Below are 55,547 nucleotides of genomic sequence, written 5' to 3'. Positions count from 1 at the left end.
TCTTGTCTTTTAGCAGATGGTGACGCAACCAACTCTGCTGGACCATAAAAATTCTCATAAATCCTTCTCCCTAAAGCCTCAGGATCATCAACCACATATTTTGAAATGTATTCAAGAATGAATGCTGGAGATGTGTCAAAATAATAGTTAATTTTCCCGGTTACGCGAACGGTGATCGGACAATTCACCTGCTTATCGAGTTTCATATTTACAAGGTATTTATAAAGTTCAGGATAACGCTCTGATAAAGCTCCCTCAACATCAGACTCGGCACTGTAATCCATACCTATGATATGCTGAGCAGAATTTTTTATACCTTGGATGTCGATCGAACTCTTATCACGAAGACAAACTGTATCATCGGCCCCATTTGCAATGGCTAAAACACCACTTACATGAATAAAGTCTTGTGATGACAGATCGTATAATGTGGAAAAGTTATTTCTATCGACTGCTATTTCCCTATTATATTCTGTAATTCCAGTATGGATTTGGTAAGCAGGTGACTGGTATAGGTTGTGAAGCACAACAATATGCAAAATCAAAAAAAACAATGCCAAAGCGCAGTTAAATTGACGAGAACCAAAAAGGAGGGATTGGGTACCATCTACATATTCTTTATTATTTATTCGCTCTGGGGAGAAAAATAATTCACGGTGAGTGCGCTGGCAATGGAGTCTATAACACTCCCCTGGCTGCAACTTCTTTGCGGGATCACTGACCATGTATCCATTGATGACTTTCCTTTCGCCAAACACACTATTAGCTGGCAGGAGCAAGCACTGTCCATCAAGCACAAACAAACGGTGCAATGTTAAGACTATCCATGAATAACCGCCCAATATACCGAGCATTAGGATAATTAATATCAACAAAGTGGGGATGCTATTTTCGAAAGAGAAAATAAAAGTAAATATTGAAAATATAGGAATGATGATATGTAAGGCTTCAAGATAGACAACATCACATTCTCTGGGCACCCACTGTTTGGACAGTTCCTCTGACTTACGAACTTCAGAAACAAGGAAAGCGCCATCTACACTGACGGCGTAGAGCGCATCTTTATAGATAAGACCCCGGATAACAACACTACGGGATGAATCCTCGCTGTAAGTGGCTGGCGGCCAATAAATAGACTCCACCCTCACGTCACCTACACAGGTATCATGCCAACGTTGCCGCCATCCTGGCGCCAATTGACGCACGTTATAAAGACCTTCATGTTGATAGATAGTTCTATCGGTAAATCGTCGTTTGTATATCTTTCTCAGCCAAACCAGATCCGCATCAGATAACTCATCAGCAGTTTTACCCCTCACCTTCAATCGAGCAATTGCGTCATCCCTTTCCTTCTGGCGCAAAGAATTATCTGACCACCAACAAAGCAATGTCATGGCCTTGATAAGGCTTATTAAGATGGGTATAAAATAGCTTAACAATTACATCTCCTTGATGTGATGCTTGGAGTAAGAGAAAATAAAACCCTGATATTGATAACAATATATATTGCAACTCCAAGAGTCTAAATAGTAAAAACTGAAACATCATGGAATATCAAATATCTTGCCAAGTTATCCTCATCCCATAACTAATCTGCTTCAGGATCTACTGCACCATCTATGCTGGTCATGGCCCGGTCTATAACCTTGAGTCGCTCTCTACTAGAACAAGCGAGCTGGTAGTGATAATTGCAACTTCGGGCATCTTTCCATCTCGCCTTGCGAAGCAGGTAGAGCCTACTTAGGCAGAACAAACCGACTCATGGGTTGAATGGGTCAACACCTGAACGGCCTGCGGGGTTATCTCTTCCCCCAGCAACTCGCGCACGTCACCCACAGTGAAGATGTTCCGGCCCTGGGCATATTGCTCCGCCAGCAACTGGTTGCAACGGGTCAACCGCTCGCTCGGCTTGGCCCACTGCTCGGGTGGCAATGGCTCACTCCAGGCTGCCAGCTCGGGATGGGAGACGAAATAACGCTCAGCAAAGCGCTGCTGCAAGCGGCTCTGGATATTGATGCGCAGTATGCCAAAGCGGGTGCCGTTCAGTTCCCACCAGAGGCGGCGTAAGGGGGAGAAGGCGCTACGGGGTATCTTCTGCTCCCGGCAAAACTCCTCAATCATGCCGTCAAAGGTGACCGGGGCCGGCTCGTCGATGGTCTCTGGCCCCTCTTCCATATAGCGGCGGATCATCTCCCACTCGCCGGCCCCCACCTCCTTGCTCAGGGTGCCGACGTTCATGCCGGACCAGAAGTGGCCGGGTCGCTCGTCCGAGTTGATACCGAAAAAAAGGCTCGCCATGGTCATCACCCCACTGACCGAGACCGCGGAGCCCTCTTCCACCATGGCGCACATCTCTTCCCAAGGGAAAATCCGGACTTCGGTGCGCTTGGTGCGCTTGTCCCAGCGCGACAGCATCACCTCGCGACGCTGGCGGTGAAAGCGAAATGGCAATACTCGGCGAAGTTGCTGTTGGTGCTCTCTCAGTATCTTGACTGTCAAAAACAAAGCTAAACCAGGCATCGTTCCAAGTAATAAAATGGTGCCAAGCAGATTCTCCCAGCTAAACTCCATCGCCCATTGGTTCGCCCCGATCCAGACCTCCTCATACAATCCAGTCCAGACGCCAGCCCAGCCTTGCCCGTTGCTCATCCCATTTCCAGGAGGCCCCCAAAACATTCCAGCAAAGATGAGTAGGCCAAGCACCCAGACCGAATAGAGTATTTGAGTTTGAAAGAGGGAACCACCCGCCCCTCCCAGCTCGATATAGTGGGGATGCTTTTGGGTCAACCAATCGACGCGGCGCACCGGTGGCGCATTGGTCATCACCGGCAGGGGGCTGAATACGGTACGGACGCCGAAGCGCTCCTGGCGGTGCTGGCCGGCGAAAAACGGCAATACTGAGTGTTTCATCCGTTCTCTATATCGATGCTGTCAGGTGGGTGGCAGTCACATCCCACCAACGATGGTATCCATTAGGGTGTCAACGCCTGAGCAGCCTGCGGGGTTATCTCTTCCCCCAGCAACTCACGCACGTCACCTACGGTGAAGATGTTCCGGCCCTGGGCATATTGCTCCGCCAGCAGCTGGTTGCAACGGCTCAGCCGCTCGCTCGGTTTGGCCCATTGCTCGGGTGGCAATGGCTCACTCCAGACCGCCAGCTCGGGATGGGCAGCGAAGTAGCGTTCTGCAAAGCGCTGCTGCAAGCGGCTCTGGATATTGATGCGCAGTATGCCAAAGCGGGTGCCGTTCAGTTCCCACCAGAGGCGGCGCAGGGGGGAGAAGGCGCTGCGGGGTATCTTGCGCTCCCTACAAAACTCCTCAATCATGCCGTCAAAGGTGACCGGGGCCGGCTCATCGATGGCCTCAGGCCCCTCTTCCATATAACGGCGGAGCATCTCCCACTCGCCGGCCCCCACCTCCTTGCTCAGGGTGCCGACGTTCATGCCGGACCAGAAGTGGCCGGGTCGCTCGTCCGAGTTGATACCGAAAAACAGGCTCGCCATGGTCATGACACCACTCACCGAGACCGCTGACCCCTCTCCCACCATGGCGCACATCTCTTCCCAGGGGAAAATCCGGACTTCGGTACGCTTGGTGCGCTTGTCCCAGCGCGACAGCATCACCTCGCGACGCTGACGGTGAAAACGAAACGGCAACACCCGGCGCAGCTGCTGCTGATGCTCCCACAACATTTTCAACGTCAAAAACAAGGCAAAACCGGGCCCCATCCCCAATCCCAGAACGGTCCCCAGCAAATTCATCCAGCTAAACTCCATCACCCATTGGTTCGCCCCGACCCAGACCTCCTGATAGTTGCCTGCCCAGACGCCAGCCCACCCCTGCCCGTCGCTCAACCCATTATGACCGGGCGGCCCCCAAAAGAATGCAGCAAAAACGACCAATCCCATGACCCAAAACGAATAGAGTATTTGGGTTTGAAAGAGAGAGCCGCCCGCCCCTCCCAGCTCGATATAGTGGGGACATTTCTTGGTCAACCAGTCGGTACGGCGCACCGGCGGCACATTGGTCATCACCGGCAGGGGGCTGAATACGGTGCGGGCGCCGAGGCGCTCCTGGCGGTGCTGGCCGGCAAAAAATGGCAATGTTGAGTGTTTCATACTTCCTCGTTATCGGTTCAGCAGGGGTTGCAGCTGGGCCACTATCTTGCCACGGGTCAGGGGAAAATCGTCATCCTCGTCGAGTGCATCCACTTGGCTCCAACCCGGCTCATCCCCGGCCAGCTTGGCCTCTTCCAGCCCCTGAAGCGTCTGCAGATTGAGGGAGAAGCGCAGCCCCCCCTGTTCCTCAAACAACTGGTTACCCTCCGCCGTAGTGACAGATACCACCAGATGCAGCCACGCCATGCGCCGTCTGCTGACGTCATCCTGGGGCCAGTCGAAGTCGAGGCGGGTATACAACCCCTCCTGAGCCACAGGTGCGGTCTGGCGAAAGTGGTCGGTGAAATCGACCAGCTTGCCCTCGCTCTTTACCAGGACGGCGAGTTTAACCTGCTCGGGGGCTGTCATGGGCAGCAGGATGCGCAGCTGGGTCAACACCCGTTGCTGCAGCGGCACATCGACGATGGTGCCCACCATCAAACGCTGCTGCGTCTTGGTCTCGGTGTTGTATTTAATCCTCAGGCGCGGGGTCTGCATCACCTCCTGCCACTTGCGTAACTGAAGGTCGTACTCCCACTCCTGGTTGGCGTGCAGAAATGGCAGTATGCCGCGCTTACCCCAGCGGGACTCGCTGGCCCAGCGCATCAGCGGGGTCGAGGTGAGGAAGTTGTAGGCCAGCTCGCCGCCGAAGATCAGGGCACTGGCCAGCCACATATAGGGGTTGAAGCGCACCGCGAAGCGCAGCGTGACGGCGGCGGCCCGCTGCCAGCTGATCTCCCCGGCGATGGCAGCCATGGTCATGCGAGTTCCAGCCACCGCTATCTTGCCGCTGGCATATGCCTGCAAACCATCGCCGCTCAGAGTGATCGCCGAGGCGACCATGGGCTCCCACTCTCCCCGGCGCCAATGGCGAGCTATTCGTGCCCCTTGCTTATAGCCGTCAGCCAATGCAGAAAAAGACCCCAGACCAGCAACCCATGTGGTTCCTAACGTTACTACCTTGCCAGCATTCTTTAGGCTGCTCTCAGCGCCCTGCTTGAGCCAACGGCAATAGGCAACGGTGCGCACCACCTCGACGCTGAGCGCCAATGCTGCCCCTACCAACCCAACGCTGGCAGACACTACATCAAAGGTCTGCGCCATAGTGAGCTTGCTCTTATGCGCCAGATCCCCCGATGTTTTGGCGAAGTTGAACCAGTTGGCCACCAGCACCACCAGACCCAGGCTGCCGCTGAGGGTTGCCCCGCCCAAGGCGGGTCTGGCTGCATTGCCAAACAGCACCTGATTACGCAAGGCGGCGCGACTCAAACGCAAGTGCTCTTCTATCTCCGTCAGGGTCGCGCCGCTGGCCTTGATCACAATATGGGATACAGGGTGAGGCTCGCCGGGGCGGGCCACCGGCTGGCTGTGTGCAAACACCTGCTCGCGCAGCGCCGCACTTTCACGCTGCACCGCGGCCCATTCGGCATTGGCGCGAGCTCTAATCTTGCTGTCGGTGGCGGTACTCTTGCTCGCCTTGTTGTATTCACTGGTGGCAGACTCAGCGCGTTTGCGCAGCGTCCCCAACGTACCCAAGGTTTTCTGCTGCCACTGCGTGTAACCAGCATCACTCTGAGTGCCGATATCCAGGGTGACGGCCGCATTCTTCGCCTGACCCAACAGCATGGCAATGGTGCCGGGTCTGGCATGGCGCAGCAGGCTATCTGCCTGACCTTGGGCCGCATGTATCCGCTCGGCCATTTTTTGCAGCTCGGGGATCGCCAGACGACCGAGTTCCGACGCCAGCCTGCTCATGGAGCCTTGCAACTGTGCAGGGACGCTGTCTATGAGCTTGAGATGCACCCCTGCCATCTGCGCCTGAAACTCCTTGAGGCCAGCCAGGCCATCGATCAGTGCACTGGTACTGTCCTTGACCCCCAGCGCGTTGTTGATGTCCCCTGCAAGCCCGTCATAGTCTTCAACGGTGGCAATATTGTCGGCGTTGGAGACCCAGAGATGGGTGTTCTGCTCACCCAGGGTGGCGAAAAATGCACTGACTTTCTGCCTGTGTTCCGGATCGTCTCCCAGACCAAGCAACCAGTGATACTCCAGATCCAGCCGACGTTTGAACTGCTCCTGCACCTCTTTGTCATAGACGGGAATGGCCGTGTAGGCCGCTGGCAACATAGCAACCCTGTCGGTTTCGAGCTGGAAACAGGTTTCCCGCCAATGGGTGACCTTGGCCTGAGCCGGCCCGTACCAGGCGCGCATGGCCTCCTCATCAATACGCTCCAGGATCCCTCGTGCTATCCGCATGCCCATCCAGCTTTCGCCGTAGAGCAGGTCTTTCTTCTGCTCACCGGCGCGGTCAAACATCGCCTTTAACTCTTGGCTGGAGATGCCTGCTTCCTTTGCCATCACGTCGTTCTTGGCCAGCTCGGAACGATAGGTTTCGAACGTCTTTTTATCGCCAAACGGCGAGGCACTGGGGCGATTCATCTTCTCCAATGCGGCTTCATAGTCTTGCTTGGCCTTCCAGTAGTCGCGATAGCGATTCTCCAACGCGTTGGGATGGGACTTGCTGTACTCGGCCAACTTTTGATTGTCCGCCGACTGCATCAACAAGAGGTCATCGCTCATCTCAATCAGTTGGAGCAACTGAGCGGCAGCAAAGTAATCCGCCCGGTTATAACCTTCGGCCATCCACTGCTCTTCTTGCTCCACCATCGCCAGATAAGCGCTGGCCAACTCTGTCATCAGACCGATCGGATCCTCCAGCAGCAGGATGGCAGCCTCCCCCTGGTAAGCAGGCAGTATTTTGCTGGTCAATACGCTAGCACTTTGCGTTTTTGGCATTTGGGTCAACCAACACCACTGATCGGTTTTGGCATGAGTGCTTTGCTGCGGGTGTGCCTCTGCCAGATGCTTCTCAAGCAGCTCAGGTGGCAGCAGATGTCGAGACCCATTTTGACAATCAAAACCGCCCAACTGGCAGGTTTGCATCATCTTTTGACGCAGCTTGGGGGAGCGCAGCAGCTGGCCTTGCAGCTTGGACGAGATCTTGGTACGACTGTAAAGCACCTGCACAGAACCGGAACGACTGACCACTATGGTAGAGTCCGATTCCTGATAAACAAACGCCTCCTTGCCTGAGGCGGATGCCAGCCCTTTCTGCTCCAGCTTGGCAACGCCCCCGTTCCCCGCCAATTGATAGGCATGGATGATATCGGGGCGCTTGCTGTGGATCAGATAGAGATAGCTCGTCTCGTCAATCAATCGGATCCCGACGGGGCGGTACTTGATGCTGGCAGCATGGTTGCTGGCTATGGCTGGATGGACCGTTTTCTGTTCAACCAACGCATAACGAACCGGTAATAGTTGAATCTTGTTTTTCTTCAATGGGCAAGTTTTTGTGCTCCCCTGAGCATTGGCACTGCTTGCTGCTGCAGCGTCTTGATTAGCACTCATATCTCAGTTCCCATTCTGTGTTGTGTTTCTGCGAGCTCGGCGGCTTGCTCAATTCTCTGTGAGGGGGTGAGTGAAGAAGTACACATGAGCAGTGCCGTGATGGCGGGATAAGCGTCACTCTCCTTCCAGGCAGTGCCGAGGTAACCCAGTACATTGAAGAAAAACAACAGGTCCCTTGGGCTTTCGAACCCTTTGCCATAACCCCATTCAGCCCACTCTGCTACCCACTGACGAGCATCAAGCTGTTCACCCAGACGTTCTGGGAACCATTTCCCCATATGGCGCCAGATATCATTTAGGGTGTTCAACCAGGTTACCTCTCCAAGACGTGTCCACTGGACATCACTCAGACGTAGCAACTTGCCAACTGGCAGTTCCGACGTGGAAACCTTTTTGTTCCACCATTCGGCAGGGGAGTTTGGGCGCAGCAACCTGTGCACAGGGATCCATACCTGCCCAATAGCCTGCCAAAGCCAAGGCTCATCATCTTGCAGCAGGCGGTACATGCCATCGGGCTGGGCCATCTTGAGCAACATGCAACTACCGTAAGGGCTTTCAACCTCGATCAATTGGCGTAGCCGCTCCGCGAGTGGTAATAACGGAAGCCGAGAGGAAAGGAGATATCCCCACCCCTCTTCTCCGTGGGCATACCAATCGAGCAGGGCTGGTGACGCCTCAACCAAGCAGGGAGAGGCTTCTCGCAGGGCATCCCAAGGTGCATAGAGATATATAGGTTGATAGGCAGGGCTATCGGTTACCTCAAACAACTGCCGTTCAAGCTCGGGGATCTGCCCGCCATCGAGCAGAAGATAAAGGTGCTCTCCTTTGGCCAAATCAAACTCGGGCAAAACCATTACTGGCTCTCCCCCTTGGCCAGCTGTTCACAAATCTCACAGACCGGCTCTGCCGATTTCAGCGTCGCGATCTGACGTGCGGGGTCCATGGGAGGTGGTGGTGCCACCACCTCAACCGCCTCCGGTTGGATCGGCATCTGGCCACCCCAGCCGGAACCTGACCCCGGGCTGCCGCCCGAGTTCATCTTGATGGAGCCACCAGAGAGGGTGACACCGCTCGGGTCGATTTTGACAAAACTCCCCCCCACCTTGAGGGTCAGCTCGGCACCCGCCTCCATCACTATCTTCATGCCCGCCTTGTGATGCACCTCGCTCCCCGCCTCCACCAGCAGAGACTGTCCCAGCTTCTGGTGCAGGCTGGCATCCACCGTCAGCGAGTAGTCAGCCTTCACTTGGTCGCGCTTCTCGCCCTCCACCGTCAGGTGGTCGTTGGCCTTGATGCGGGTCACCCGCTCGTTGTCGATATCGCGGTGCTCGTCGTGTTTGATGTGCCAGGCCGCATCGTTCTCTATCAGCACGTTCAGATCTTTCTGACCGTGGATATACATCTCTTCCTGCCCCGCCTGGTCTTCAAAGCGCAGCTCGTTGAAGCCCTCCCCCTGATGGGTCTCGGTGCGCAGCACGGTACGGGTCTTGTTGGCAGGCAGCTCATACGGCGGGCGGTTGGTGGCGTGATAGGTGCGACCAGTCACGATGGGCTGATCCGGGTCCCCTTCCAGGAAACTCACGATAACCTCGTGGCCGATACGGGGTATCGCCATCATGCCGTACTGGCCGCCGGCCCAGCCTTGCGAGACCCGCACCCAGCAGGAGCTCTGGTCGTTGGAGCTGCCATATCTATCCCACGGGAATTGCAGCTTCACCCGGCCGTGCTCGTCGCAGTAAATCTCCTCACCGTCGGGGCCCACCACGATGGCGATTTGCGGGCCGTCCACCATGGGCTTGTGGGGGGCTTCCGGGCTGCCGATGCGCGCCCGCCAGGTGGTGCTGGCTTTCACCACCCCGAACTCGTTGTGGTAGACGGTGGGGCCGCTGCCCCCCTCCTCTTCCAACGCCTGTGGCTGCAAGCCGGTGTGCTGGATGCGCACGATTTGCCAGTCGGTGTTGAGGCTACCGTTGGGGTGTTCGGTGAGGAAAAACGTCTGCCCCGGCTGCAAGGCAGCGCAGTTGGACTTAGCTTGGCCCGCCACCGCATCATTGCGCAGCGCATCGAGCCTGTGCTGGGCAAAGGCCTTGCCGCTCGGGTCTTCTTTGTAACGACCTGGAAAATCGAAGTGCTGGTAGGTATCCCGTTGATGCTCGAGCTCTACGCCCACCTTCTTGTGGGAGAGGCCATAGGCCGGGGTCTTGAAGCTGTAATCTTTGAGCTCCACATCCGAGGGGCGTACCGCCTCCCGGTAGTGGAACTGGCGCACGTAAGGACCTTGTTCAAGCGAGCGGTTGCCGAGGTTGAAGAAGAGCTCGGGGCCGGCAGTCAGGGCGGCTGCGTCATCGGCAAACACGATGCGGTGCTTGCCCTGCTCGAATTCGTGGAAGTAGAACATCCCCTCTTCGGCGGCGAGCCGGTTCACGAAATCGAGGTCGGTTTCTCGATACTGAACGCAGTACTCCCGCTTGGCGTGCTCGTTCTTGAGCGCAAAGGCGTAGTCGGTGATGCCGTGCTCTTGCAACAGGATGGAGAGGATTTCATCGGGCTTCTGCGCCTGGAAGATGCGGGAGTTCTGGCGCAAAGAGAGTCGCCACAGCGCCGGTTGCACCAGCAGTTGATAGCGGGTGCGGCGAAAGCCGCTGTCCCCTTGCGCGAAGTCACTCACCACCCCACAGACCCGGCGCTGCAGCTCGCCGTTGTACCACACCAGCAGCTCGCACGGCTGGTCCAGCACGGCGCCAAAGTCGATGTCGGGCTGGGCACTCGCCAGCTCCAGGCGCAGGTTGAACGGCCGGTTGAGCGCCTCATCCAGTGCAAACTCGGCCACCACGAAGGTGTTTTCGGGCAGGGCCCCCACCTTGACGGTGAATTGTAATCCTGTGCTGTCTGCCATGAAGCGCTCCTTAACCTGCCTGTCCGCTGCCCGAGCCAATCACCACACCGCCGCAGCCGACGGCGATACCGGTCACGGCGATGGATTGACCGCCACACCGCAAAGTTCGCTGGCGACCAGAGCTGCTGTGCGGATGGAGGGAATTGTCGGATTTATCGTAAGGGGCCAGCGGCTCGTCCTGCCGGGACACCAATTTGCCACCGAGAGAACGCTCAGAGCTGACTGAAATCACGGGAGATGAGAAAAGCCCATCGTGATCGATGAGCACGTCACCGGACGATGCAATGGTGGAACACATGACGACTGGCCTCTGTTGTGCTTTGCAATAAGGTCGGCTCGCAGCCATATGGCAAAACACAAAAGCTCCGACCGCATCCAGCTGAACGGGTCGGAGAAAGCTTGCACTGGCCTGACGACGGCTGACACTGCCATCACCAGGCCATGGGGTGCACTACAAGGAATAACGGCAATCAGAGATCGAGAATTAGGCCTCGATCGGTGCGCGCCAGTCATCCGCACCGGAAGTACCGGCAACGGTGTGCTCCCAGTCAATCTTGCGATAGGCCAGAGAGACCTGAATCAGCTGGGTGAAGTCAGACTTCGCAGGATCCTGGCAGTGCGGCATCTGGCAGTCGATGTCGACGATGGTGGCATCGGTCAGCACGGTAGAGAAGAAGTGCTCCTGCTTGCCCTCGACGGAGGTGCGGTACCACTTCAGGGTCACTTTCGGCAGCATTTCACCGGAGGCCAGGGAGTTGTACATCAGCGGCACGGCTTTGTTCAGGGCCACGGTGAACTTGAACGGCTTATGGACGCGCTGGCCAGCAGGCTGACCGGATTGCGGATCGGTCGGTACGGTGACGACGTGCTGGAACTCTTGCACCAGCATCTCGTCTTCGTGGCCCTGCACGAAGATGTTGCCGACGGAATCGGAAGTGAAGGCACCGGCGGTGATATTGCCCTGGGTTTTACCTTCGATGCTGATATAACATGGAGTTGGCATGAGTTTGCTCCTGATTGGTTGAACGGTAATGACACTCGACCGAACCAGTTAGCAGCGACCATGCCACTCTTTTTTATCCATATTTTTCAAAGCATTAACTAACAATCAAGCAAGCCGGCCTGATGCGTGGCGCAAAAAGTTGCAACCAACAGGTTATTACACCATAAATTCTTGCACATGCAGTGGAACATCTTGTCATCTACGCAACGAGTTGCTTGCCACAAACAGAATCACTGCTCCTCATCCACATTGGCCACCAGCGCCATCTCCACGTTCAACCTGACCATCCCCTGTTTCAATGCCCATGAGATGGCTTGACTCTTGCTGCTGGCCCCCAGCTTGTTGACCACATTGTTCAGATGAAACGTCACGGTACGGGGCGTGATCCCGAGGATCTGGGCAATATCGCTCACCTGCTTGCCCTCCGCCGCCCAGCGACACACCTCCAGCTCCCGCAAACTCAGCGCATCGTGCGGTGACAGCCCCGCCAGACAGACCCGGGCCACCGCCTCGAAAATATGCATGGAGAGCCAGCTGATAAAGGGCACCGCAGAGAGCCATTGCTGGCTGGTACGAGCTGTACTGGTGATAAAGGAGAGCAGGCCGACATGACCGTTGGCACCGTGCCAGGGCAGGGTGATACCGTCGCGAATGCCGTACTCGCTGGCCAGCTGCATAACCTCCCGCCCCTGTTCATCACAACGCTCATCATCGTTCACCACATCGGCCCAGAGAATGGGCGTGCTTCTGGTCATGGCGCACTTGACGATGGGGTCGATGGCAAAGAAGCCGCTGCCGGTGTAGGTATCCACCCAAGCCTGTGGGCAACCGTTGAAGATGATGACGTCCGGACGCTGGATGGTGCTGGGGAAGATCAGGGCAAGGCGAAAATAGTCGAATCCCATGCGGCCGCTCAGTTCGCGCAGCAGGGTCACGATAGTGCGCTCGTCAGCCGCCGTCTCGAACTGACCGATAAGCTCCAGCGCGTGCAGGGTATTCATTTCCGGGGTATGAGGATCATGCACAAGATAAGGTGGCCAAACATGGAAACATACTGAATGTTAACAAGCGTCAATAGATGACACACCCCGGCACACAGGAAAATCAGAACTGCCCCACACTTTATGCTATCGAACCGTAATTTTTGTAATGAAATGCTACAGAAGAACAAGATCGTTCCACCAGCGACCAGTCATGACTCCTACGGATGTTAATCATTGCAACATTCGTCATGGCTGACCTCTCACCGGCGGACCAGCAGTCCTCCACGCTGCCTGCATTACGCAACAAAAGGAGTCCAAGTTGTGGCGGATGAGCCAGCGAGACGGGATCCCCACCGAACTGTGCGAATATCAGGGCCAACGGAGACGATCAAGACGCTGGTTGCCCGGTGATAGTCTCGCAATGAACGCGAGCAAACAGGCAGGAAAATCGCAAGCGTCAGCCTTGGCCAACGGCCTGAAAAACGTGGATAAAGATGGCTTGCCCAGTCAGAGGCAGAATGACAGCGGGGATTTGAATAGCAAAAAGGCCATCCTTTCGGATGGCCTTTTTGGCTGAATAAATGGCGGAGGAGGTGGGATTTGAACCCACGGATGGTCGCCCATCGCCGGTTTTCAAGACCGGTGCATTCAGCCGCTCTGCCACCCCTCCGCGACAGTGCGGCGAATATTACCCATGGCGATCGCCCTTGTAAATCCCCTCGCCGCTCGTTTGCCGATTTATTGGGCTAAATGACGCACAAAGCCGCCAATTTGAGCATAACCAGCGCTTTTTCAACCAGATAACTTGACTTGAAAACAGACTCACCCACTATAGTCAGCATCCCGAAATCCCCAGCAAGATGGACTTATGAAAATCAAACATGCCCTGCTTTGCGCCCTGACGGGTGCCACCCTGCTTGCGGCGCCGGTTCAGGCGAGCGAACTGACCAAGAGCGACGTGGAACAGATAGTGCGCGACTATCTGGTCAAGAACCCGGAGATCCTGGTCGAGATGTCAAACGCCCTGCGCGCCAAGCAGGAGAGCCAGCAGGCCGAGAGCGACAAGACCTTGATCAAGGCTCACGCCAAGCAGCTCTATAGCAATCAGGACCCGGAAACCGGCAATCCCAAGGGCAGTCTGACCGTGGTCGAATTCTTCGACTACAACTGCGGCTACTGCAAACGCGCCCACCCGCTGATCAAGCAGCTGCTGGCGGAAGACAAGGACATTCGCTACATCTACAAGCAGTTCCCGATCCTGAGCGAGACCTCCTACTTCGCCGCCCGCGCCGCCCTGGCGGTACAGCTGGGTCAGCCCGACAAGTATCAGGCCTTCCACGAGAAGCTCTACGCCCATCAGGGCCCGCTGGCCGACGAGGCACAGGTGAAGCAGCTGGCAGAAGCAGCCGGCGTCAACTGGAGCAAGGTTGAAGCCAAAATCAAGGATGGCAGCATCGATCAGAATCTCGGCACCAACCGGGCGCTGGCCGAAGCCATGAGCATCTCGGGCACCCCGGCCTTCATCATCGGCGATCAGATCCTGCGCGGCGCACCGCGTGATCTGGCCAGCCTGAAAGGCTTCATCAAGGATGTGCGCGCCGGCAAGAGCATTCAGTAATCCCGCTCCGGTACATAAAAAACGCCCCGGCATGCCGGGGCGTTTTGCTATTCAGGCTGCAAACCATCAGGCCTGATGGGCCGTCGCGAGAAGCTGTTAGCAAGGCGAAGAGCAGTGCATGACCCTTGATCACGGCTTCGCAGCAGGGCCATAACCGTTCGGGTTCTGGCTTTGCCAGCGCCAGGTATCCACCATCATCCGCTCCAGACCGCGCTCGGCCTGCCAGCCCAGCTCGGCACGAGCCTTGCGCGGCTCGGCCCAGCACTCGGCGATATCGCCGGGACGACGAGGCTTGATCTGGTAGGGAATGGTACGGCCGCTGGCCGCTTCAAATGCCTTGATCATCTCCAGCACCGAATAGCCCTGACCGGTCCCCAGGTTGTAGGTAAAGACCCCGGTATCCGACGCGATGCGCGCCAGCGCTTTCAGGTGACCGATGGCGAGATCCACCACGTGGATGTAATCGCGCACCCCGGTACCGTCCGGTGTCGGGTAGTCGTTGCCAAACACCCCCAACTCCTTGAGCTTGCCCACCCCCACCTGACTGATATAGGGCAGCAGGTTGTTGGGAATACCGTTGGGATCTTCCCCGATAAGGCCGCTCTCGTGGGCACCGACCGGGTTGAAGTAGCGCAGCAGCACGATGGCCCAGCGGGGATCGGATTTGGCGAGATCCCGCAGGATCTCCTCCACCATCAGCTTGGAGCGGCCATAAGGGTTGGTGGCGCTGGTGGGGAAATCTTCCCGCAGCGGCACAGACGCCGGGTCGCCGTAAACGGTGGCCGAGGAGCTGAATACCAGCCGGAACACGCCGGCTTTTGCCATCTCTTCGCACAGCACCAGGGTGCCGGTGATGTTGTTCTGGTAGTAGGTGAGCGGGATCTGGCTCGACTCGCCAACCGCCTTGAGCCCGGCGAAGTGGATGACCGACTCGATCTGGTGGGCGGCAAACAGCTGCTGCAGGCAGGCGCGGTCCAGCACATCCCCTTCGATGAAGATGACCGGCTTGCCGGTGATCCGCTCCACTCGCTTGAGCGACTCGGGGGAGGAGTTGGAGAGGTTGTCCAGCACCACGACCTGTTGCCCGGCGTTCAATAACTCAACCAGGGTGTGGGAGCCGATATAGCCGGCGCCCCCTGTGACCAGAATTGTCATTTTTTATCCCGCGTTCGACTGAAACTGGGGTTGAGTCTACCCGCCTTGCTTCTTAGCGAAAAGAGCAGGGTGCTCATTCCCTTCACTCAATAGTCGACGCAAACATCCCCCCTGGCGGTGCAGGAGCAGGCCAGTGCCCCCCCACTCTCCAGATCCTGCGGGCTGAGAGTCATCACGCTCTGGCGCTCGATCTCGCCTTCCGTGGTACATCGGCAGGCGCCGCACACCCCGGCGCGGCAGGCTGCCATCATGGTCTCCCCCGCCCCCTCCAGCGCCGCCAGCAGGGTCTGCCCAGGCAGGATCTTCACCTTCTTGCCGCTCTTTTTCAGGGTCAGCCAGAAGTGGTCGCCGCCAGTCTCAACTGGCGCCGTGCTCGATGTAGCTTCAGGCAGACCGAACGACTCCTGGTGCAACTGCTCTGCCGGCAGGCCGAGCCCGGCCAGCATTTCGCTCACTGCCTCCATGTAAGGGGCTGGCCCGCACAGATAGACGTGGCGACTCAATAGATCCGGTGCCAATTCCTTCAACATCTCCGGCGTGAGCCGGCCGACCCAGGGATAAACCGCCGGCGCCTCTTCCCCAACTTTCTCCAGCACTAAAGCGTGGCGCACACCGGCATGGGTTTCAGCCAGCGCAGCCAAGTCGTCTGCGAAGATCACATCCTCTGGCGAGCGGGCACTGTGGATGAAGCGGATGTCGGCGTCCGGCCGTTTGGCCAGCTCGTCCCACAGCATGGCCCACATGGGGGTGATGCCGGAGCCGGCGCTCAAGAGCAGCGGCCGCTCGCAGGGCAAGGCCGTCAGATTGAAGTCGCCGAACGGGCCATCCACCCGGATCTCGTCCCCCACCTGCAGGGTCTGGTGCAGATGGTGGGAGACCAGTCCGACATCCTTGATGGTGACCTGCCAGAAAGGGTCCTGCGGGCTGGAGGAGAGGGTATAGGCACGGCAGTGGGGCTTGCCGTCAATCTCGGTGTGCAGGGTCACGCACTGGCCGGCCAGCACGGCAGGCAGGCTGCCCGTCTGCGGCACAAACTGCCAGCTCGCCACGTCGTGGGTATCCGCCCGGCGGCCGATGCACCTGAGGGTGAGGGAGGTGGAGGTCATCGCAAGGCTCCTCTTGTTGAAAAATGTTGGAAAGGGGTCGCTAAAAAAAGGCGAGCCATCAGGCTCGCCAAAGGCTTACAACATGCTGAGCGTGTAAGGCTGTCTCTTTGCTCAGGCCGCCAGGATCTCGGCGAGATCGGCTTCGGCCGTGGTGGTACCTTTCAGACCGAACTGCTCCTCCAGCACCTTGAGCAGGGCCGGGGTGAGGAAGGCCGGGGCGGTCGGGCCGGTGCGGATGTCCTTCACGCCCAGCGCCAGCAGGGTGAGCAGAATGACGATGGCTTTTTGCTCGAACCAGGAGAGCACCAGGGTCAGCGGCAGATCGTTGACGCCGCACTCGAACGCTTCGGAGAGCGCCAGCGCCAGCTGGATGGCGGAGTAGGCATCATTGCACTGACCCACGTCCAGCAGACGGGGAATGCCGCCGATGTCGCCGAAATCAAGCTTGTTGAACTTGTACTTGCCGCAGCCCAGGGTCAGCAGCAGGCTGTCCTGCGGGATCGCCTTGGCAAACTCGGTGTAGTAGGCGCGCTCGGCACGGTCGCCATCACAGCCACCGACCAGGAAGAAGTGGCTGATTTCGCCGGCCTTGACCTTGTCGATCACCGCAGGGGCAGCCTGCATCAGGGCGTTGCGGGCAAAACCGATGGTGATGAAGTGCTCCAGCTCAACGTGCTTGAAGCCTTCCAGCGCTTGCGCCTTGGCAACGACGGCGGAGAAATCTTCCCCTTCCAGGTGGGTCACGCCCGGCCAGCCGACGATGGAGCGAGTGAAGATGCGATCCGAGTAGTTGCCCACGCTCGGGTCGATGATGCAGTTGGAGGTCATCACCACGGCGCCCGGGAAGTTGGCAAACTCCTTCTGCTGGTTCTGCCAGGCGGAACCGTAGTTACCCACCAGATGCGGATACTGCTTGAAGAAGGGATAGGCCAGCGCCGGCAGCATCTCGCCATGGGTGTAGACCTTGATGTCGGTCCCCTTGGTCTGCTCCAGGATGAGCTTGAGATCCACCATGTCGTGACCGGAGACCAGGATGCACTTGCCCGGTACCGGAGTAACGCGTACCTGAGTCGGCTCGGGGTGGCCGAAAGCGGTGGTTTCACCGAGATCCAGCATCTCCATGATCTTGAAGTTGAGCAGGCCAATGTCCATGGCGCACTTGAACAGCGGATCCAGATCGCTCGGATCCGTACCGAGCCAGCTCATGATGCGGTGGAATTCGGCGGCTACCTCGCTGTCTTGCTGATCCAGTACCCGGGCGTGCTCCATGTAGGCGGCGGCCCCCTTCAGGCCATAGAGGCAGAGCAGGCGCAGCCCCATGATGTCTTCATTGACCTCGTTCTTGCCGCGGTTGACCGCGGTCTGCGGTGCCTGGGCCAGCTGTTCCAGCAGCTCGCTACCCGGCTCGAAACGGGCGGCAGCAGGAAGTGCGTCGGCCTGCACCGCCAGCGGTGCCAGCTTGGCAGCCAGCTGCTGGCGATAGCTCAACGCCTGATTGACATAGGCCACGATGCGGGCGGAATCGAAGTTGACGTTGGTGAGGGTGGCGAAGAAGGCCTTGGGCACGAAGGCGTCGATCTCGCTGTCGACGATGCCGTGCTCGCGGGCGGCCAGCGCCCAGGCGCTGAGCCCTTGCAGGGTATAGATCAGCACATCCTGCAGATCCGAGGTTTCTGCCGTCTTGCCACACATACCTTGTGCATAGGCGCAGCCGTTGCCTGCCGGGGTACGAATTGTCTGTTCACATTGCACACAAAACATCATGCCTCTCCTAATTGGACATTTCAGTTGTTTGTTTTGTGGCGATTCTATTCCCCTCGTGGAAAACTTAATAGGCATTCAATTTGCCAATTCAATGTTCATTGATGCAGATCAAAAACAAAAAAGCCGCCCAAACAGGGCGGCAAGCGGGTGGATAAAAGGAGAGACAACTCAGGTTTGCAACAGAACACGGTAAGGGAACGGGTCGGGCTGGCGCCTAGTCAGGTAGCACCAGCCCTTGACTTCATCAAGCCGGAATACTTCGTATGCATCCGGCTTGGTTAACTATCAGGCTAAATAAGCTCGCAGCATCCAGACCAATTTCTCCTGCTGCTGCACATAGTCGGAGAGAATGGACGCAGTCCCTTCATCACCGGCATCGGCGGCCTGCCCCAGGATGCGGCGCTGGGCCACCAGCAGTTCGCGGAAACTCTCCAGCAGGGATTCGACGCAGGCACGACCGTCGTGCAACCCCTTCTGCTCGGGAATGGCGGAAACGTTCAGGTAGTCGCTGAAGCTGTGCAGCGGCACGCCATCCAGGGTCAGGATGCGCTCGGCCAGAGCATCGACCTTCAGCAACAGGTCGTTGTAAATCTCTTCAAACTTCAGGTGCAGCTCGAAGAACTGGTTGCCGCGGATGTTCCAGTGGAAGCCGCGAACGTTCATGTAAAGGATCTGGTAGCTGGCCAGCAACTTGTTCAGTTCGGCGGCCAACGCTTGTGATTGAACGGTATCAAGACCAATCGGACTCTTCATGTTTCACCTCCAGATTTGACGACCTGGTTATCTTAGAACCCATCAGACTCGAAAGGTAATCGTTAAGACCTAACTGATTGATAGCGAGCGACTATCGTCCGCGTTGCCGACCTGGCGGGGCGAACTCATTCAGGCTGCCGCTCGATATAGAGGATCACCTCCCCCAGCTGGATGCCGAACTTGCTGATGGCGGCCCGGTTGATCAAACGATCCTGGTCGAGCAGGTACATCCAGTCATCGAAACTCACCCGCACCACGCTGCCGTCGGGCAGCGCCAGATCGAGCTGATAGCGCCAGTTGAGGGCAAAGCCTGCCGTCTTGCCTACCGCCTCCCCCACCACGTCGGCGGCCGTGCCGCGCCAATGGCCATCCGCCCCCTTGCTCAAAAACCAGGTGCGGGTCTGCTGGCGCCCGTCGTCAAAGTAGAACTGCTCGAACAGCTCCCCCTTGTCCCCCTGCCAGCGGCCGCGCATCTCTACCCGAAAACGGCTGGTCACCTCGCCGCTGCGATCGGTCACCAGACCGTGCGCCGTCAGCTTGCCATCGAAGAAGCGAGCGAGATCCCACTCGGGGCCCCGATCGCGATAATCCTCCAGACTGCTGCCACAGCCGGCCAGCAGCAGGAGCGGCAACAACAGCAGGTAGCGCCAGGCGTGGATGTATTTCATGAATCCCTTTTGCATCAGAACTCTCCTCGCAGGCTACGGGTAAGCGCCGGATCACGGCTCCCTTGTGCCAGCCAGATGGCGAGGAAGGCTGCCGAAAATTGCGGATCGGCGAGGGTGCCGAGCGGCTTGTCCCGCCACCAGAAATGGCCCGCGCCCCCCTTGTCGACATAGAAGGTGAGCCGGTCACCCACCCGAACATCGGGCCAGAGCGCGGCGAGCCGGCCAAGCCACTCCTGGCGCTGCTGCTGGCTGCCAAGCCCCAGTCGCTGCCACTCGGCGGCGGTGGCGCGCAAGAGATCTTCCCGTTCGATGGCTCTGGCGTAGGTGAGGCTGAGCGCCTGAGGATAGTGACCCGGCCGATAGCGGCCGTTCTCGCTGTAGAGGGTGGCGTCATAGAGCTTGAACCAGAGCCAGCTCATCTCGCCGCGCCCGACCGGGTGCAGCTGCTGCCAGGGGGTGATCAGGGCTTGCCCGGTCTGGGCGAAAGGGGTCAGCGGTAGGCTCAAGCCTGCCAGCAGCAGGCTAATTCCACCCCATGTGCCAATGGGCGGGATCTTCGAGTTCATGCCAGTCCATCTCCTGTTCCAGCAGCGTGTTGATGTCCTGCATCACCACCTGCTGCAGCTGCCCCTGCGCGTCGCGCTGACAGGCCACCACCAGATAGAAACGCTCGGTCAGCTCGTGCTGGCTCTCTTTGGTCCACTTGGAAAACAACAAGGTGTCGGTCGAAAAGGTGTTCATCTCGCTTCACCCTACAGCTTGACCGTTACCCACAGGAGTACGGGTAACCACCACATCCAGATCACCGCCAGCAGTGCCGCACTGATCCCGATGCCCCAGGGTAAGTGTACTGCCCCCATGGCGGCGCCCGCCACATAGGAGGAGGCCCCCCCAACCATGCCGAACAGCCCCTGCTGCCAGCGCGGCAAGGACCGCAGCCAGCGCAGACCGTGAGAGAGAGTCAGGGCAAAGCCGCACCAGAGCAGCACCAGCCAGAGCGGAAAACCGGCGTTGAAATCAAACAGCCCGAGCTGCCAGAGCAGGGCATCGAGCAGGCTGCCGGCCAGGGCAACCGGGATGAGCCGCCAGTCGTGCCAGCGGCGCGGAGAGCAGAGAAAATGAAGCAGTAGCATTGCCAGCAGCGGGCCCGGCTGCTGCCACTTCACCGCCAGCAACCAGTAGAGGTTGAACCCCAGCAGATGGGCCCACTGCCACATGATCAGCGACCGCCGACGGGCTGATCCCCACTCCAGCCGAGTGGGCCCGGTTTGGCCGCTTCCAGCTGCACCAGGCTGATGGTGCGCTCCCAGAAGCCCCCTTCACAGTAGGCGAAATAGAAGTGCCACAAGCGGATGAAGTCCTGGCTGTAGCCAAGAGCGGTCAGCTCGGGCGCCAGCACCAGGAAGCGCTCGCACCAATCAGCCAGCGTGCGGGCATAGTGGTGGCCGTGATCGTGCAGCCGCACCAGCTGCATGTCGGTCTCGCGCGCCAGCAGCCCCGCCATCTGGGAGACGCTTGGCAGGCAGCCGCCGGGGAAGATGTAACGCTGGATGAAATCAACCCCGCGCAGGTACTGGGCATGGCGTTGATCGGCAATGGTGATGGCCTGGATCAGCAGGCGGCCACCGGGTTTGAGCAGCCGCGACAACTGGCGGAAATAGTCCGGCAGGAAGGCGTGGCCCACCGCCTCGATCATCTCGATGGAGACCAGCTTGTCGTAAGTACCCTCCAGCTTGCGGTAGTCCTCCAGCAGCAGGGTGATGCGATCCCCCAGCCCCTCCCTCGCGATCCACTCCTTGGCATAGTCGTGCTGGGCCCGGGAGATGGTGGTAGTGGTCACCCGGCAGCCGTAGTGGCGGGCGGCATAGATGGCGAGGCCGCCCCAACCGGTGCCGATCTCCAGCAGATGATCGTCTGGCCCCAGTGCCAGCCGCTCGCAGATGGTGCGCAGTTTGGCTTGCTGTCCCTCTTCGAGAGTGGCCTCGGCATGGGGATAGATGGCGCTCGAGTACTGCATATGGCTATCGAGAAAGCCCTCATAGAGGCTGTTACCAAGATCGTAGTGGGCGGCGATGTTGGAGCGCGACCCGGTCAGGGTATTGCGGTTAAGCCAGTGACGCACCTTGTTGAACGGGAAGCTGAGCCAGCCGAGGCGCCGCTCCAGACTGTCGAGCAGCGCCAGGTTGCGGGCCAGCAGCCGCACCAGCGCCACCGGATCCGGGCTGGTCCAGAGCCCCTCCACCCAGGTTTCCCCGGCGGCGATGCTGCCCCCCAGCAGCAGGCGGCGATAGAAGGCCGGATCCTGCACCACCAGCTCGGCGTGCAGATCGGTGCCCGCCACGCCAAAGCTGTGGCGATCAGCGCCATCCCGCAGCAGCAGCTGGCCATGTTCGAGGCGCCCCAGCAGATTGAGCAGCAGTTGCCTGGCCCCCTTGTCGATGAAAGAGGCAGAGAGGGTTGATTGCACAAGTTCCATTAGCGGCTCTCCGGATGGGTGAAAATGGGGGTTCGTTTGATAAAAAGACACAGGGCCTGCCAGTAGATCCCGAGCAGCACCTTCATGGTCATCCAGGGCCAGCGGGCCAGCAGGGCCGCCAGCCCCTTGCGCGACAGCGGCGCCCGGCGCAGTGCCAGGGTGGCGTCAAACAGCTTGGCTTCACCGGATACGGGGTGGCTCTCGATGTGGATCAGTGTCTCCTGCTCGGGCGGGCGAATGCGCCAGTGGTAGCGCATCGCCAGCCCCATGAAGGGGGAGACGTGAAAATCCTTGTCGTGGGGGGCCAGCGCCGCCAGATCCAGCAGGTAGTAGTGACGCTCGTTCCAGGGGGTGTTCGACACCTCCGCCAGCAGATAGCGCGCCTCTCCCTGCCGATAGCAGAAGTAGAAGTTGACCGGGCTGAAGTAGAAACCGAGGCAACGCACGTTGCCAAGCAGCAGCACCCGCCCCCCGGGTTCGGCATCGCCACCCAGTTCGCTCACCTTCTGCCACACCGCCGGCTTGAGCGGCCCCTCGCTGCCACGCAGGTAGTCGTCACGACGAAACGAGAGCAACCCTGCTCGCTCCACCCCGAACCAGCGCCCGCGATCGAGTTCTGGCAGCTCGTCGAGATCCAGCCCCAGCATGAAGAGGCTGTAGGAGAAGGCATGGGCGCGCGGTGCGAAGCGGCGATGGCGCACCGACCCCTGCCAGATGGCGCTGAGAGTGCCGGTCATGGCCTCGGCACTCTCCTCCTGGCCTATCAGAACGGCATCGTTCATAGCTCGGCACCGAACCGCCTGGCCACGTCCAGGGCGCTGCGCACCCCGTCTTCGTGAAAGCCGTTGTACCAGTAGGCGCCGCAGAAGTGGGTGTGTTGCTGGCCGCAGATCTCGGCCCGCCGCTGCTGGGCGGCGATGGAGCTCTGATTGAACACCGGATGGTGGTAGACGAAGCGGCGCAGCACCTTGCTCTCGTCCACCTTGCCTTGCGGATTGAGGCTGACACAGAAGGGCTCTGGCGAGCTCACCCCCTGCAGGATATTCATGTTGTAGCTCACCAGCGGCCGCGCCCCGTCATCCTCCCCCAGCTGATAGTTCCAGCTGGCCCATGCCTTGCGCCGCACCGGCAGGCAGGAGGCATCGGTGTGCAACCAGACATCGTTGGCCTGATAGGGCATGGCGCCGAGAATGGCCTGCTCCCGCTCGCCCGGGTCCGTCAGCAGGGCCAGCGCCTGATCGCTGTGACAGGCGAGGATCACCTCGTCAAACCACTCCTCGCCGTAGCTGCTCTGGATCAGCACCCCGTCCGCCAGGCGCCGGATCCCCTGCACCGGGCAGGCCAGGCGAATGTTTGCCTGCCAGCCGGCCGTCAGCGGGCCAATATATTCCCGCGAGCCACCCGGGATCACATACCACTGAGGCCGGTTGGCCACCTCAAGCAAGCCGTGGTTGGCGAAAAAGCGCAGAAAGAAGCTCAAGGGGAAGGCGCGCATATCGGCCAGGGTCGATGACCAGATGGCGGCCCCCATCGGCAAGATGTAGTGGCGGGCGAAGTAGTCGCTGAACTCACCCACCTGCAGAAAATCCCCCAGGGTCAGCTCGAGGTCGGCCCCCTGCTGTTGCCCATCGGCCAGCCAGGCCCGCGCCTCCCGATTGAAGCGCAGGATCTCGGCGACAAAGCCGTAGAAGCGTGGGCTCAGCAGGTTGCTGCGCTGGGCGAACAGGGTGTCCAGATTGTGACCGTTGTACTCCAGCCCCTGCAGGCTTTTCACCGAGAAGCTCATCTCGGCCGGCTGGCGCGCCACCCCGATCCGTTCAAGCAGCCTCAAGAAGTTGGGGTAGGTGCGATCGTTGCAGACGATGAAGCCGGTATCGATGGCATAGCGGCGCCCCACCTGCTCCACATCGACCGTGGCGGTGTGGCCACCCAGGGTCGGCGCCGCCTCAAACAGGGTGATGTCGTGCAGCTTGTGGAGCAGAAAACCGGCGGTCAGGCCTGAAATGCCGGAGCCGACGATGGCGATCTTTTTCTTCATGAAGGGCGTCCTTTCGATACGAGTGCGCGGCCAAGGCGCAGCCAGAGCCCCGTCGGCAGCGCACCGAGCAGGCGCAGCAGCCAGATGAAGCGGCGGGGAAAGTGGATCTGGTGGCGACCGGCGGCGAGCCCGTCCATGATGGCGCGGGAAGCCTCTTCCACCGTCACCAGACAGGGCATGGGAAAATCATTTTTGGCGGTGAGCGGGGTCTGGACAAAGCCGGGGCGGATCAGGGTCACCCCAATCCCTTTGCCGGCTAAATCGAGGCGCAGGGTATCCGCCAGATAGTCGAGGGCCGCCTTGGAGGCGCCATAGGCTTCGGCCCTGGGCAGCGGCAGCCAGCTCACCGACGAGCTGACGATGGCAAGGCGCCCGCCCGCACCCAGCAGCGGCAAGAAAGCGGCCAGGGCGTGGCCGGTGGCGATGAGGTTGGTCTCGATGACCCGGGCAAACAGGGCGCCGTCAAACCCCTCGTCCACCGCCATGTACTCGCAGTTGCCGGCATTGAGGATCACCAGGTCAACCCGCGGCAAGCCGGCGGCAGCCTCGCTCACGGCGTTTGCAGAGCGCCCGTCAAACTGCAGCGGCGTGATGCCGTGGCGCCCCAGTGCCAGCAGCCGCTCACCATCGCGACCACAACCCCACACCTGCCAGCCTGCGTGCCGATAATCGAGCGCCAGCTGAAAGCCGATGCCGGAGGTGGCGCCGGTGATCAGCACCCGGCCGCTCATGCGCCCAGCCTCCCCTTGATGGTGCGCACCACGGCCCCAAGCAGCGGCAACTGCTCGTAGAGCATGGCGCCAAGGTCAAAGTAGTCGCGATGCAGGCACACCTTGCCCGTCTCGTCGAACTCGAGGCGGGTGGCCCCCTCCACCGTCACCGGGGCGCCGCCGCGCAGCCTGGGATGGGAGAAGGTCATGGTCCAGCCGAGCCAGGCCTGTCGCCCCTGTTGCAGCTGGCTGGTGATGACGAAACGGCAGTAGGCCAGGCGCTGATAGAGGGTGGCAAAATAGTCGGTGAGCGCCGCCAGCCCCTCGATGCGGTGAGCAGGGTCGGTAAAGACCACCTCGTTTGCGTAGACCTCGGGCAAACGGTGCAACTCATCTCGGTTTAGCTGCTGATAGAGGGCCACAAAGCGGGCCAGCGACTCATCCATGCTATTTCTCCAGGGCGCGAAACATCTCGATGGCTCTCACCCGGGCAACGGCGTGGTCCACCATGGGGGCCGGATAATCGCGCCGCCCCTTGAGCCGCAACCAGTCGTGGGGCTGGTGCAGATAGGCGGCAGGCAGATCAGCCAGCTCAGAGACCCAGGTACGAATGAACTCCCCTTGCGGATCAAACCGTTGTCCCTGGGTGGTGGGGTTGAAGACCCGGAAATAGGGCGCCGCATCGGCGCCGGTGCCCGCCGCCCACTGCCAGCCGCCGTTGTTGGCCGCCAGGTCGCCGTCGATGAGCTGACTCATGAAGTAATCCTCCCCGAGCCGCCAGTGAATGTGCAGATCCTTGGTGAGAAAGCTCGCCACTATCATCCGCAGCCGGTTGTGCATCCAGCCGGTGGCGTTGAGGCAGCGCATCGCCGCATCGACGATGGGGTAGCCGGTACGTCCCTCACACCAGGCGGCGAAGGCGTCCGGATCCCAGCTCCATGGCAGGGCCGATGTTTCCGGCTTGAAGGGCCGATTCATGGAGAGGGTCGGGATCAGCACCAGCAGGTGGCGATAGAACTCGCGCCAGATGAGCTCATTGAGCCAGACAAAACCGGGCTGGGCCTTGGACTGGGGCCGGTAGCCAAGCCTCTGCTGGAGCGCCACCACACACTGGCGCGGGCTGATGATGCCGGCCGCCAGATAGGGGGAAAGCACGGAGGTACCCGCGATGGCAGGGAAATCCCGGGTCTCGCCATAATCGAGCACCGCCTGCTCCAGAAAGTCATTCAGACGGCGGCTGGCCTCGGCCTCCCCCACCGGCCAGCGGGGGTCTGCCGTCAGCTCGCCAAGATCGGCATCGACGAAGTCCCGCTCGGCCAACGGCTGCCACGGCAGCGGCTCGCCACGAGCAGTGGGCGCGCGATGAATGACGAAACCATCCTCGTCGAGAGCCTTGAGCCAAGCACGGCTGAAGGGGGTGAAAACCTTGAACATCTCGCCAGAGCCGGTCAACACCCGACCGGGCGGCAATACGCAGCAGCCGTTGAACCAGTGACAATCAATCCCCTGTTCTGCCAGCGCGGTAGTGACGGCCTGATCCCGGCGCAGCTCGTCGATCTCGATGGCCTGATTGGCGTAGAGCTGGGTTACCCCCAGCTCGCGGCAAAGATCTGCCAGCACCGCCGGCACCTCGGCAAAAGTCTCCACTCGCAGCAGATGCAGCGGGATGCTGAGCGCAGCCAGCTCGCGGCCCAGCGCATCGACCTGGGCCAGTAGAAAACGCTGACGGACGGGGGCCAGCTTGTGCTGCCGCCACTGGGTGGGGGAGAGGATATAGAGCGCGGCGACCGGTTCATCATTGGCGCAACCGTGACGCAAGGCCGGGTTGTCGGCCAGGCGCAGATCATTGCGAAACCAGACCAGCTTCATGATTTTTTCCTCCCGCGTCCGCTGGCACCTGCCGCCGCAGGCATGTCTGCCATCACCTCGGCAAGGTTCGCCTGCCAGCCGTGAGCTTGCAGCCACTCACCATCGTAGAGGCGTCCCAGCTCGCCAAAGAAACGGGTAGCGGCGGGCCAGCCGGCAGCCAGAACCGGCTTGCCAAGGCCGGCCCCCAGCAGCACCAGCCAGGGGGTCACGGCACGCCCCTCCAGCAGGCTGGCATGGCGCGGCTCCACCGCCCCCAGCAGTTGCACCTCATGGCCCTGACCGATCAGCTCGTAGGCGGCCCAGACCAGGTCGAGCGGGCCCACCTGTCCCCAGCTCGCCAGGGTGACCGGCACGCCCTTCTCCTGCTCGATGAGGTGGCGGGCGAAGCGGGTATGGAGCCAGCCCAGCCACACCTGTTGCAGCAGCTCGCCATCGGGCCGCTCGCGCCACAGCCCGAGCAGCCGTTCCACCAAGGGTTGCAGTACCCTGCTGCGCACCAGTTCGAACGGGTAGCTCGCCAGCAGGTCGTTGAGTTCGGCCTCCGCCTTGCGCTGGTTGAAGGCAAGCAGCGCCTGACTGAACTGCTCCAGGGTCTGCTGCCAGTGATCGCTCACCGGCTGGGCCTGGGGTTCGCTCAGGAGCCCCTTCACCTGCCCGATGCTCACTCCCCGCTCCAGCCAGCTCAGGATCTCGCCAATCTGGCGAATATCCTGCTCGCTGTAGAGGCGGTGGCCTTTCTCGGTGCGGGCCGGTTGCACCAGCCCGTAGCGGCGCTGCCAGGCGCGCAGGGTCACGGTGTTGACGCCGGTGAGGCGGGAGACCTCGCGAATGGGGTAGATCCCCTCCTCCGGCGAAGGAGAAGCGGCGTGCGGTAAATCAGACATAACGGCATCCAGCAAAGGTTGAGGGAGAGGCCCCGGCCATCCGCCGGGGCCTGCACAGGATATTCAGAGCCCGTAGCGCAGTTTCAGCGTGTCGGGATGGGGATTGAGGTACACCTGCTCGGCGAGATAGGGATTGGGGTACTCGCGCAGGTAGTGGCGGATCAGGGTGAGCGGCACCAGCAGCGGAAAGACACCGGTGCGGTACTTGTCGATGGTGTCGCACAGCTCCTGCTTCTGGGCCGGGGTCAGCACCCGCTTGAAGTAGCCCTGCAGGTGCATCAGCACATTGGTGTGGCTACGCCGGTTGGCCCGCAAAGTCAGCGCCGCCATCAACCCCTTGATGTAGCTGTCGGCCACCTGCGGCAGGTCGGCCTTGGCCAGGTTGCCGAGCAGCTTGCCGAGCGCCCGGTAGTGGGTGGTGGCGTGAGAGAGCACCAGATACTTGTAGCGGGAGTGGAAACGGATCAGCGCAGAGGCGGTGATGCCGCGCGCACAGAGCTGCTGCCAGTCGTGGTAGGCGAAGACCCGCAGCACGAAGTTTTCCCGCAGGATGGGATCGCACAGGCGGCCATCCTCTTCGACCGGCAGCAGGGGATTGGCCTCCATCAGCGCCTTGGCAAACAGGCCGACCCCCTCCTTGGCACTCCCCTCGTTGTTGGCGCCATAGATCCGCACCCGCTCCATGCCGCAGCTGGGGGATTTGGCGCAGAGGATGTAGCCGGAGATGAAGTCGAGCTGGCGCGCCTTCTGCTCGCTGAAGGCGATGAGCTGGTCAGTGACGTCGAAGCTGCCGTTGCTCGCCTCGGCACGGATCTCGCCGTGGCGCTTCACCAGCCGGATCGCGGCGCGGGGCGCCCCGAGGCCAATAGCCATCTCGGGACAGACAGGGTGATAGTCAAAGTGGGCACCGAGATCCCGCTCGCAGAAGCTGGAACGCTTGTGACCCCCGTCGAACCGAACCTCCTTCCCCAGCAGGCAGGCGCTGATACCAACCTTGATCTTGTACATATCATCACTCCTTGTATAAGTCTGAATCAGTTATAGCAGTTATACAAAAAAACGGAAGTTGTATAATTATTGCGGACTGATACGGCGCAAGGGTGAAGGGTGGATCAACCGGAAATGAAAAAACCCATGACCGAAGTCATGGGTAAAAATGAAGACACTACAGGAAGGATGATTAGAAGCTGTACTTCACACCCAGGCTGGTGATGGAACCCTGTTGCAGATCCCACTTGCGATAGGTGTAGTCGGCGGTGAGGGCCAGGTTCTGGCTCACCTTGTAGGCGGCGCCCACTTTGAAATCGTGCATGTCGTCGGTCATGTTGGCGTAGCGGTAGGCGGTGGAGAGCTCGACGGCGCCGATGTCGTAGCGCAGGCCGGCCTCACCGTACATGCTGCCGCTGTTCTTGCGGGTGATGACGTCCCAGCCGCTGTCTTTCACGTTGGCAGCCACCTGACGCTCCATGGTGTAGCCCATCAGGCCCGCTTCCCCATACAGGTTCAGACCTGTGCTGAGCGGGGTGTAGACACCCAGACCCAGGCTGGAGATGCCCATGCTGTCGTTGCCATCGTTGCGGGAGGTGTACTCGCTGCCCAGACGACCGTAGAAGTTGGAGCCGAAGCTCTTGGAGAGATCCAGGTTCAGACCGCCGAAGTCGCGGTTGTTGCTATCTTTGCCGCCGATGTAGTCGGACTTGGTGTGCGCCCAGGTCAAACCGCCTTTGGCGTAGCTGAAGGCATCCTCAGCCAGAGCGGAAGTAGAAGCGAAACCGGCCAGAACCAGAACAGAAAGTGCAACTTTTTTCATTTTGATGACTCCATCGTTGAGCTAGTTGAGACCTAGCTGGAATGGGGTCATTGTGCAGAGGGCGGGGCGAAATGCCGAGCGGCAAGCTGTTGCCAAACCATGTCAGATGTAAGCAACTGTTGCTGGCGGTTACCGGGTTAACAATCAAGACAGGCTCCACGAAGGAGCCTGTTGCATAAGGGATCAGCGAAACTCCACTTCCTCAATCTCGACCCGCACCAGGGGCTTGCCGGTCAGCCCGGCCGGGCGCGGCACCTCCAGCACCATGGAGGGGCGCTGCTGCCCCTTGCGCAGATAGGACTCCGGCAGACGGTTCTCGCCAACCCAGAAGCGGGCCTCCTGCTTGGCCAGCTGGGCCCCCTGCTCGCTGAACAGGGTGATGCTGCCGCGCACCCGCACCACGTTGCGGGTGCCGGTGTTGCTCACCATGAATTGCAGTTGCAGGGGATCCGAGCCTTCCAGCTTGGCGAGCTTGACGCCGATCCCGTCTTTGACGGCCTGGGCCAGCAGATCCGGGTTGTTCATCGCCTGCTCGGTCAGCACCGGCACGGCTACCGTGCCCTGCACCGCGCTGCCGTCGGCGGCGGGCTTGAGCAGCAGGTATTCCCAGGTGAAGTCATCGTTGAGCTGCACCTGGCGACCATCCGGCAGGGTCACCTGGGTGAGCGGGGCAGCCTGGGCCAGCAGGGGCGACAAGCAGAGGGCAACCAGCAGACGGGACAAGGGTTTCATAGGGTGATGACTCGCGTCGATGGAAAAGGGCGTCAGTATAAAGAGTCCGCCGCACCTTGCCTATGACCGCACTCACGTTCCTGCCCTCGGTTGCCTAGACCACCAGCTCCTGACGCTCCTCCGCCGGCATCATGTCCAGGGTCACCAGATCGAACGCCGTGCTCTTGAGGGCGGTGAGGATATCCGGTTGCAGATCGAACGCCCGGGCCCGCAACCGGGACGGCAGTCGTACCCGGGCCAGGGTGGTGGCCCGATCGCCCAGGGTATGGAAAAACACCTGCGCCTCCTCCAGCCCCATGTCGGCCAGCATCTGCTCCGCCATGTCCACCATACGCAGATGACGGCGATCCACCAGCTCGGGATCGGAGAAGCGGTGGCTCAGGCAGCCATGGGCGCTCTTGCCCCAGCGTCCCAGCTGACGCTTGTTGAAGCCGTAGCGAAAGTCCCTGTGGGTCATGCCCTGTTTGGCGAACAGCCAGAGGGTGTTGTCCGGCAGGCTGCCGAAGCGACGCAGATACTCCCGCAGCTCCTCGACCGGCGCGGGCAGCAGCATGGGCAGGTGGCTCCAGTCGGTTTCCAGCGCGGTGAGGTGACAGATGTAACGCACCGGATCTATCACCTCGTTGAGGTGGCGCAGGTGATCGCAGAAGATCATCTCATCGGTCTTGATGACCCGCTGCTCGATGCCGTAGCGCTGGCAGTAACGTTTGGCGCGGGCCACTTCCTTGCGGCTGCGGGTCGGGCTGTCCAGGGTGATGGCGCGGATCCGGATACCGCTGGCGCGGCACAGATCCATGCTGTAGCAGGACTCCAGTCGACCGGAGAAGGAGACCGCCAGTTCGCCGTAGCCAGCCAGGGTCTCGATAAGCGACTGCTCCCTGGTCTGAAAGGTCTGATCGTATCCTCGATTCAGCACAACGATATTGGCATCCATAACAACGGCACCGGATGATGAATTGGGCGCCATTGTGCAGTAATAATCCTGAATAAACCCTTAAAGAATGCGGATAAACTAGAATTTAATGATTATTTCATACCAATTATCATCATATTCATCCAGTTGCGTGTCATAAATCCGCAGTTTCGCCTGATGAACCTGGTGCATGCGCAGAAAACCCTCGGCCTGCTCGAGGGAGGCGAACGTCAGCCTGCCCCCCTCGCTGTCGGTGAGGCACTGCATCTCCCCATCCACCTCGACACAGAGCTGATAACCGCTGCCATCCAGACAGGCGATCAGCAGCCCCGCATCCGGATAGTGACTGAGCCAATTGCGAAACCTGCCGTGTTCCATAACTTACCCCGCGTTCCCGCCCGCTCAGGCCGGCAGGTAACCCTGTGCCACCAGCTGCTGGCGACAACTGTATGCATCGATAAACACCAGGCCGCCGATCCCCTGCGTCTGTGCAGCGGCCACGTTGGCCGGGCTGTCATCGATGAACAGGCACTGCTCGGCCCGCAGATCGAACGACACCAGCAGATAGCGGTAGATATCCGGCTCCGGCTTCATCATCCGTACCCTTGCCGACACCACCTTGCCGCTGAAGAAGCGCCAGAAATCCTGATGTTGCTCCAGCCAGTCGATGCTGGCATGGCCCATGTTGGAGAGTGCATAGAGGGTGTGCCCCTCCCCGTGCAGTGCCTCTATCAGGCTCAGCATAGCGGGATCCGGCACAAGGGATGGCGGCACCGCCTGCAAAATGGCCAGATTCTCCGCCGTCGACAGGCCGGTTCGCGCTTGCGCCTGACGGGCCATGGTGTGCAGCGACAGGGTCCCCCGGTCCACTTCCAGCCAGTCGCCATGGTTGAACAGTTGCTCCGCCAGCTGCTCCGCCCCGTGCGCCCCCCGTACCGAGCGCACGATACCGACCGGATCCCAGCTCACCACCACTCGTCCCAGATCGAAAATAATCGCCATTCTCACCTCCAGATCTCTGCATCATTGTGACGGCAAGCGGGTCCATCCGACACGCATCTGCCCCCGCAGGCTCACGCCCCTACCCTGCCCCGTTCGCCACCCACGGGCAAGTTTTACTTGCATCGCACGGTCAAATCCCTTAATGCTTATGGCGTTACCTCAAGGACACACTCATGCACGCACCATTCTTTTTTGCTTTCTCGTTTATCCGGCCCTCATGAGGGAAGGCCAGTCGTCACGTGAAGTACTCGCGTAAACAGAAAGCAAAGACGAATCGAGCCTCCCCTAGCGGAGGTTTTTTTTTGCAGCCACCACAATCGATTACTTGGATAGGGAACCATCATGGCAACGCTCGACGAGATCAGACAAGACATCACCCAGTTGGATCAGGAGCTGCTCGCCCTGCTGGCCAAACGCAAGACCCTCAGCATCGAGGTCGCCCGCGCCAAGCAGGCCAACCCGCGCCCGATCCGCGATCCCCAGCGCGAGCAGGATCTGCTGGTCGCCCTGATCCAGAAAGGGCGCGGACTGGGGCTGGATGCCCAGTACATCACCCGCATCTATCACACCATCATCGAAGACTCGGTGCTCTCCCAGCAGGCCTATCTGCAGAGCCTGCTCAACCCGGAGCAGCAGGAGCCGATGACCAGCGTCGCCTATCTGGGGCCGCGCGGTTCCTATTCCAGCCTCGCCGCCCGCAAGTACCTGGCCCGCTACAAGGATCAGGTGATCGAGGTAAACTGCCAGAATTTCCGCGAGGTGCTGGATGCGGTGGAGTCGGGCCGCGCCGCCTTCGGCGTGCTGCCCATCGAGAACACCAGCTCGGGCTCCATCAACGAGGTGTATGACGTGATGCAGCACACCAGCCTCTCCATCGTCGGTGAGCTCACCTACCCCATCGAGCACTGCATCCTCACCGCCGTGCCCACAGAGCTGTCCCGCATCAAGACCTTCTACGCCCACCCGCAGGTGTTCCAGCAGTGCTCCCATTACCTCAGCAAGCTGGAAGGAGCGCGCCACGAGATCTGCGACTCCTCCTCCAGCGCCATGATGAAGGTCAAAGAGCTGGCAAGCCCCGAAGCGGCGGCCATCGGCAGCGCGGCCGGCGGCGAGCTGTATGGGCTGGACGTGCTGGCCGAACAGCTGGCCAACCAGAAGGAGAACTACAGCCGCTTCATCGTGGTGGCGCGCAAGCCCATCGACGTGGCGCCGCAGATCCCGGCCAAGACCACCCTCATCATGTCCACCTCCCAGAAGCCGGGCTCCCTGGTGGAAGCGCTGCTGGTGCTGCGCAACAACGAGATCAACATGACCAAGCTGGAATCCCGGCCGGTGCAGGGCAACCCGTGGGAGGAGATGTTCTACCTGGATGTCTCCGCCAACCTCAACACCCCGTCCATGCAGGCCGCGCTGATGGAGCTGACCAAGATCACCCGCTACATCAAGGTGCTGGGCTGCTACCCGAGCGAAGATGTCAAGCCGACCACAGTGCCGCCGGTGCTGATGGGCGGCTGATCCGCCAAGGTTGGGCCGGCCCGGGTATCTGCCGGCCGACACCGCCCATGAAAAAGGCGACCCTCTGGGGTCGCCTTTTTGTGGTCCATTCGCCGCGGGCACGCCGTCAGAACTGGCCTGCCATCAGCTGGTTGATGTTGTAGAGGGCGCGAGTATCGAGCTCCATCTCGGTGGCATAGGTGTTGCCGCGGGGATAGGAGGCCACCACCCTGGCGCCGCGCACCATGCCCGCCACCGACACGTCCAGCGAGTTGGAGGTCTGGGTCAGGTCCTTGTAGCTGCTCTGGCCGCGCACCTGCTGGCCGTTGAGCTGCTCGGCCAGCTCGCGGTAGGCGTCCATCTTGGAGGCGCGGATGGCCTGCAGCATCTTCTCGGACTGGGAGGGGCCGGGCTGGATGTCGATCACCGCGTAGCCGACCGCCTTGAGCACCGGGAAATCATCCGGCTTGTTGTTGCCGCCGTAGTTGACCACCCGATTGCCGCCGCTGCACGCCGTCAGCAGCAAGGCCAGCAGGCATCCGAACAGGATTCTCATTGCGTCTACTCCTTGTCAGGGCGTCAGGTTGACCAGATGGCCGCCGGGACGCGCCTGGCTGTCACGCATCAGGTAACCACGGTTGATCGAGGCCCGGCCAAACGAATTGTTGGCACCGAACAGGTATTTCTGCGGGATCATGCTCTGGGCCGTGGTCTCCACCATCTTGGTACGCAGGTCAATGATGCGGGCGTTGACCAGGATCCCCTTGCTGTTGCGGCTGAAGGTGCCGACCAGGATGCGGGAGATGGGCAACCGGGGAGAGAGATCCTTGTAGTTGCGGCTCAGCACGAAATCCCCCTGCGGGGTTACCTTGATGCTGCCGGTCAGCTTGAAGTCCACCACCACCTCACCACGCCGGTTCAGCTCGTAGATAAAACTCTCCTCGATCTGCTGGCCCATCCAGTTGGTGTCCTGCAGGGTATCGAGATCGACGAAGGAGGCGACCGCGATGGGTTCGGTCAGGGTAGTGAGCGACTTGCGCTCCATCAGCTGATCGGTCATGCGAGCCACCAGCCAGTTGAGTTCCATCCCCTGCGTCGCCTGGCGCGGATCACCCAGATCCCGGTTGATGGGGTCGGTGCCGCAACCAGCCAATGCCAGAGCGAGCGCCAACGCCGTGATGAGTTTGTTCATGGATACCTTTCCTGTATCTGCACCTGATTTGTTATCGGTTCGACCGGCCAAAGCTTGAGCCTGGAATGAGGCATGGATCTTGCTAAATATTCGCGGTGTGCTGTGCAACCGGCACGGTTCTGTGATCTGTATCGGCCGGCGACCTCACTTCGACAGGGGTGAATCGCGCCGACCCGCATATTCAAGGTGTTTGTCATGAAATTACCGCTGCTGTTAACCCTGCTGCTGGCCAGTCTGTCGGCCCGGGCCGAGATCATCGAGGCGCAGGGCAGTGCCGCCATCCTGGGCGGGGACGAGGTCTACGCCCGCGAGCAGGCAACCCGCGATGCACTGCGGCAAGCGCTGTTGGCGAGCGGCGCCGCCGTCTCCAGCATCCAGCGCCTGGAAAACGGCAGCCTGCGCTCCGAGCAGATCCAGATCCGCTCCGGCGGCGACATTCGCCAGTACCGGCTCAAGCGGGAAGAGGTGCGCAACGGCCGCATGTACATCACAGTGATGGCCGACATCCAGGCCGAGCGCCAGATCTGCCAGACCCAGCACTACGCCAAGGATTTGACGCTGGTGCGGCTGCGGCTGCGCTACCCCGAGCAGGCGAGCTACGGCGCCCTCGACGACATGCCCGCCAACCTGTCACGCCGCATGTTCGAGGCCCTGGCCAGCGCACCGCAAGGGGTGGCCGTGCGCCAGTGGCTGGACGAAAACCTGCGCATCGACCCGCTCCACCTGCAGCAGGGGGATCGCAGCGCCCTCGAGGAGATCAAGGCGCTCAGCCTGCGCACCGACAGCCAGTATCTGGTGCTCGGCAGCATCGACGATCTCTCCCTCGAGCCGCAGGGCAACCAGCTGACCAGCTGGTATGAAGATCCCATCCGCAACTTTCGCATGCAGCTCTATCTGTTCGACGGCATCAACGGCAGCCTGCTCGGCCGCAAGGAGTATCAAGGCCGGGCCAACTGGACCTTCGCCAAGCGGGATCAGGTGGGCAGCAGCAGCGGCCAGTTCTGGCAGTCGAGCTACGGCCAGGAGGTCAACTACCAGTTGCAGGAGGCGGTGCAGGATCTGGTGGCCCAGCTCAGCTGCGCCCCGGTTACCGCCCGGGTGGTCAGCCAGAATGAGCGTGGCCCCTACATCAATCTGGGCCGCCGCAATGGCGTCCGGCTCGGGGATCAGTTCCGCATCCAGCACGATGCCGATTTCATCGACCCCTACGGCAAGGCACGCATGCTGCGCAACCCAGCCGACGGCCTGTTCGAAGTAGTGCAGGTATTCGAGGATGGCGCCATCATCAGCAGCCAGAACAAATATTCGCCGTTTAACATCCAGATCGGCGATTTGGCCGTATTGGAATAAAAATCAAGGGTTTAAAAGGGAGCCGCTTCTTGTATAATGCCGGCCACAAGGTTCCCGTAGCTCAGCAGGATAGAGCGGTCCCCTCCTAAGGGACAGGCCACTGGTTCGACTCCAGTCGGGAACGCCATACAAAACAAGGGGTTGGCATCGTCATGATGCCAACCCCTTGCTCGTTTTTGGTCAAGGCCGCCGTTCGGCCGATGGCGGGTGTGTCACCCGTCCCGCATCCCGCCACAACCTACCTGCCAAACTAATCTGCCAGCCCAGTAGAATGGCCCTGCTCAACCTGCTGTTCGGCTCCGGCGACACCTTGCTGGATCCCTTGCTGCCCCTGCAGGTACTGGCGCTTATCATCTGGGGCGTGCGTCGCCAGCAGTTGCCCGCCATCAGCAACGCGGTGACCGACAGCAAATAATCGCACTGCCACACCACCGAGGTATGGCCACCAGGGAGGGCCGGTCTGCTAGACTGGCCCTCTTTTTGTTCATTCATCTGCAAAGGAGTGTCGGATGTCTGCTGCTTCGTGGTGGGACAAGTCCACCGGGCTGGCGCTGCTGACCATAGTGTTGTGGGCCTCGCTGGCGGCGCTCACCTCCCGGGTCACCAGCGTGTCGCCGCTGGTGCTGGTGGGGCTGGTGCTGTTTTTCTGCGGGGCGGGCGCCCTGCCGTTCTGGCGTCAGTGGCGGGCTCGTCCGGTCAACTGGCTGGTGACCATCAGCGCCCTGCTGCTCTACCACCTGCTGCTGTTCATGAGCTTTCGCCACGCCCCCGTGCTGGAGGCGAACCTCATCAACTACCTCTGGCCGCTGTTCATCATTCTGTTCACCCCCTTGCTGCTGCCGGGTCACCCGCTGCACGGCCGTCACCTGCTGGCCGGCGCCTTGGGTCTGGCAGGCTCGGTGCTGGTGATGGTGAACGGCGAGCTGCAGCTGCAACAGGCCTATCTGCCCGGCTATCTGCTGGCGCTGGGGGCCGCCATCGTCTGGGGCGCCTACTCGGTGCTCTCGCGCCGGCTGCCGCCAGCCCCGGCGGTGATGACGGCGGCGGCCTGCCTGCCCGCCGGGCTGCTGGCGCTGTTGCTGGCCTGGCTGCTGGAGGGACCGCTGCCGGTGGCTCAAATTCCGGCCGGTGACTGGGGCCTCATCATCGGGTTGGCACTCGGCCCCATGGGGGCGGCGTTCGTCACCTGGTATCTGGCGCTGCGGGACGGGGATCCGCGCCGGATCGGAGCGCTGGCCTATCTGACGCCGCTGCTGAGCACCCTGCTGCTGGTGCTGCTCAATGGTGAGCAGCTGACCCCCCGCCACCTACTGGCCGGCGCCCTCATCATGGGTGGCGCCCTGCTCGGCATGCTGGGCAAGCCCCCGGCCCGCCACCAGCAGGAGGCCTCCGCCCTGCGGTCGTAAGCCAGCCCTCTCGACAGTCAGTCCGGGCCGCCGGGCTGACTGTCATAAAAGCGCCATCTCTGCTGCTTAAGCTCACGCCGACGCCCATCGCCGTGATTCAACAAGCAGGAATGCTGCCGTGAAAATTGCCCATTACGCCTCCCTCTCTTCTCTCGCTCTGCTGCTGGTCGCCGCCGTGCAGGTCGCTGCCCTCTGGCACGGCTGGCAACAGCTCAACCAGGCCGAGCTGGCCCAGCATCAGCATGAACGGCTGCAGCAGCGGCTCACCGGTACCCTGCAGGGCACCCTGCGCGACTACCTCGCCAGCGGCGATCCGCTGCGGCTGACCGAGGCCGAAGGGGTACGCAAACAGGCGCTCGCCCAGCTCTCCCAGCAGGATGGGGCGCTCACTGCCCCGCTGCGTACCCTGCTCGAGCAGATGGGTGCACGCATCGACAGCGACTATCTGGCGGCGGGCAAGCTCTCCGGCAACAGTCAGTGGCTGCTGCAAAATGCCGAGAACGAGCTGACCGATCAGGCCAGGGCGCTGCTGCGATACGGTCAGCAAGGGGCGACGGGGAGCGACCCGGCCAGCGCCGAGCGCTATCGCCAGCTGGCTGGCGACCTGCTGGCGGCCCTGCCGGGGCTCGCCCACCTGCGCCAGAACTACATGGAGCAGGCCAGCCCCAAGCTGCTGGAAGGATTGCAATTCGAGCTGGCGGCCCTGCAAAAACAGGCCGAGCAGCTGGCCGCCCTGCCGAGTTTGGATCTTTTCGAGGCGCCCCCCGCCGACGAGTTCACCCTGGGGGAGCCGGAGCGCAAGGAGCTGGGGGATCTCCCCAAGGCCGAGCTGATCTCCCTGCTCAAGCGCTACCCGCAGGAGCTGGAGAACAGCCGCAAGGCGCTGCAACAGCAGCAGCAGGCGCGCCAGGCGGTGCAGCAGGACATTGACCAGATGCTGCAGGCCACCGGCCAGATGGACAGCGAACTGGCCGCCGCCCGCCAGGCGGTCAACCAGCGGCTGGCCGCCATCCTCGGCAGCCTGGCGCTTTGTCTGGTGCTGGTCGCCCTGCTGTTTGCGCTGGTGCAGCGCCGCTGGCTGGTCAGGCCGCTGTTGCGCCTGCGCGCGGCCTTCTTGCAGCTCGACGAGACCGGGCAGGCCGAGACCCTGCCAGAGGGGCGCGAGCGCAACGAGCTGGCCGACATCGTCGCCAGCTACAACCGCCTCATCCTGCGCCTGCAACAGGATCAGCAGCAGAAAGAGGGTCAACTGTCGGCGGTGTCGCAAAGCCTGCAGGGGATGGTCAACCAGGTGCAGGAGATCCATCACAGCACCCGTACCACGGAGCAGGCGGTGGACGAGAGCGATCTGATGATGAGCGAGCTGAACCAGCTGGCCGGCGAGGTGCACCAGGTGGCCGCCGAGATAGCGCAGCACGCCCAGCACAACGAGCACTCCATGAGCCAGAGCGAGCAGCTGGTGGGGGGCATGTTGCAGGCCACCGCCCAGACCGGGCTCGCCATCGACGAGAGTGGTGGCGCCCTGGCTCAGCTCAAGCGCTCGGTGGAAGATGTGACCGCCATCGTCGACGTGATTGGCCACATCTCCCAGCAGACCAATCTGCTGGCGCTCAACGCGGCCATCGAGGCGGCGCGGGCCGGGGAACAGGGGCGCGGTTTTGCGGTGGTGGCCGACGAGGTGCGCCACCTCTCCGCCGATACCCAGCGCTCCCTTGGCCAGATCACCGAGATCCTGACCAGACTGACCCAGGCGGGGGATCAGCTCGGCACAGTACTGGCGCGGATCACCGCAGAGGCCGCCGCCCAGCGTCAACAGGCGGAGCAGCTGCGCCAAACCACCCAGGCGGTGCGGGAGATGGCGCGCAGCACGGCGGTCATCGCCCTGCAGGGGGCCGACAACGCCAAGAGCCAGGAGCACAAGCTCGCCAGTTTTGCCGGTCTCATCGGCCGCATCAGCCAGCACGCCCGCCAGGGCAGCCGCCTCTCGGTGCAGGTGTCGGAGCACATCCACCACCAGGCCAGCCAGATCCCGCGCATCCTCGGCCACCAGGCCTGAGCCGCGCCGGTTCAGCCGGCGCCCCCAACCTGGCCCCTGCCATCGCGCAGGGGTTTATCTTTTTTTGTGGCACAAAATTATCTGTTATCCGCAGGTTAACGAGGAAAGATCCCTCTGCACAGTGCGATCCGTCCGGATCGGCCGGCAATTTCATCTGAAAACGTTGTCATCGCCGTTATGAGCGGGCTGGGAGTGTCCACAACGAGCGTCATGATTATTTGCACTCGGTCATATTTTTGAAACTTGGTGGGAACTTTCCATTGATATTTCGCACCGCGAACGTACTCTTGAGCTGTCCGATAGCCAAGTATCGGAACACAAAAAAACAAAATATGTGATGAACAGAACTGCACCCACCGCAGATGTGCCAAGACGTCGCGGCCGCAGCCGACATACTCGAACTTTTTGCCCTTCGGGGTCTTGATTGCAATGCCAATACCGAGCGGCGGGCACCTGCCTGACTGCCGGACAAAAAAAGCTAAGTCCATAAAATCAGGAGCAATACAAAATGGAAAAAGTGATCTTCAAACGTGCCGCATTGAGCGCAGCCGTCGTTGCTGCCATGCTCGCCCCCGGTATGGTGTTGGCTGCCGACGAAGCAGGTCCCGCCTATGCAGCCGCCGCCAGCAAATTCTATGAAGAAGGCAAACTCAACGGTGGTCTCTTCTACTTCCAGCGTGATCGTCAGCGTATCGACGGCGACCCCACTGCCAAGAACAAAGAAGGCAAGTACCAGTCCAACCTGAGCCACGCCACCACCCAGGCCTCCCTGAACTTCAACTCCGGCTACGCCTGGGACGTGGTGGGTATCGATGTGGGCGGTTTCGGTGCCTATGACCTGGCCGTGACCGAGAACCACCCGGTCAACCAGGAGAACGAATTCTCCTTCGCCGGCAACAAATGGGGCGAAAACTACAAGGACGGTTCCCCGGAAGGCGGCTTCAGCCTGGCCAACGCCTCACTGAAATTCAAGGCGCTGGACGGTGCCCTCACCGCCAAGGGCGGTCTGACCCAGCTCTACGTACCGGGCGTGATCGGCGTGAACTGGTCCTATCAGCCGGGTACCTACCGTGGTGGCCAGATTGAAGGCAACTTCGGCGGCCTCTACCTGACCTACGCCATCGCCGACGAGTACAAATCCCCCTGGTACAAAGAGACCCAGAAGTTCTCCCGTGCCAAGGCATGGATGGATCCGTTTGCCGATGAAAACGTCATCGACTACATCCAGGGCGTAGCGGCCCGTTACACCTTCGAGAACGGCACCTCCATTACCGGTTCTTACGGTAACTCCGAAAACTACATGGACAGCTACCACTTCAAGCTGGCCCACAAGTTTGACGTGCTGGGCGGTCTCTCCACCAGCTACCAGTTCTACGGCTCCGACACCGAGACCTATCAGAAGGGCGGTGCCGACATCGAGACTTACGACGGCCTGGCATGGCAGCAAGCGCTGACCGCCGCCTGGGGTATGGGCCCGTACGGCTTCCGTCTGGAAGGTCTGTGGACCAAGGCCGAGGGTAACGAAGGCAACTACCTGCCCCGTCTGACCCGTGGCTACGGCAACTCCCAGGGCGCGAACGAGATCTGGTGGGACTCCCGCTCCGACTGGAACGCCAACAACGAAAAAGCGCTGTTCTTCGGCGTGACCCGCTCCCTGGATGACCTGGTGGGCGCACCTGGCTGGTCCGTCGGTGTCTCCGGTGCCTACGGCTGGGATATCCAGAAAGGCGACGGCACCAAGGCCACCAACGGTGAAGATACCGAATGGGCAGCTAACTTCGACGTCATGTACACAGTGCAGGATGGCAAGCTGAAGGGCACCCTGTTCAAGCTGCACTACACCGATTACAACAACGACATCAGCCAGGGCGGCGGTTGGACCGAATACCCCAACATCTTCGCCTCCGAGAAAGACGTCAAGTTCCACATCATCATGCCGTTCACCATCCTGTAAGCAGGTGGTTGAAGTTAGCAAACCGGGCCGATTGGCCCGGTTTTCTTTTTTCTGATCAGCGGGTTAACATGCAAAGCCGCAGGCGCTTCTGCCTGCCCCGTCACCACAAGGATGCGACCATGTCCCGCTTCGTTCTGATCACCGGCTGTTCCAGCGGCATCGGCCTGGCCGCCGCCAAGGCGCTCGGCCAGCACGGCTACACCGTCATCGCCTCCGCCCGCAGGAGTGAGGACGTGGCGCAGCTGCGCCAGCTGGGTTTGCTGGCGGTCGAGCTGGATCTGGCCAACGAGGCCAGCATAGAGAGGGGCGCGGCCGAGGCACAGGCACTGGCTGGCGGTCGCCTGTATGGCCTGTTCAACAACGGCGCCTACGGCCAGCCCGGCGCGCTGGAGGATCTGCCCACCCAGGCGCTGCGCGAGCAGTTCGACACCAACCTGTTCGGCTGGCACCACCTCATTCGCCAGCTGCTGCCGGCCATGCTGGCGGCCGGCGAGGGGCGCATCGTGCAGAACAGCTCGGTGTTGGGGCTGGTGGCCATGAAGTATCGCGGCGCCTACAACGCCAGCAAGTTCGCGCTGGAAGGGTATACCGATACCCTGCGCCTGGAGCTCGCGGGCAGCGGCGTGCAGATCAGCCTGATCGAGCCCGGCCCCATCGACACCCGCTTTCGGGCCAATGCCCGCGCCGCCTTCCTGCGCCACATAGACCCTGCCACCAGCCGTCACCAGGCCGCCTACCAGCAGACCCTGAGCCGGCTGGAGCGTGAAGGGGGGGCTCGCGGCTTCACCTTGCCAAGCGAGGCCTGCATCCCGCCGCTGATCCACGCGCTCAGCAGCCGGCGCCCGAAGCACCGCTACCCGGTCACCTTCCCGACCCGGCTGTTCAGAGTACTGCGCCGCCTGTTGCCCAGTCGCCTGCTCGACCGGATCCTCGCCAAGTCGGCCTGACGGCGACCGCTTCGCCACCCGGCACGCCCGCAAGCAGCCTGCAGCCAGGTGCGACGACGAGCATCGTCGCCTTTCGTCTCATCTCCACCAACCGGCACCAGAGTGGCCTGAATCAGCCAAGCCGCCATCCCTGACAGTCCCCGCTCAGTAGTGCTGGCCGTTGCTGTAATAGCCGCTCTTGACGATGGGCTGCACCTGCACCACCACATAGGTCTGCTCCCCCAGCACCGCTTTCAGGTGGCGGGTGATCAGCGCCGCGGCCGCGTCCTGCAGCTCCTGCGGGCGTTCGAACCAGACCAGCTCGACGAACGGAAAGCCGGCCTCGCGCTCCCCCTCGCGCACCCAGTGGCTGTCGATGCACTCCAGGGTAACGAACTCAGGTTTGCCCCCGGTGAGGGCGCAGAGATCCGCCAGCAGGGGGGTGCTTATCTGCTTGAGGGTGTCGACGGAGACGGCCCGAAAACGAAGGTGGGGCATGGGAAAACCTCTTGGCTGTGACAAATGAGGACTTATCATAGGGGTTATTGTGACGAAGAGAAGCTATCCGCTGACATAAGGTGCCCCATGAGACTCCATCGCCTGCTGCTCCCCTTCCTGCTCTGCCTGCTGCTGCCGCTGAGCGCCTTTGCCGACCCCGCCTTCTATCGGGTCAGCAAGGGCGATCAGCAGCACTGGCTGCTGGGCTCCATCCACGCGGGCAAACCCTCGCTCTATCCGCTGCCCGACCCCATCGAGCGGGCCTGGCTGCAGAGCCGCGCCCTGGTGCTGGAGGTCGACCTGACCCACATCAGCCAGCAGCAGTGGCAGGAGATGGGGGCCATCACCCGGCTGGTGGACGGCAAGACCCTCAAGGAGCACATACCGCTCGACCTCTACCGGCGCACCATCATCGCCGCCGGCCAGAACGGCCTGACCGAGAACATGCTGGCCCCGCTGCGCCCCTGGTTCGCCGCCATCACCCTCACCCAGGCGGCACTGGAGCGCACCGACTTTCGCAGCGCGCTCGGGGTGGATCAGCACTTCGCCAAACAGGCCACCGACAGCGGCAAGCCCATCATCGGCTTCGAGACCCTGCTTGAACAGCTCGGCTACCTTGCCAGCGTCGGTGACAACCAGACCCTGATGCTGGAGAGCACCCTGGACGAGCTGCCCGAGCTCGAGCGCGGCTTTGGCGAGGTGATGAAGGCGTGGGAAGAGGGGGACGAGGCGACCCTCATCAACCTGCTCAAATCGGAGATGGCGCCGCCCAAACTGCAGGCCTGGCTGGAACAGACCCTGCTGGCGGAGCGCAACCACAACTGGCTGAAGAAGTGGTCCACCCTGCCCAACGAGAGTTTCATCGTGGTAGGGGCGCTGCATCTTTACGGCGACCAGGGGCTGCTCGCCCTGCTGGAACAACAGGGCTGGCGCATTACCCCACTCACCGAGCCGGGCCCGCGCAAGCCTGCCCGCCAATAGGCGCCGACGGGGCCACACCAGCCCCGTCAGGGTCTTGAACTGGGAGGAGGCTCACAGATCCGGCTGCCGATTAAATAACCACAAGGGGACTTGATCGAGATCATCTCTTTGCTCCCAAAGAGGTATCTATCATGCCTGTCATCAATGGGATGACAGGAGTGCACGAGATGGATTTTTGGATGAACCTGATGTTCGGCAACAGCGTGGGACTGATGTCCATGTTGGTGATTATCGGTACCTTCCTGCTGATCAGTTCCTACGCGGCTTATTTCATCTACAAAGTGATGAACGCCAAGCCGCCGAAAGAGGGCCAATAAGCCTGCGTCAGGCGATCCCCGATCGCCTGATCCCGCCCTCACCTCCCCCTTTGCTCAGGGTCTGAGCAGACCCGCGCCACTGCCGCGCCCGCTACTTTCAGATCCGCCCCCGCCCGCTATAATGGCCGCTCATTCCACCTGCGGGGAGCCTGCCGTGTCTCAAAACGACGAACTCTCACTGTTTCGCAATGAAGTGGCCGATGTGCGCCCCATTCGCAACGACCATGTCCGCCTCCAGACGGCCAGCAGCCCGACCGACGCCCAGCTGGCGCGGCGCCAGGCCGCCACCACCGAACAACTCGCCCTGGATCACCTCAGCATGGAAGCGGTCGAGATGCTCGACCCCCACGCCATCGTCGGCTTCAAGCGTGACGGGGTGCAGGAGGGGGTCTACAAGAAGCTGCGGCTCGGCAAGTACGAGCTGCAGGCGAGCCTGGATCTGCACCAGAAGACCCTGAACGAAGCGCGCCAGAGCCTGGTGCAGTTCATTGCGGATTGCGAACTGCGCGACATCCGCTGCCTGCTGATCCTGCACGGCAAGGGAGAGCGCAGCACGCCGCGCGCCCTGCTGAAAAGCTATGTCAGCGCCTGGCTGCCGCAACTGCCGGCGGTGATGGCCATGCACAGCGCCGAGCGTCGCCACGGCGGCGGTGGCGCCCTCTACGTGCTGCTGCGCAAGAGCGAGCGCAAGAAGGCGGAGAACCGCGAACGCCACCAGAAGCGGCTCGGCTGAGCGGCGGCTCGCACCGGGCGGTGAGCAGTGGTAGCATCGATCGGCCCCGAGCATGCCAGGTACGGGGTGCACGCCATCAGGGACGATAACAAGGACAATCCCATGTCATATCAGAAACTTGAACAACATCAGCAGCAGCTGCACCGGCTCTCCCACCTCTCGGCCATCTGTGGCTGGGATCAGGCCGCCATGATGCCGGAGGGGGGCAACGAAGCCCGCGCCGAGGCCATGGCCGAACTGGGACTGCTGATCCACCACAAGCGCACCGCCCCCGAACTGGGCGACTGGATTGCCAAGGCCGAGAGCGAGCCGCTGGACGAGATCCAGCGTGCCAACCTGCGCGAAATCAAGCGCCACTGGCAGGATGCAAGCCTGCTGCCCGGGGATCTCGTGGAGGCGCTGTCGCTCGCCGGCAGCAAGTGCGAGCACGCCTGGCGCCGCCAGCGCAAGGAGAACGACTGGGCGGGCTTTGCCCCCAACCTCACCGAGGTGGTGACGCTCTCGCGCGAGGTGGCTCACCTGCGTGCCGACGCGCTGGGGGTACGCCCCTACGATGCCATGCTGGCGCTCTATGAGCCGGGCATGACCAGCGCCCGGCTCGACGAGATCTTCGGCGATCTGACCGGCTGGCTGCCGAACCTGATCCAGACCGTGAGCGAACAGCAAAAGAGCGAAACCATCCTGATCCCGCAAGGCCCCTTCCCCATCGCCGCCCAGCAGGCGCTCGGCCAGCAGGTGATGGGGCTGCTCGGCTTCGATTTTGCCCATGGCCGGCTCGATGTGAGCAGCCACCCGTTCTGCGGCGGGGTGCCGACCGACGTGCGCATCACCACCCGCTACAACGAGCAGGAGTTCGTCTCCAGCCTGATGGGCATAGTCCACGAAACCGGCCACGCCCGTTACGAGCAAGGCTTGCCGCGCCAGTTGCTGGGCCAGCCGGTGGCCGAGGCGCGCTCCATGGGCATTCACGAGAGCCAGAGCCTGTTCTGCGAGATGCAGCTCGGCCATGATCCCGCCTTCCTGGCGCTGCTGGCGCCGCACATTCGCGCCCACTTCGGCGAGCAGGCGGCGTTGGCACCGGCAAACCTGGCCAAGCTCTACAACCGGGTCGAGCCCGGCTTTATCCGGGTCGATGCGGACGAGGTGACCTACCCGGCCCACGTCATCCTGCGCTACGAGCTGGAGCGCGATCTGATGGAAGGGCGCATCGAGGTCGCGGACATCCCCGCGCTGTGGGACGCCAAGATGCAGCAGTGGCTGGGGCTCTCCACCCAGGGCAACTACCAGAATGGCTGCATGCAGGACATTCACTGGACCGACGGCTCGTTCGGCTACTTCCCGAGCTACACGCTCGGCGCCATGTACGCGGCGCAGCTGCGCTTCGCGCTCGAGCGGGAGCTCGGCTGCATGGGCGAGCTGATCGCGGCGGGCCGCCTGCCGGAGATCTTCGCCTGGCTGGGTCGCCACATCTGGTCCCAGGGCAGCCGCTACAGTACCGACGAACTGGTCAGCCGTGCCACTGGCGAGGCGCTGAATCCGCACTGGCTGCGCAAACACCTCGAGCAGCGCTATCTGAAGTAGGGCCAGCGTGCCCACCAGCAGATAACAAACGGGGCCTCGCGGCCCCGTTTTTCATGGCGGCGTGGCGCCTCAGCGCCCGTCCGGCACGCCGGTGAACTCGCGCAGTTGCAGGATGTTGCCCTCGGGGTCAAACGCATTACGCACCACAAAACCTGGGCCGGACCACTGCTGCGGCAGCAAGCCTCCGCCGAGATCGGCCGCTTTCGCTTCCGCCCAGGCCAGGCTCGGCACGGTAAAGAACAGCTTGATGGCGCCCTGCTCGCGCAGCTGCGGCGGCGTGGTGATGACCACCTGTTCCGCATAGGGGGCTGAGATGGCGTGCAGCAACAGCTGGATGTCGGCGTTTTCCTGCACGATCAGCTCGCCACTCTGGCTGCGGATCTCCATCTGCAGCAGGGTGCGATAAAAGTGGCTCAGCAGGCCGGGATCCCTGGCATAGATCAGGGCGCCGGCACGTGCGGGTCCTGGCATGGCTCTCTCCTCCTTGGATGTTGTCAGCCCAGATTCGCACACTTGCCCCATCAAACCGATCTGTTTTTCATACCGTGCACGCGGCATCGGCTTTATTTCAATTGCTGTCCGTTTCTGGCTAGTCATAGCCCCCGTTCCTGCTTAGTCTCTCACTCATCCGGGCCGCCGTGCCCACCCCGTTTTCGGCGCAAGGAGCCACCGATGCCAACAGATCCCGCCATGACGATGCCGCCGGCCCCAGAGCATGAGTCAGGCCTGCCGCTCAGCGCCGAGCAGTGCCATGCCGCCCGCCTGGCCCGCGATGCACGTTTCGACGGCCGCTTCTTTACCGGCGTGCTCTCCACCGGCATCTACTGCCGGCCTGTCTGTCCGGCGCGGCCACCGCACGAGCACAACGTGCGCTACTTCCAAAGCGCCGCCGCAGCCGAGCAGCACGGCCTGCGCCCCTGCCTGCGCTGCCGGCCTGAGCTCGCGCCCGCCGCCCTCGGCGATCTGCCACCGACGCTGGCGCGCCTGCTGGCCCGAATCGATCGCGGCGAACTGGCGGAAGGCTCGCTCACTACCCTGGCAGAACAGGCCGGCATCAGTGAGCGCACGCTGCGCCGCCAGTTCGAGCAGCACCTCGGTGCTTCGCCAAAACAGGTGGAGCAGACGCGCCGGCTGCTGCTCGCCAAGCGGCTGTTGACCGAAACCCGGCTGCCCATCACCGACATCGCGTTTGCGGCAGGTTTTGCCAGCATTCGCCGCTTCAACGACGCCTGGCAGCAGGCGTACGGCTTGGCGCCGCGGGCGCTGCGTCGTCAGAGCGAGCCAACCGGCGACGCCGCCGCCCTGACGCAGGCTGTGCCACAGACCGAGGATGGGGCGATGCTCACGCTGCAACTGCCCTACCGCCCCCCTTATGACGTAGCGGCCATGCTGGCGTTCTACCGGCTGCGCGCCATTCCGGGGCTGGAACGGGTAGATGGCGAGGTGTATGAACGCCTGCACCGGGTCGGCGATCGGCTCGCACGGGTGCGCATCAGCCAGGGCAAGGGGCACAGCCTGCAGCTCAGCGTCCATGATCTGCCGCCCGCCGCGCTGCCTGATCTGCTGTATCGGGTGCGCCGGATGTGGGATCTCGATGCCGACATGCAGCGCATCGGTGCGCGGCTCGGGCAGGATCCTCGGCTGGCACGCCTGCAGGCACGCTGGCCGGGGGTTCGGCTGCCCGCCGGCTGGGACGAGTACGAGGTGATGCTGCGCGCCATCATCGGCCAGCAGGTGTCGGTCAAGGGGGCCATCACCATACTGGGGCGACTGGTGGCACGCACCGAGGCGCAATTCGGGGTGGCGCAGTTGCCCACCCCCACCCAGCTGTGCGAGCTGAACCTGGACGGTATCGGCATGCCCTGCAGCCGGATCAGAACGCTGCAGGGGCTGGCACAGGCGCTGGCCAGCGGCGAGTTGAACTTGACCTGCGCCAGCGATGAACAACTGCTGGCACTACCCGGCATCGGCCCCTGGACGGTGGCTTACTGGCGGCTGCGCTGTGGGCTGGACCCGGATGCCTTCCCCGCCTCGGATCTGGTGCTACTGAAGGCGCTGGGGGGCGGCACCAAGTTGCCGGTGAAAGCGGTATTGGCCCACAGCGAAAGGTGGCGGCCCTGGCGCGGCTACGCGGCGAGCTGGCTGTGGCATGCCATGAGCGAGCAGCCAGCACTGTTGACCGAGTCAGCACCAGGCGGCGCAGCAAGCGACAACCAAGCAGAGGAGACAACCCCATGATCCGTTACGACTTCTTGCCCAGCCGCTGCGGCGATCTGCTGGTGGCCATCGACGAGCGCGGTCTGGTGCACGTGGACTTTGTGGCGGGGCTGCGCGCACTGCCCGACATGCGCGACTGGCAACAGGACAAGACGGCGCTGGCCCCTTTTCTCGCGCAATTTGAGGCCTATTTTGCCGGCCGCCTGCAACGCTTCACCCTGCCGCTCGCACCAAGAGGCACGGCGTTTCAGCAAGCGGTCTGGCAGGCACTGTGCGACATTCCCTACGGCGAGACCCGCAGCTACAGCGACATCGCCCGCGCCATCGGCAAGCCCAATGCGGTGCGGGCAGTGGGTGCCGCCAACGGCCGCAACCCGCTCTCGATCATCATTCCGTGCCATCGGGTGATCGGCCAGAACGGCAGCCTGACCGGCTATGCGGGGGGATTGGAGATTAAAAAGGCGTTGTTGCAACTGGAGAATATCAGTGAAAGATAATGTAATGCCTATAAGCCATAGACACTATCTATCATAAAATAATATCCACCACAGATTTACGATTTCATCGATTTTTCTAACCCGAGTATAGTGGCAGAACCATATTTATTAAGGAGAGATTAAATATGGATCAGCTACTATCGGCCTTTAGACAAGGCAACGTCATTCTTTTTGTTGGGGCCGGGGTATCGATGAACCTTGGCCTTCCATCATGGTCAACCCTGCTCGACAAGATCGCCAAGGATCTTGGCTATGAGCCTGAAATATACAAATCTTTTGGCGATCACTATGCGCTGGCAGAATATTATCGTTTACAAAAAGGCAGCATAGGCCCTTTAAGAAGCTGGATGGACAGAGTTTGGCATTCACCTGACATCGATATTTCAACATCCAAAGTCCATGAATACATTGCCAAAGCTAACTTTCCGATAATATATACCACCAACTATGACCGCTGGATAGAGCATGCCCTCGCATATTACGGCAAGCCATTTACCAAAATCGCATCGGTATCAGACTTTACCAGAATAAAAAGTGACAAGGTACAAGTTGTAAAATTCCATGGTGATTTTGATGATGACAAGTCCATTGTCATTGATGAGACCAGCTATTTTGAGCGGCTTGAATTCGAAACACCACTGGATATAAAACTGCGTTCGGATGTGCTGGGTAAATCAGTGTTGTTTATCGGGTATAGCTTGGCCGATATCAACCTGAGGCTTTTATTTTACAAACTTTCCAAATTATGGAAAGCCAACCGGGCGGGTGATGCCCAGCCGAAATCGTATATTTTCTCGGCCAAGTCGAATCCGGTACAAGAGGCCGTCCTTGAGCAATGGGGGATCAGCATGATCTCATCTGAAAAAGAGAACCCAGGAGAGGCATTAGAGGCGTTTCTGAATAAATTCCAATAATTGAAAATCTTGAAGGCACCTCCCCGCACCAGGCTTGCTCTGTGCAGTATCGAAGGGGCTGTGCGGCCACCTCACCACCTCCGATAACACTCTCCATGGGGATCACCCCACAAGCCGATGCCTGTTCCTCTGCCCAGCCCTGTTTTAGCCGCAATGTGCGCCCAGAACGCCCGAGCCGTCTACCTCATACAACTTCCTCTGCGCCGGCAAGACGGGCCCATCGACCACAGGGCGCACGTTGGACAGCCGCCATGCAAAGTAACCCGGCTCCCAGCCCCCGGAGCAGGCGGCCAACACCTCATCGGGTTGCCACTCATGGGCCTCCTCGATATCAACCAGGGCGACCGCTCGACCGGCCGGATCCACAGGATGATCGGCGCTGAGGTATCGGCCATTTTCAACGATCAGCAGGTCGCGAATGGGCAGTGAGGGAGGCAACCACGAGCGAACCTCGAGCGTCTTCTTGCCCGACGCAATATTGGCACCATGGGGCGCCACGATGGAGAGTGCGAGCATAGGTCCTTCCTTGCAGCTTGCTGGGGCCCCCTGGCACAGGATGATAACTCAATCCCAAATGGGCCACACTGCCCGAGCCATGGAACCTGGCGGCATCGTGCTCCTCAGCGTTTCAAACTCCCCATCACATGCATTTCACAGCGGTTGCAGTCAAAGCGCAGGCGGAAGGTCTCCTTGCCCATCTTGAGTTCCAGCGGCTCGGCCTTGAGGCCGGGCACCTCGTTCGGGCAGAGGTTCTGGCTGTAACGGATACAGTGTTTGGTGATCATCAGCACCACTTCCCGCTCCTCCTTGTTCGCCTCATAGGCGGGGGCGATGCGCTCCACCCCGTGCTCGCGGAAGAACTGCTCGGCCGCGCTGTTGAGCACGTTGCCAAGGTAGGAGAGACGGTGCTGGGGATAGTGGATATCCCGCAGGGCGATGCGCCGCTCGGGGCGCTGGTAGCCGGCCAGACGGGCAGCCTCCAGCGCGGCGATGCCATCCCGGCGCAAACCGTTGAGCATGGATGCGGCAATGAATAGCGGGTGAGTAAACGCCAACTCAACCTTGCTCGCCACGAACAGGGTATTGCCGAGTTTGCCGAGCTGATCGCGCGCCTGTTGCAGCGCCCGCTCCGGATTGTCGGCCGGCTGTTTGTCACAGGGGAGCGTGACGGCGGCGCTGATGCCTTGCTCGTCGGTAAGCGTGAGGCGCAATCCCTCATCACACTCTGCCAGCACCATATCGACCCGGATGCGGCGATCGGCGCTCACCTTCTCCAGCACCTTGCTGAACGCCTGATCGTGGTTGCGGTAGATTTCCGTGCCTATCTTCAGCCCCGGCATGCGCTCTGACAGGAGTAACTGCTTACCTTCTACTTTGTTCAGGCGCATTCCCACCAGCTCGTTGTTCGGCTTGAAGAAGCCAAGGCCATCTCCGTTGTTGAGGGTGACCTGCTTGCCGTCGATCTCGATGCCATCCCTGGTGACGCTGGTGACCCGGCCCAGCGGCTCGCCCACGTATTTCGGGCTCTGGGTGGAGTCGATCCCGGGCTGGCGACCATGGAGGAAGTAATCGGTGCTGCCGCGGTTGAAGCTCTTTTTCGGATCCGGCGTGAAGCTGTAGCTGCAGCGGCCGGCCGAAGCGGCCACCAGATCGCTGCGGCGCTCCAGAATGGCGTCGAGCTTCTGGCGATACCAGGCCGTGACGTTCTTGACGTAGTCGAGCCCCTTGAGGCGCCCCTCGATTTTGAACGAGCGGATCCCCGCCTCGATCAGCGCCTCCAGATTGTCGGTCTGATCCATGTCCTTGAGAGAGAGCAGGTGGCTGTCAGCCACCAGCACCTCGCCATCCGGCTTTTGCAACGAGCAGGGCAGCCGACAGAGCTGGGCACACTCGCCGCGGTTGGCGCTGCGGCCGGTCCGGGCGTAGCTGATGTTGCACTGACCGCTGTAGGAGACGCAGAGCGCACCGTGGATAAAGAACTCCAGCTGCACATTGGTGGCCGCACTGATCTCGCGGATCTGTGCAAGGGACAGCTCGCGCGCCAGCACCACCTGGGAGAAGCCCACATCCTGCAGAAACTTCACCTTCTCCGGGGTGCGGTTATCAGTCTGGGTACTGGCATGGAGCGCGATGGGGGGCAGGTCGAGCGCCAGCAACCCCATGTCCTGCACGATCAGCGCATCGGCCCCCGCTTCGTAGATCTGGTGGGTCAGCCGCCGGGCCTGCTCCAGCTCGTGATCGTGCAGCAGGGTGTTGAAGGCAACGAAGACCTGGGCGCCGAAGCGGTGGGCATGGCGCGCCAGCGCTTCGATATCCTCTATGCTGTTGCCTGCCGCGCTGCGGGCGCCAAAGGCGGGGCCGCCCATGTAGACGGCGTCGGCACCGTGATTGATGGCTTCGATGCCGTAGGCGAGGTTCTTGGCCGGAGCCAGTAGCTCCAACCGGTTGTGGTGGCTTAACGGGTGCTTGTTCTGGTGCATGGTCTCGGAGTCAGAGCGGACAGCAAATGGGCGCCACTCTAGGGCATTGCCACCCTCCCCGCCTTGATCCCGCTTAAGATCACCGCAAAATACAGGATTGGATCAGAGCACCACCTTCAGGGCCAGCCCCAGCAGCACCAGACCGCTTACCTTGTCGATGACGAAGGACTTGGCCTTGAGCCAGGCCAGCACGGGACCACGAGAGAGCACCAGCGCCACCAGCACATACCAAATCGCATCTATGCCACCGGCGGTGAGCATCATGATGCCCCCCTCGCGCCAGCCGGTGTCGGCATGCACAAACTGACTGAACAGGGCGATGAAGAAGACCGCGAGCTGGGGGTTGAGAAAGGCCACCATAAAGCCTTCGAAGGCGCCTTGCCGACCGCGCAGCTGGTGCACCTCTTCACTCACCTCCCCCTTGACGGGTTTGGCCAGCAACGCCTTGACCCCGAGCCAGGCGAGAAACGCCGCACCGCCGTAGCGAATTACGTCAAACAGCAGCGGGGTCTGAGTGATCAGGATGGCGAGGCCCAAAGCCGTTATCAGCGCATAGATGCCGACTCCGAAGCCGTGGCCAAGGGCGGTGGCCACGCCGTGCCCCTGCCCTCCCTGCACCGTGTTGCGGATGATCAGTGCCAGGCTCGGCCCCGGGCTGATGGCGCCCATCACGCAGATTGCGGCCAGAGCCAGCCAACTCGTCAATTCCATGGTGTTCCTTGTCTCAAGCGGAATATGAATGTCTGCGCTCAGGGTAAAGGGCCCCTGGTTATGCCAGAAGTGAAAGTTGGGAATAGAACCCATAGCCAATGGCTATAGGCCAACACAAGCGTCTGTTGCTAGCGGGGCGGGTTCAACACCTTGCGGCTCGCCGCCACCGTGCGCTGCAGGTGCTCGCGCAGGAAGGGATAGGCCAGTTCGCGAAACCACTTGTGGGCCGGATCCTGATGGTGGCGCTGATGCCACAGCAGATGATACTGCTGGGTGCGGCTGGCAAACGGCAGATCACAAAAGTGCAGAGCATGCTCGCAGGAGAGCTGCCAGGCGATATGGGCCGGGGTGGTCAGCAGGCAGTCGGTGCGCAGCAACACCTCCACCGCCGCCTGAAAGAAGGGCACCCGGGCAAACCAGCGCCGACTCAACCCCTGGGGTGCCAGCACCTGCTCCACCGGGCTGTCCTTGTCGCCCCCGCCGCTCACCTGCAGGTGGGGCCAGGCGAGGTAGTCATCGAGACTGAGCGAGCGCCCCGCCAACGGATGGTTGCTACCCATCAACACCACCAGCCGATCTTCCCCCTGATGCAGGCCGCGGATCTGATCCGGCACCAGTTCGGTGATGGTGGAGACCATGTCCAGCTCGGATTGCCACAGCTGCGGCAGCAGGCGCTTGTCCCACAGGCTGTACTCCAGCGCTGCCAGCGGCGCCTCCCTGGCCAGCGCCGCGCAGATGTCCGGCAGGATATGCTGGGCCACGTAATCGGAAGAGGCGAGCCGGAACACCCGCTCGCAGCGGCTCGGGTCAAAACCGGGAGCCTCGTAGAGTCGCTCCAGCGCACCGAGGGAATCCGCCAGCTGGGCGGCCAGCGCCTCGGCCCGTGGCGTCAGCAGCCAGCGCTGCCCCTCCCGCACCAGCAACTCGTCGCCAAACTCGCTGCGCAGCTGGCCCAGCTGCTTGCTGATGGAGGGCTGGCTCAGGTGCAGCAGCTCCGCCGCCCGGCTGATGTTGCGGGTCTCCAGCAGCACCTTGAGGGTGGGCAGCAGGTTGAGATTGGCTTTGTGCAAGGGGAGGTTCCATCCAGTGGCGAAAGCCCTATCTTAGGGCAGCCAAGCCTCGTGGTTTAAGCGAAATTTCCCGCCGGCCCCGCAACTAGGCGGGGCCCTGCAGCCAGATAACCATGACCACAAGATGACAGTGGTTGCCCCGTGCGGCATAATTGCGCGATTTTCCGCCCGCGGGCGATCCACTTGAGAAGCGGTAACAAGATGAAATACGCCAATATCACAGGCTGGGGCAAATGCCTGCCTCCCTCCGTACTGACCAACGACGACCTCAGCACCATCATGGATACGTCGGATGAGTGGATCTACCCGCGCACCGGCATCAAGGCTCGCCGCATCTCCCATGTCAGCACTTCCGATCTTGCCACCCTGGCCGGGCGTCGTGCGCTGGCCTGCGCCGGGCTGGAAGCCAGCGACCTCGACGGCATCATCCTGGCCACCGCCACGCCGGACAACCTGCTGCCGAGCGCCGCCTCCGCGGTGCAGAAGAAGCTGGGAGCCACCAATGCCGCCGTGTTCGACCTCAACGCCGCCTGCACCGGTTTCGTCTACTCCCTCTCGGTCGCCACCTCGCTGGTACAAACCGGCATGATGAAGAAGGTGCTGGTGATCGGCGCCGAGCGCCTCACCTATCTGCTGGACTGGGCCCGTCGCGATACCGCCGTGCTGTTTGGCGACGGCGCCGGCGCCGTGGTGATCGAGGCGAGCGAGCAGGAGAGCGGTCTCATCGCCAACAAGCTGGGCTGTGACAGCGAGGCGCGCGAGATCCTGCACGTGCCGAACTTCGGTACCGACCGGGTGCGCTTTGCCGACATCGACGGCCTCTTCACCTTCAACTTCGAAGGTCAGGAGATCTTCAAGCGGGCCGTACGCGGCATGGGCGAAGCCACCAACACGGTACTGGCACAGGCCGGCATCGCTCCGGAGCAGATCGATCTGATCGTGCCGCACCAGGCCAACATCCGCATCATCGAGACCCTCGCCAAGCGCATGAACGCGCCGATGGAGAAGGTGATGGTCAACATCGAGCACTATGGCAACACCTCCGCCGCCACCGTGCCCATCGCCCTGTGCGAGGCACTGGAACAGGGCCGCGTCCAGCCGAACAGCTATCTGCTGACCGCAGCCTTCGGTGCCGGCCTGACCTGGGGCGCCGCCATCATCAAGTGGGGCGAGCGCGTGACACCCATCAAGGCGTGCGAGGCCGAACTGCCGCCGTGTGACAAGA

55 protein-coding genes, 2 tRNA genes and 1 other annotated feature (2 of these 58 cut by a window edge) are annotated in these 55,547 nt (G+C 61.3%); of the genes, 18 read left to right on the top strand and 39 right to left on the bottom strand.

Features of this window, described 5'->3' with window-relative positions; all coding sequences use genetic code 11:
- The 9 genes from AB5Y98_RS01755 to AB5Y98_RS01715 form a co-directional block, all read right to left on the bottom strand.
- Positions 1 to 1,439 carry the 5' portion of a hypothetical protein gene (locus tag AB5Y98_RS01755; RefSeq protein ID WP_368231207.1) on the bottom strand. Its footprint begins 328 nt before the window's first position, so the window shows 1,439 of its 1,767 coding nt (coding positions 1-1,439); it begins with the start codon at positions 1,437 to 1,439; its stop codon lies beyond the left edge, outside the window.
- Positions 1,440 to 1,740: 301 nt separating this feature from the next.
- A complete protein-coding gene (locus tag AB5Y98_RS01750; protein ID WP_017787773.1) occupies positions 1,741 to 2,910 on the bottom strand; it encodes a hypothetical protein in 1,170 nt (389 codons plus the stop codon).
- A 62-nt stretch (positions 2,911 to 2,972) separates the two neighbouring features.
- Positions 2,973 to 3,761, bottom strand: a complete 789-nt coding sequence (locus AB5Y98_RS01745; RefSeq protein ID WP_268000538.1) for a hypothetical protein — start codon at positions 3,759 to 3,761, stop codon at positions 2,973 to 2,975.
- 366 nt (positions 3,762 to 4,127) lie between these two features.
- Positions 4,128 to 7,565, bottom strand: coding sequence for a toxin VasX (locus AB5Y98_RS01740; protein WP_368231206.1), 3,438 nt, complete (start codon positions 7,563 to 7,565; stop codon positions 4,128 to 4,130).
- Positions 7,562 to 8,419, bottom strand: coding sequence for a DUF4123 domain-containing protein (locus tag AB5Y98_RS01735; protein WP_017781853.1), 858 nt, complete (start codon positions 8,417 to 8,419; stop codon positions 7,562 to 7,564). Before AB5Y98_RS01735 ends, AB5Y98_RS01740 begins: the two co-directional genes overlap by 4 nt.
- Complete coding sequence (locus tag AB5Y98_RS01730; RefSeq protein ID WP_368231205.1) at positions 8,419 to 10,461, bottom strand: type VI secretion system tip protein VgrG; 2,043 nt, start codon at positions 10,459 to 10,461, stop codon at positions 8,419 to 8,421. The genes AB5Y98_RS01735 and AB5Y98_RS01730 overlap by 1 nt, the downstream gene beginning before the upstream one ends.
- A 10-nt stretch (positions 10,462 to 10,471) precedes the next feature.
- Entirely contained in the window at positions 10,472 to 10,759 is a 288-nt protein-coding gene (locus tag AB5Y98_RS01725) for a hypothetical protein (RefSeq protein ID WP_368231204.1), read from the bottom strand.
- Between the two features lie 186 nt (positions 10,760 to 10,945).
- Entirely contained in the window at positions 10,946 to 11,464 is a 519-nt protein-coding gene (hcp1, locus tag AB5Y98_RS01720) for a type VI secretion system effector Hcp1 (RefSeq protein WP_010634822.1), read from the bottom strand.
- 230 nt (positions 11,465 to 11,694) lie between these two features.
- Entirely contained in the window at positions 11,695 to 12,465 is a 771-nt protein-coding gene (locus tag AB5Y98_RS01715; RefSeq protein WP_219326778.1) for a LuxR family transcriptional regulator, read from the bottom strand.
- A gap of 310 nt (positions 12,466 to 12,775) precedes the next feature.
- On the opposite strand from AB5Y98_RS01715, the gene AB5Y98_RS01710 reads away from it, so the two are divergent.
- Positions 12,776 to 13,024 carry a hypothetical protein gene (locus AB5Y98_RS01710; protein ID WP_021470040.1) on the top strand — a complete coding sequence of 83 codons (249 nt, stop codon included), beginning with the start codon at positions 12,776 to 12,778 and terminating at the stop codon, positions 13,022 to 13,024.
- A gap of 5 nt (positions 13,025 to 13,029) precedes the next feature.
- Here the strand turns inward: AB5Y98_RS01710 and AB5Y98_RS01705 are convergent.
- Positions 13,030 to 13,117: transfer RNA gene (locus AB5Y98_RS01705), tRNA-Ser, on the bottom strand.
- 198 nt (positions 13,118 to 13,315) lie between these two features.
- On the opposite strand from AB5Y98_RS01705, the gene AB5Y98_RS01700 reads away from it, so the two are divergent.
- The gene (locus AB5Y98_RS01700; RefSeq protein ID WP_005303647.1) at positions 13,316 to 14,065 is read left to right on the top strand and encodes a DsbA family protein; all 750 of its coding nucleotides are present in this window, start codon (positions 13,316 to 13,318) and stop codon (positions 14,063 to 14,065) included.
- 129 nt (positions 14,066 to 14,194) lie between these two features.
- Here AB5Y98_RS01700 and galE read toward each other — a convergent pair whose 3' ends face one another.
- The 21 genes from galE to AB5Y98_RS01595 form a co-directional block, all read right to left on the bottom strand.
- Complete coding sequence (gene galE, locus AB5Y98_RS01695; protein ID WP_368231203.1) at positions 14,195 to 15,220, bottom strand: UDP-glucose 4-epimerase GalE; 1,026 nt, start codon at positions 15,218 to 15,220, stop codon at positions 14,195 to 14,197.
- An 86-nt stretch (positions 15,221 to 15,306) separates the two neighbouring features.
- Positions 15,307 to 16,326 carry an FAD-binding oxidoreductase gene (locus tag AB5Y98_RS01690; RefSeq protein ID WP_368231202.1) on the bottom strand — a complete coding sequence of 340 codons (1,020 nt, stop codon included), beginning with the start codon at positions 16,324 to 16,326 and terminating at the stop codon, positions 15,307 to 15,309.
- Between the two features lie 111 nt (positions 16,327 to 16,437).
- Positions 16,438 to 18,087, bottom strand: a complete 1,650-nt coding sequence (gene hcp, locus AB5Y98_RS01685; protein WP_368231201.1) for a hydroxylamine reductase — start codon at positions 18,085 to 18,087, stop codon at positions 16,438 to 16,440.
- Positions 18,088 to 18,375: 288 nt separating this feature from the next.
- On the bottom strand, positions 18,376 to 18,843 hold the full coding sequence (locus AB5Y98_RS01680; RefSeq protein WP_010634828.1) for a Dps family protein: 468 nt from the start codon (positions 18,841 to 18,843) through the stop codon (positions 18,376 to 18,378).
- A 125-nt stretch (positions 18,844 to 18,968) separates the two neighbouring features.
- Complete coding sequence (locus AB5Y98_RS01675) at positions 18,969 to 19,526, bottom strand: DUF3833 domain-containing protein (protein WP_017787762.1); 558 nt, start codon at positions 19,524 to 19,526, stop codon at positions 18,969 to 18,971.
- Positions 19,526 to 20,077, bottom strand: a complete 552-nt coding sequence (locus tag AB5Y98_RS01670; RefSeq protein ID WP_241658686.1) for a chalcone isomerase family protein — start codon at positions 20,075 to 20,077, stop codon at positions 19,526 to 19,528. The genes AB5Y98_RS01675 and AB5Y98_RS01670 overlap by 1 nt, the downstream gene beginning before the upstream one ends.
- Positions 20,034 to 20,252: a TIGR02450 family Trp-rich protein gene (locus AB5Y98_RS01665; RefSeq protein ID WP_005303669.1), complete on the bottom strand. Its 219-nt coding sequence runs from the start codon at positions 20,250 to 20,252 to the stop codon at positions 20,034 to 20,036. Before AB5Y98_RS01665 ends, AB5Y98_RS01670 begins: the two co-directional genes overlap by 44 nt.
- 11 nt (positions 20,253 to 20,263) lie before the next feature.
- Positions 20,264 to 20,728 carry a DUF2878 domain-containing protein gene (locus AB5Y98_RS01660; RefSeq protein WP_368231200.1) on the bottom strand — a complete coding sequence of 155 codons (465 nt, stop codon included), beginning with the start codon at positions 20,726 to 20,728 and terminating at the stop codon, positions 20,264 to 20,266.
- 2 nt (positions 20,729 to 20,730) lie between these two features.
- The gene (locus tag AB5Y98_RS01655) at positions 20,731 to 21,987 is read right to left on the bottom strand and encodes a class I SAM-dependent methyltransferase (RefSeq protein WP_368231199.1); all 1,257 of its coding nucleotides are present in this window, start codon (positions 21,985 to 21,987) and stop codon (positions 20,731 to 20,733) included.
- Positions 21,987 to 22,769 carry a DUF1365 domain-containing protein gene (locus AB5Y98_RS01650; RefSeq protein ID WP_211028193.1) on the bottom strand — a complete coding sequence of 261 codons (783 nt, stop codon included), beginning with the start codon at positions 22,767 to 22,769 and terminating at the stop codon, positions 21,987 to 21,989. Before AB5Y98_RS01650 ends, AB5Y98_RS01655 begins: the two co-directional genes overlap by 1 nt.
- Positions 22,766 to 24,025 carry an FAD-dependent oxidoreductase gene (locus AB5Y98_RS01645; protein WP_362816167.1) on the bottom strand — a complete coding sequence of 420 codons (1,260 nt, stop codon included), beginning with the start codon at positions 24,023 to 24,025 and terminating at the stop codon, positions 22,766 to 22,768. Before AB5Y98_RS01645 ends, AB5Y98_RS01650 begins: the two co-directional genes overlap by 4 nt.
- On the bottom strand, positions 24,022 to 24,756 hold the full coding sequence (locus AB5Y98_RS01640; protein ID WP_368231198.1) for an SDR family NAD(P)-dependent oxidoreductase: 735 nt from the start codon (positions 24,754 to 24,756) through the stop codon (positions 24,022 to 24,024). The genes AB5Y98_RS01645 and AB5Y98_RS01640 overlap by 4 nt, the downstream gene beginning before the upstream one ends.
- Positions 24,753 to 25,181 carry a nuclear transport factor 2 family protein gene (locus tag AB5Y98_RS01635; RefSeq protein WP_362816165.1) on the bottom strand — a complete coding sequence of 143 codons (429 nt, stop codon included), beginning with the start codon at positions 25,179 to 25,181 and terminating at the stop codon, positions 24,753 to 24,755. Before AB5Y98_RS01635 ends, AB5Y98_RS01640 begins: the two co-directional genes overlap by 4 nt.
- Before the next feature lies 1 nt (position 25,182).
- A complete protein-coding gene (gene phrB / locus AB5Y98_RS01630) occupies positions 25,183 to 26,604 on the bottom strand; it encodes a deoxyribodipyrimidine photo-lyase (protein WP_368231197.1) in 1,422 nt (473 codons plus the stop codon).
- Complete coding sequence (locus tag AB5Y98_RS01625) at positions 26,601 to 27,488, bottom strand: MerR family transcriptional regulator (RefSeq protein WP_368231196.1); 888 nt, start codon at positions 27,486 to 27,488, stop codon at positions 26,601 to 26,603. Before AB5Y98_RS01625 ends, phrB begins: the two co-directional genes overlap by 4 nt.
- A 63-nt stretch (positions 27,489 to 27,551) precedes the next feature.
- A complete protein-coding gene (locus AB5Y98_RS01620) occupies positions 27,552 to 28,496 on the bottom strand; it encodes a YbgA family protein (protein ID WP_368231195.1) in 945 nt (314 codons plus the stop codon).
- Between the two features lie 172 nt (positions 28,497 to 28,668).
- Positions 28,669 to 29,298 (bottom strand): outer membrane beta-barrel protein, encoded by a 630-nt coding sequence (locus AB5Y98_RS01615; protein WP_005303698.1) that lies wholly within the window; start codon positions 29,296 to 29,298, stop codon positions 28,669 to 28,671.
- Between the two features lie 183 nt (positions 29,299 to 29,481).
- The gene (locus tag AB5Y98_RS01610) at positions 29,482 to 30,030 is read right to left on the bottom strand and encodes a DUF3157 family protein (protein ID WP_005303701.1); all 549 of its coding nucleotides are present in this window, start codon (positions 30,028 to 30,030) and stop codon (positions 29,482 to 29,484) included.
- 94 nt (positions 30,031 to 30,124) lie between these two features.
- Positions 30,125 to 30,997 (bottom strand): hypothetical protein, encoded by an 873-nt coding sequence (locus AB5Y98_RS01605; protein ID WP_368231194.1) that lies wholly within the window; start codon positions 30,995 to 30,997, stop codon positions 30,125 to 30,127.
- A 45-nt stretch (positions 30,998 to 31,042) separates the two neighbouring features.
- Complete coding sequence (locus AB5Y98_RS01600; protein WP_005303707.1) at positions 31,043 to 31,321, bottom strand: DUF6482 family protein; 279 nt, start codon at positions 31,319 to 31,321, stop codon at positions 31,043 to 31,045.
- A 24-nt stretch (positions 31,322 to 31,345) separates the two neighbouring features.
- Positions 31,346 to 31,945, bottom strand: coding sequence for an HAD family hydrolase (locus AB5Y98_RS01595; protein ID WP_368231193.1), 600 nt, complete (start codon positions 31,943 to 31,945; stop codon positions 31,346 to 31,348).
- Positions 31,946 to 32,114: 169 nt separating this feature from the next.
- Positions 32,115 to 32,249, top strand: a sequence feature (Phe leader region).
- 38 nt (positions 32,250 to 32,287) lie between these two features.
- On the opposite strand from AB5Y98_RS01595, the gene pheA reads away from it, so the two are divergent.
- Positions 32,288 to 33,460, top strand: coding sequence for a prephenate dehydratase (pheA, locus tag AB5Y98_RS01590; RefSeq protein ID WP_017763932.1), 1,173 nt, complete (start codon positions 32,288 to 32,290; stop codon positions 33,458 to 33,460).
- 106 nt (positions 33,461 to 33,566) lie between these two features.
- Here pheA and AB5Y98_RS01585 read toward each other — a convergent pair whose 3' ends face one another.
- Both AB5Y98_RS01585 and AB5Y98_RS01580 read right to left on the bottom strand, forming a co-directional pair.
- Positions 33,567 to 33,995 (bottom strand): LPP20 family lipoprotein, encoded by a 429-nt coding sequence (locus AB5Y98_RS01585; RefSeq protein ID WP_005303718.1) that lies wholly within the window; start codon positions 33,993 to 33,995, stop codon positions 33,567 to 33,569.
- Between the two features lie 15 nt (positions 33,996 to 34,010).
- On the bottom strand, positions 34,011 to 34,631 hold the full coding sequence (locus tag AB5Y98_RS01580) for a FlgO family outer membrane protein (RefSeq protein ID WP_139431473.1): 621 nt from the start codon (positions 34,629 to 34,631) through the stop codon (positions 34,011 to 34,013).
- A 195-nt stretch (positions 34,632 to 34,826) separates the two neighbouring features.
- Between AB5Y98_RS01580 and AB5Y98_RS01575 the strand changes: the two genes are divergently transcribed.
- The 7 genes from AB5Y98_RS01575 to AB5Y98_RS01545 all read left to right on the top strand — a co-directional run bounded on the left by AB5Y98_RS01575 (position 34,827) and on the right by AB5Y98_RS01545 (position 42,344).
- On the top strand, positions 34,827 to 35,981 hold the full coding sequence (locus AB5Y98_RS01575; RefSeq protein WP_025202107.1) for a flagellar assembly protein FlgT: 1,155 nt from the start codon (positions 34,827 to 34,829) through the stop codon (positions 35,979 to 35,981).
- Between the two features lie 50 nt (positions 35,982 to 36,031).
- Positions 36,032 to 36,108, top strand: a tRNA-Arg gene (locus tag AB5Y98_RS01570).
- 144 nt (positions 36,109 to 36,252) lie between these two features.
- Positions 36,253 to 36,396 (top strand): hypothetical protein, encoded by a 144-nt coding sequence (locus AB5Y98_RS01565; protein ID WP_368231192.1) that lies wholly within the window; start codon positions 36,253 to 36,255, stop codon positions 36,394 to 36,396.
- Between the two features lie 94 nt (positions 36,397 to 36,490).
- Positions 36,491 to 37,387 carry a DMT family transporter gene (locus AB5Y98_RS01560; RefSeq protein ID WP_368231191.1) on the top strand — a complete coding sequence of 299 codons (897 nt, stop codon included), beginning with the start codon at positions 36,491 to 36,493 and terminating at the stop codon, positions 37,385 to 37,387.
- 118 nt (positions 37,388 to 37,505) lie between these two features.
- Positions 37,506 to 39,443, top strand: coding sequence for a methyl-accepting chemotaxis protein (locus tag AB5Y98_RS01555; protein WP_368231190.1), 1,938 nt, complete (start codon positions 37,506 to 37,508; stop codon positions 39,441 to 39,443).
- A gap of 508 nt (positions 39,444 to 39,951) precedes the next feature.
- The gene (locus AB5Y98_RS01550; RefSeq protein ID WP_017763925.1) at positions 39,952 to 41,397 is read left to right on the top strand and encodes an OprD family outer membrane porin; all 1,446 of its coding nucleotides are present in this window, start codon (positions 39,952 to 39,954) and stop codon (positions 41,395 to 41,397) included.
- A 119-nt stretch (positions 41,398 to 41,516) separates the two neighbouring features.
- Positions 41,517 to 42,344 (top strand): SDR family oxidoreductase, encoded by an 828-nt coding sequence (locus tag AB5Y98_RS01545; RefSeq protein WP_323997064.1) that lies wholly within the window; start codon positions 41,517 to 41,519, stop codon positions 42,342 to 42,344.
- 144 nt (positions 42,345 to 42,488) lie between these two features.
- Here AB5Y98_RS01545 and AB5Y98_RS01540 read toward each other — a convergent pair whose 3' ends face one another.
- Entirely contained in the window at positions 42,489 to 42,821 is a 333-nt protein-coding gene (locus AB5Y98_RS01540; RefSeq protein WP_323997065.1) for a DUF1904 family protein, read from the bottom strand.
- 87 nt (positions 42,822 to 42,908) lie between these two features.
- Here AB5Y98_RS01540 and AB5Y98_RS01535 point away from each other — a divergent pair, with 87 nt between their 5' ends.
- The 4 genes from AB5Y98_RS01535 to AB5Y98_RS01520 all read left to right on the top strand — a co-directional run bounded on the left by AB5Y98_RS01535 (position 42,909) and on the right by AB5Y98_RS01520 (position 46,433).
- The gene (locus AB5Y98_RS01535) at positions 42,909 to 43,802 is read left to right on the top strand and encodes a TraB/GumN family protein (protein ID WP_267996568.1); all 894 of its coding nucleotides are present in this window, start codon (positions 42,909 to 42,911) and stop codon (positions 43,800 to 43,802) included.
- 167 nt (positions 43,803 to 43,969) lie between these two features.
- Entirely contained in the window at positions 43,970 to 44,119 is a 150-nt protein-coding gene (locus tag AB5Y98_RS01530) for a DUF3149 domain-containing protein (protein WP_010634864.1), read from the top strand.
- Between the two features lie 154 nt (positions 44,120 to 44,273).
- Complete coding sequence (smrA, locus tag AB5Y98_RS01525) at positions 44,274 to 44,852, top strand: DNA endonuclease SmrA (protein ID WP_126882461.1); 579 nt, start codon at positions 44,274 to 44,276, stop codon at positions 44,850 to 44,852.
- A gap of 102 nt (positions 44,853 to 44,954) precedes the next feature.
- Positions 44,955 to 46,433: a carboxypeptidase M32 gene (locus AB5Y98_RS01520; RefSeq protein ID WP_368231189.1), complete on the top strand. Its 1,479-nt coding sequence runs from the start codon at positions 44,955 to 44,957 to the stop codon at positions 46,431 to 46,433.
- Positions 46,434 to 46,502: 69 nt separating this feature from the next.
- Here the strand turns inward: AB5Y98_RS01520 and AB5Y98_RS01515 are convergent, their stop codons facing one another.
- Positions 46,503 to 46,904 (bottom strand): glyoxalase/bleomycin resistance/dioxygenase family protein, encoded by a 402-nt coding sequence (locus AB5Y98_RS01515; RefSeq protein WP_368231188.1) that lies wholly within the window; start codon positions 46,902 to 46,904, stop codon positions 46,503 to 46,505.
- Between the two features lie 201 nt (positions 46,905 to 47,105).
- Here AB5Y98_RS01515 and AB5Y98_RS01510 point away from each other — a divergent pair, with 201 nt between their 5' ends.
- From AB5Y98_RS01510 to AB5Y98_RS01500, 3 genes are all read left to right on the top strand, one after another.
- Entirely contained in the window at positions 47,106 to 48,671 is a 1,566-nt protein-coding gene (locus AB5Y98_RS01510) for an AlkA N-terminal domain-containing protein (RefSeq protein ID WP_368231187.1), read from the top strand.
- Positions 48,668 to 49,147: a methylated-DNA--[protein]-cysteine S-methyltransferase gene (locus tag AB5Y98_RS01505; RefSeq protein WP_099359016.1), complete on the top strand. Its 480-nt coding sequence runs from the start codon at positions 48,668 to 48,670 to the stop codon at positions 49,145 to 49,147. Before AB5Y98_RS01510 ends, AB5Y98_RS01505 begins: the two co-directional genes overlap by 4 nt.
- A gap of 125 nt (positions 49,148 to 49,272) precedes the next feature.
- On the top strand, positions 49,273 to 50,061 hold the full coding sequence (locus tag AB5Y98_RS01500; protein WP_368231185.1) for an SIR2 family protein: 789 nt from the start codon (positions 49,273 to 49,275) through the stop codon (positions 50,059 to 50,061).
- A 144-nt stretch (positions 50,062 to 50,205) separates the two neighbouring features.
- On the opposite strand, the gene AB5Y98_RS01495 is transcribed toward AB5Y98_RS01500, so the two are convergent.
- From AB5Y98_RS01495 to AB5Y98_RS01480, 4 genes are all read right to left on the bottom strand, one after another.
- Entirely contained in the window at positions 50,206 to 50,577 is a 372-nt protein-coding gene (locus AB5Y98_RS01495; RefSeq protein WP_099359014.1) for an ASCH domain-containing protein, read from the bottom strand.
- 104 nt (positions 50,578 to 50,681) lie between these two features.
- On the bottom strand, positions 50,682 to 52,541 hold the full coding sequence (locus AB5Y98_RS01490) for a U32 family peptidase (protein ID WP_368231183.1): 1,860 nt from the start codon (positions 52,539 to 52,541) through the stop codon (positions 50,682 to 50,684).
- A gap of 102 nt (positions 52,542 to 52,643) precedes the next feature.
- On the bottom strand, positions 52,644 to 53,252 hold the full coding sequence (locus AB5Y98_RS01485; RefSeq protein ID WP_026140962.1) for a LysE family translocator: 609 nt from the start codon (positions 53,250 to 53,252) through the stop codon (positions 52,644 to 52,646).
- Positions 53,253 to 53,380: 128 nt separating this feature from the next.
- The gene (locus AB5Y98_RS01480; RefSeq protein WP_324038818.1) at positions 53,381 to 54,322 is read right to left on the bottom strand and encodes a LysR family transcriptional regulator; all 942 of its coding nucleotides are present in this window, start codon (positions 54,320 to 54,322) and stop codon (positions 53,381 to 53,383) included.
- Positions 54,323 to 54,523: 201 nt separating this feature from the next.
- Between AB5Y98_RS01480 and AB5Y98_RS01475 the strand changes: the two genes are divergently transcribed.
- A protein-coding gene (locus AB5Y98_RS01475; protein ID WP_208200449.1) for a ketoacyl-ACP synthase III crosses the window boundary here: on the top strand, positions 54,524 to 55,547 show its 5' portion. The gene runs 65 nt beyond the window's last position; only the first 1,024 of its 1,089 coding nucleotides appear in the window; its start codon is at positions 54,524 to 54,526; its stop codon lies beyond the right edge, outside the window.

The organism is Aeromonas sp. s3, assembly GCF_040907805.1.
Lineage (GTDB): Bacteria > Pseudomonadota > Gammaproteobacteria > Enterobacterales > Aeromonadaceae > Aeromonas > Aeromonas dhakensis.
The sequence above is the reverse complement of the archived record's forward strand: the minus strand, read 5'-3'. Positions and strand labels throughout refer to the sequence as shown.

Coding starts and splice junctions, on each gene's coding strand:
- AB5Y98_RS01750 (WP_017787773.1), bottom strand. CDS start 2,910: ATGAAACACTCAGTATTGCCGTTTTTCGCCGGCCAGCACCGCCAGGAG.
- AB5Y98_RS01745 (WP_268000538.1), bottom strand. CDS start 3,761: ATGAATTTGCTGGGGACCGTTCTGGGATTGGGGATGGGGCCCGGTTTT.
- AB5Y98_RS01740 (WP_368231206.1), bottom strand. CDS start 7,565: ATGAGTGCTAATCAAGACGCTGCAGCAGCAAGCAGTGCCAATGCTCAG.
- AB5Y98_RS01735 (WP_017781853.1), bottom strand. CDS start 8,419: ATGGTTTTGCCCGAGTTTGATTTGGCCAAAGGAGAGCACCTTTATCTT.
- AB5Y98_RS01730 (WP_368231205.1), bottom strand. CDS start 10,461: ATGGCAGACAGCACAGGATTACAATTCACCGTCAAGGTGGGGGCCCTG.
- AB5Y98_RS01725 (WP_368231204.1), bottom strand. CDS start 10,759: ATGTGTTCCACCATTGCATCGTCCGGTGACGTGCTCATCGATCACGAT.
- hcp1 (WP_010634822.1), bottom strand. CDS start 11,464: ATGCCAACTCCATGTTATATCAGCATCGAAGGTAAAACCCAGGGCAAT.
- AB5Y98_RS01715 (WP_219326778.1), bottom strand. CDS start 12,465: ATGAATACCCTGCACGCGCTGGAGCTTATCGGTCAGTTCGAGACGGCG.
- AB5Y98_RS01710 (WP_021470040.1), top strand. CDS start 12,776: ATGAGCCAGCGAGACGGGATCCCCACCGAACTGTGCGAATATCAGGGC.
- AB5Y98_RS01700 (WP_005303647.1), top strand. CDS start 13,316: ATGAAAATCAAACATGCCCTGCTTTGCGCCCTGACGGGTGCCACCCTG.
- galE (WP_368231203.1), bottom strand. CDS start 15,220: ATGACAATTCTGGTCACAGGGGGCGCCGGCTATATCGGCTCCCACACC.
- AB5Y98_RS01690 (WP_368231202.1), bottom strand. CDS start 16,326: ATGACCTCCACCTCCCTCACCCTCAGGTGCATCGGCCGCCGGGCGGAT.
- hcp (WP_368231201.1), bottom strand. CDS start 18,087: ATGTTTTGTGTGCAATGTGAACAGACAATTCGTACCCCGGCAGGCAAC.
- AB5Y98_RS01680 (WP_010634828.1), bottom strand. CDS start 18,843: ATGAAGAGTCCGATTGGTCTTGATACCGTTCAATCACAAGCGTTGGCC.
- AB5Y98_RS01675 (WP_017787762.1), bottom strand. CDS start 19,526: ATGCAAAAGGGATTCATGAAATACATCCACGCCTGGCGCTACCTGCTG.
- AB5Y98_RS01670 (WP_241658686.1), bottom strand. CDS start 20,077: ATGAACTCGAAGATCCCGCCCATTGGCACATGGGGTGGAATTAGCCTG.
- AB5Y98_RS01665 (WP_005303669.1), bottom strand. CDS start 20,252: ATGAACACCTTTTCGACCGACACCTTGTTGTTTTCCAAGTGGACCAAA.
- AB5Y98_RS01660 (WP_368231200.1), bottom strand. CDS start 20,728: ATGTGGCAGTGGGCCCATCTGCTGGGGTTCAACCTCTACTGGTTGCTG.
- AB5Y98_RS01655 (WP_368231199.1), bottom strand. CDS start 21,987: ATGGAACTTGTGCAATCAACCCTCTCTGCCTCTTTCATCGACAAGGGG.
- AB5Y98_RS01650 (WP_211028193.1), bottom strand. CDS start 22,769: ATGAACGATGCCGTTCTGATAGGCCAGGAGGAGAGTGCCGAGGCCATG.
- AB5Y98_RS01645 (WP_362816167.1), bottom strand. CDS start 24,025: ATGAAGAAAAAGATCGCCATCGTCGGCTCCGGCATTTCAGGCCTGACC.
- AB5Y98_RS01640 (WP_368231198.1), bottom strand. CDS start 24,756: ATGAGCGGCCGGGTGCTGATCACCGGCGCCACCTCCGGCATCGGCTTT.
- AB5Y98_RS01635 (WP_362816165.1), bottom strand. CDS start 25,181: ATGGATGAGTCGCTGGCCCGCTTTGTGGCCCTCTATCAGCAGCTAAAC.
- phrB (WP_368231197.1), bottom strand. CDS start 26,604: ATGAAGCTGGTCTGGTTTCGCAATGATCTGCGCCTGGCCGACAACCCG.
- AB5Y98_RS01625 (WP_368231196.1), bottom strand. CDS start 27,488: ATGTCTGATTTACCGCACGCCGCTTCTCCTTCGCCGGAGGAGGGGATC.
- AB5Y98_RS01620 (WP_368231195.1), bottom strand. CDS start 28,496: ATGTACAAGATCAAGGTTGGTATCAGCGCCTGCCTGCTGGGGAAGGAG.
- AB5Y98_RS01615 (WP_005303698.1), bottom strand. CDS start 29,298: ATGAAAAAAGTTGCACTTTCTGTTCTGGTTCTGGCCGGTTTCGCTTCT.
- AB5Y98_RS01610 (WP_005303701.1), bottom strand. CDS start 30,030: ATGAAACCCTTGTCCCGTCTGCTGGTTGCCCTCTGCTTGTCGCCCCTG.
- AB5Y98_RS01605 (WP_368231194.1), bottom strand. CDS start 30,997: ATGGCGCCCAATTCATCATCCGGTGCCGTTGTTATGGATGCCAATATC.
- AB5Y98_RS01600 (WP_005303707.1), bottom strand. CDS start 31,321: ATGGAACACGGCAGGTTTCGCAATTGGCTCAGTCACTATCCGGATGCG.
- AB5Y98_RS01595 (WP_368231193.1), bottom strand. CDS start 31,945: ATGGCGATTATTTTCGATCTGGGACGAGTGGTGGTGAGCTGGGATCCG.
- pheA (WP_017763932.1), top strand. CDS start 32,288: ATGGCAACGCTCGACGAGATCAGACAAGACATCACCCAGTTGGATCAG.
- AB5Y98_RS01585 (WP_005303718.1), bottom strand. CDS start 33,995: ATGAGAATCCTGTTCGGATGCCTGCTGGCCTTGCTGCTGACGGCGTGC.
- AB5Y98_RS01580 (WP_139431473.1), bottom strand. CDS start 34,631: ATGAACAAACTCATCACGGCGTTGGCGCTCGCTCTGGCATTGGCTGGT.
- AB5Y98_RS01575 (WP_025202107.1), top strand. CDS start 34,827: ATGAAATTACCGCTGCTGTTAACCCTGCTGCTGGCCAGTCTGTCGGCC.
- AB5Y98_RS01565 (WP_368231192.1), top strand. CDS start 36,253: ATGGCCCTGCTCAACCTGCTGTTCGGCTCCGGCGACACCTTGCTGGAT.
- AB5Y98_RS01560 (WP_368231191.1), top strand. CDS start 36,491: ATGTCTGCTGCTTCGTGGTGGGACAAGTCCACCGGGCTGGCGCTGCTG.
- AB5Y98_RS01550 (WP_017763925.1), top strand. CDS start 39,952: ATGGAAAAAGTGATCTTCAAACGTGCCGCATTGAGCGCAGCCGTCGTT.
- AB5Y98_RS01545 (WP_323997064.1), top strand. CDS start 41,517: ATGTCCCGCTTCGTTCTGATCACCGGCTGTTCCAGCGGCATCGGCCTG.
- AB5Y98_RS01540 (WP_323997065.1), bottom strand. CDS start 42,821: ATGCCCCACCTTCGTTTTCGGGCCGTCTCCGTCGACACCCTCAAGCAG.
- AB5Y98_RS01535 (WP_267996568.1), top strand. CDS start 42,909: ATGAGACTCCATCGCCTGCTGCTCCCCTTCCTGCTCTGCCTGCTGCTG.
- AB5Y98_RS01530 (WP_010634864.1), top strand. CDS start 43,970: ATGGATTTTTGGATGAACCTGATGTTCGGCAACAGCGTGGGACTGATG.
- AB5Y98_RS01520 (WP_368231189.1), top strand. CDS start 44,955: ATGTCATATCAGAAACTTGAACAACATCAGCAGCAGCTGCACCGGCTC.
- AB5Y98_RS01515 (WP_368231188.1), bottom strand. CDS start 46,904: ATGCCAGGACCCGCACGTGCCGGCGCCCTGATCTATGCCAGGGATCCC.
- AB5Y98_RS01510 (WP_368231187.1), top strand. CDS start 47,106: ATGCCAACAGATCCCGCCATGACGATGCCGCCGGCCCCAGAGCATGAG.
- AB5Y98_RS01505 (WP_099359016.1), top strand. CDS start 48,668: ATGATCCGTTACGACTTCTTGCCCAGCCGCTGCGGCGATCTGCTGGTG.
- AB5Y98_RS01500 (WP_368231185.1), top strand. CDS start 49,273: ATGGATCAGCTACTATCGGCCTTTAGACAAGGCAACGTCATTCTTTTT.
- AB5Y98_RS01495 (WP_099359014.1), bottom strand. CDS start 50,577: ATGCTCGCACTCTCCATCGTGGCGCCCCATGGTGCCAATATTGCGTCG.
- AB5Y98_RS01490 (WP_368231183.1), bottom strand. CDS start 52,541: ATGCACCAGAACAAGCACCCGTTAAGCCACCACAACCGGTTGGAGCTA.
- AB5Y98_RS01485 (WP_026140962.1), bottom strand. CDS start 53,252: ATGGAATTGACGAGTTGGCTGGCTCTGGCCGCAATCTGCGTGATGGGC.